The organism is Nonomuraea sp. NPDC050691, from assembly GCF_040654455.1.
Taxonomy (GTDB): Bacteria; Actinomycetota; Actinomycetes; order Streptosporangiales; family Streptosporangiaceae; genus Nonomuraea.
Window position 1 is genome coordinate 1 of sequence record NZ_JBFAIA010000038.1, and the last position, 52834, is coordinate 52834.

The following is a 52834-nucleotide window of genomic DNA, read 5'->3' on the forward strand; positions in this document are numbered from 1 at the left end:
GGGCTCGGGCCGCTGCTGCGAGAGGAGGGCCGCGTGCCCGGCCGCGACCTGCTCCTGGCGTCGTGCGTCGACAGCCAGGCGATGCAGCTCGCCGACCCGCCCATCACCGCCATCGACCTGCGGCCCCGCGAGGCCGGGGTGCGGTGCGCGGCGCTGCTGTTCGACCTGCTCGCCGGGCGCGCGCAGCCGGGCGCCGAGCGCGTCCACCCCATAGAGCTCCTCGTCCGCGACTCCACCCGCCGCGCCTGACCCCTCCCGGCACGCCTTCCCCGTTCGCAAACGCTTTCCCAGGTCCGCGCCCCACGTCCCGGCCGTGAACGCGCTCTCTCACGCCCTTCGATCGTTACCTCCCAGCAATTGACAGCTATGGGTGAGCTTGGCGACTCTTGCGAGAGAGCGCTCTCTCAGCCGGATCATTCCCCCCGCCACGACCCCGGAGGGTTCCCCATGCCTCCTCGCCTCCAGCGCCTGACCGTCCCCCTCCTCACCGCCTCTCTCCTGGCCCTGGCCACCGCCTGCGGCGGCGGAGGTGACACCGCCGGGACCGCCGCCGCCAAGCCGGGAGAGAAGATCAAGCTCACCGTCGGCCTGTTCGGCGACTTCGGCTTCAAACCGCTCTACGAGGAGTACAAGAAGACCCACCCGGACATCGAGATCACCGAGAACGTCACCCAGTTCAACGACCACCACAACAACCTGGTCAAGCGCCTGGCCACCAACGCCGGCGCGAACGACATCGAGGCCGTCGAGGTGGGCTACATCAGCACCTTCACCGCCCAGCCCGCCAAGTTCCACGACCTCAAGCAGTACGGCCTGGACAAACGGCAGGGCGAGTACCTCGACTGGAAGTGGCAGCAGGGCCTGAGCAAGCAGGGCGGCCAGCTCCTCGGCCTCGGCACCGACGTGGGCGGCCTGGCCATGTGCTACCGCAAGGACCTGTTCGCCAAGGCCGGCCTGCCCACCGACCGGGCCGAGGTCGCCGCGCTCTGGCCGACCTGGGAGCAGTACATCGAGACCGGCCGGAAGTTCGCGGCGGCCGGCGTGGCGGGCGCCAAGTTCGTCGACAGCCCCGGCGAGATCCTCCGCGCCATGGTCAACCAGGCCCCGACCGGCCTGTACGACGACCAGGACCAGATCATCGTGGGCTCCAACCCGGACGTGAAGAAGGCGTGGGACCTGTCCAACCAGCTCACGTCCGAGAAGCTGACCGCCAAGCTGGCCGCCTTCTCCCCGCCGTGGAACACCGGCTTCGCCAAGGGCTCGTTCGCCACGATCATCTGCCCGGCCTGGATGACCGGCTACATCCAGGAGCAGGCCAAGGACGCGAGCGGCAAGTGGGACATCGCGACCGTGCCCGGCGGCTCCGGCAACAGCGGCGGCTCCCACCTGCTGATCCCCAAGCAGAGCAAGCACCCCAAGGAGGCGGCCGAGCTGATCGACTTCCTCACCTCCAAGGAGAACCAGGCCAGGGTCTTCAAGGAGGAGGGCACGTTCCCGTCGATCCCGGCCCTGTACGACGACCCGTCGATCCAGAGCTTCACCAAGCCGTTCTTCGGCGACGCGCCCATCGGCAAGATCTACTCGGAGGCCGCCAAGGCGCTCAAGCCGCAGCACCTCGGGCCCAAGGAGGCCGAGGTCCGCGTCGTCATCGGCGACGGCCTGGGCCGGGTCGAGCAGGGCAAGCAGACCCCCGACCAGGCCTGGGCGCAGGTCCTCGAGGACGTCAAGAAGATCCGATGAGCTCCCTCCCCCTCGCCGTGGCCCGGCGGCACCGGCGGGGCGTGCGGCACACCCTCGACGTGAGGGTGTCGCCGTACGCCTACGTCGCGCCGTTCCTGCTGCTCTTCTGCGCCTTCGGGCTGTTCCCGCTGGCCTACACCGCCTGGGTGAGCCTGCACGACTGGACGCTGCTGTCGGACGAGCACGCGTACGTGGGCGCCGCCAACTACGCCACGCTGCTGGCCGACGGCTACTTCTGGAACGCCGTGGTCAACACGCTGTCCATCGGCGTCCTGTCCACCGCGCCGCAGCTCCTCCTCGCGATCTGGCTGGCTCACCTGCTCAACCGGCCGCTGCGGTTCCAGACGCTGTTCCGGGTGTCGCTGCTGCTGCCCAACGTCACCAGCGTGGTGGCCGTCGTCGTCATCTTCAGCCAGCTCTTCGGCCGTGACTTCGGGCTGATCAACTGGGTGCTGTCCTGGTTCGGCGCCGGCGCGGTGGACTGGGCGGCGGGCACGGCCACCTCCCACGTCGCCCTGTCCACGATGATCATGTGGCGCTGGACGGGGTACAACGCGCTGATCTTCCTGGCGGCCATGCAGGCCGTCCCGCGCGAGCTGTACGAGGCGGCCACCCTTGACGGCGCGAGCGGGTTCACCCAGCTCCGCAGGATCACGCTCCCGATGATCCGGCCGACGATCGTCTTCGTGGTCGTGGTCTCCACGATCGGCGCCATGCAGATCATCGCCGAGCCGCTGCTGTTCAGCGCGAGCAGCGGCGCCGGCGGCGTCGGCGCGAGCGGCGGGCCCGACCGGCAGTACCAGACGCTCGCGCTGTTCGTCTACGAGCAGGGCTTCACCAAGTTCGACTTCGGCTACGCCGCGGCGGCCTCCTGGCTGATGTTCGTCGCCGTGGTGCTGGTCGCGGGGGTCAACTACCTGCTCACCCGCCGGATGAGGGGCGGCCTGGCATGAGGCTGCGCCACCTCACCCTCGTCGCGGTGGTCTTCTTCTCCGCCTTCCCGCTCTACTACAGCGTGGTCGTGGCCTCCCGGCACAACTCGGCGCTGGCCCAGGTGCCGCCGCCGCTGCTGCCGGGCGGCAACCTCCTCGCCAACGTCACGCGCGTCTTCGACACCGTGCCGTTCGGCCTGGCGCTGCTCAACTCGGTGCTGGTCGCCGGCTCCATCGCGGTCGCGGTGATGTTCCTGTCCACGCTGGCCGGGTTCGCGTTCGCCAAGCTCCGCTTCCGGGGCCGCAACGCGCTGCTGCTGGTGACGGTCGCCACCATGACCGTGCCGGCGCAGCTCGGCATCATCCCGCTCTACCTGCTCATGGTGAAGCTGGAGTGGACCGGCACCATGTACGCGCTGGTCGTGCCCGCGCTGGTCAACGCCTTCGGGGTGTTCTTCATGACCCAGTTCCTCTCGCGCGCCCTGCCGGGCGAGCTGCTGGAGGCGGGCCGGGTGGACGGGTGCACGACGTGGGGGCTGTTCTGGCACGTCGTGCTGCCGGTCGCGCGGCCGGCGGCGGCGGTGCTCGGCATGCTGACCTTCATGTCGGCCTGGAACGACTACTTCTGGCCGCTGGTCGTCCTCACCCCGGACAACCCGACCGTGCAGGTGGCCCTGTCGACCCTGGCCAGCGGTTACGTCAACGATTACGTGCTGGGCCTGGCCGGCACGGCGGTCGGCACCCTCCCCCTCGTCCTCGTCTTCGCCCTGTTCGGCAGGCAGATCATCGGCGGAATCATGCAAGGAGCGGTCAAAGGATGATGTTTCCGGAAAGCTTCGTCTGGGGGGCCGCCACGGCCTCCTACCAGATCGAGGGGGCGGTCAAGGAGGACGGGCGCGGCCAGTCGATCTGGGACGTCTTCTCCCACACCCCCGGGAACGTCGCGGACGGCGACACCGGCGACGTCGCCTGCGACCACTACCACCGCCACACCGGCGACGTCGCGCTCATGCGGGAACTGGGACTGGCCGCCTACCGGTTCTCCGTGGCCTGGCCGCGCGTCCAGCCGGACGGCACGGGCCCCGCCAACCCCCGCGGCCTCGCCTTCTACGACCGGCTCGTGGACGAGCTGCTCGCCGCCGGCATCACCCCGTACGTCACGCTCTACCACTGGGACCTGCCCCAGGCGCTGGAGGATCGCGGCGGGTGGGCCGCCCGCGACACCGCCCACCGGCTGGCCGACTACGCCGAGGCCGTGCACGCCCGGCTGGGCGACCGGGTGCGCCACTGGACGACGCTGAACGAGCCGTGGGTCTCCGCGTACCTCGGCTACGGCAACGGCGTCCACGCGCCGGGCCGCCGCGACCCGGCGGCGGCCATGCGCGCCGCGCACCACCTGCTGCTCGGCCACGGCCTCGCGGCGGCCCGGCTGCGCGCGCTGGGCGCCGAGCAGCTCATGCTCGTCGTCAACTCGGCCCCCGTGCTCACCCCCGCCCAGGTCGGCGACCCGTCCGCGGTGCCGGGCGAGGCGGACGCCGCGGCCGTGGAGCGTGTGCACGCCCTGCTGACCCGGCAGTTCCTCGACCCGGTGGTCCACGGCCGCTACCCGGAGGCGGTGCTGGAGGCGGCGGGGCGCAACGGCGGCACCGGCCACATCCAGGACGGCGACCTGGAGCTGATCGCCGTGCCGATCGACCGGATCGGCGTGAACTACTACAACCCGTGCGTGGTCGAGGCGGGTCCCGGCGAACCGGCCGACGCCGCCTGGCCGGGCGCGGAGGACGTCGGCTTCCGCGGCGTCGACGTCCCGCCCACGGCCATGGGCTGGCCGATCGTGCCGGACGGGCTGTCGCGGCTGCTCCTCCGGCTGTCGCGCGACTACCCGGGCATCCCGCTCATGGTCACCGAGAACGGCGCGGCCTTCGAGGACGTGGTCGTGGACGGCCGGATCCACGACGCCGACCGGGTCTCCTACCTGGAGGGACACCTGCGCGAGGCGCACCGCGCCATCGAGGCGGGCGCCGACCTGCGCGGCTACCTCGTGTGGTCGCTGCTGGACAACTTCGAGTGGGCCGAAGGGTACCGGCGCCGGTTCGGCATCGTCCACGTCGACTACGCCACCCAGGCCCGTACACCTAAGGACAGCGCGCTGTGGTTCAGGGACGTGATCGGCAGGAACGGGCTGTAGATTCCTTGCGTGTTCTCCCTCTCCCTGGTGCTGACGTGAGGCGGCCGACCCTGGAGGCGGTCGCCGCCCGCGCCGGGGTCTCCCGCGCCACCGCCTCCCGGGTCGTCAACGGGCAGACGACCGTGGCGCCGCAGATCCGCGACGCCGTGCTGCGCGCCATCGACGAGCTGGGCTACGTGCCCAACCCGGCGGCGCGCAGCCTCGTCACGCAGCGCACCGACTCGGTCGCGCTCGTCGTGTCGGAGCCGCCGACCCGGGTGTTCTCCGAGGATCCCCTGTTCTCCACGGTGATCCGCTCGGCGAGCGTCGAGCTGGAGACCGTCAACAAGCAGGTGGTGCTCATGCTGGCCTCCTCGGCCAGCAGTCACGCGCGGGTGGAGCGCTACATCGCGGGCGGGCACGTCGACGGGGTCATGCTCATCTCCATGCACGGGGCCGACCCGCTCCCGGCCGCGCTGTCCCGGCTGCGCGTCCCGGTCGTCTCGTACGGCCGGCCCGCCGTCCCCGTCGACATCCCGTACGTCGACAACGACAACGTGGGCGGGGCCGAGCTGGCGGTGCGCCACCTGGTGGCCGCGGGACGGCGGCGGATCGCCACGATCGCCGGCCCGCAGGACATGATCGGCGGCCAGGACCGGCTGACCGGCTACCGCAACGTGCTGCGCGACTCCGACCGCCGCTCGATCGTCGCGGTCGGCGACTTCACGCGCGAGTCGGGCGCGGTGGCGATGCGCCAGCTTCTCGGCGACGACCCGGGCCTCGACGCGGTGTTCGTGGCCAACGACCTGATGGCGGTGGGCGCGCTCCAGTCGCTGCGGCAGGCGGGCCGCCGGGTGCCGGACGACGTGGCGGTGGTGGGGTTCGACGACATCGAGGCCGCCCGGTACACCGAGCCGCCACTGACGACGGTCCGCCATCCGGTGGTGGAGCAGGCGACGGCGATGGTGCGGCTGCTGCTCGGGCTGGCGGAGGGCGGCCCGGCCGATCCGGTGATCCTGCCGACGGAGCTGGTGGTGCGCGCGTCGGCCTGACGTCGTTCAGCCCGGCGGCTCCTGTGCCGGGGCGGGCCGCCGCTGCCACGGCAGCCGGCCCTCCAGCTCCACCTGGAGCGAGAAGCTGAGGAACGTGCGGACCGCCACGATCACGGCCAGCACGCCCACGCTCCCGAACGTGGGCGAGACGGCCACGGTCCTGATGATGTCGGCCGCCACCAGCAGCTCCAGGCCGAGCAGGATCGCCCGGCCCACCCCCTGCCGGAACGTCGCGTAGAGACCGGCCACCCGGCGCGTGCGGACGTACCTCAACCCGAAGGCCACGCTCGCGACCAGGATGCCGGCGGCGATGACGAGCACACCGGCGAAGTCCATGACCTCGCCGATGATCTCGATGACGTCCTTCACGCCGCTCCCCCCTCGGCGTCTACATGCCCATCCGGCTCCCCTCACGATCTCAATCCGCCTGTGATCAACGACTGGGATGCTGGAGCTCCAGTCGAACCGCGGTCGATGGGAGCGTCATGCCGGTGCTTACGTCCAGGGCTCGGATCCGCCTCGCCGCCTCGGCGGCGGCGCTGACGCTGGCGGGCTTCGCGCCGCTCGGGGCGTCGTCCGCGGCGCGGGCGAGCGTGGACGTGGTCGACTACACCTGCACCGGCGCCTCCGTGCCGGCCCAGACCGTGCGCATCCGGGTGACGCTGACGATGCCGACCTCGGCCGTCGTGGGAGAGCAGTTCTCCATCATGTGGAGCGGCACGTACGAGACGGGCTCGGAGCTGAAGGCGCCCTCGACCGGGCTGCCCGCGGGGTTGAACCTCTACCCGCACGCCGGGATCTCGGGGTTACCGCAGCTCACCTCCGCCACCGGGACGGGTTCCCTCGGCGCCCTCACCCCCGGGCAGGCCCTCACCCTGCCCACCAGCGTGGCGATGAAGGCCACCGCTCGCAGCGCGGGCACCGGCTCCGTCCGGCCCGGGGCGATCAACATCGGGACGGCCGAGAACACGCCCCTGATCGAGTGCACGCCGACCAGTACCGGACAGCTCTCCGCGTACACGCTGACGGTCGCCGCCGGGGGCACGGACCCCGACCCCGACTCCTCGCCGTCCGACGACACCTCGGAGGACGAGACGCCGTCCGCCGACAGCTCCGACACCTCTGATGCCTCGGAGGACGAGACGGAGAGCACCCGCGAGCGTTCGTCCGTCGTCCCCAAGGCGGGGGCGGAAACCGGTGGCGGCGGCGAGGCCGGCCCGGACGGGCGGGCCCTCCTGCTGGGCGGCTCGGCGCTGATCGTGGCGGCGGGGATCGGCGGCCTCCTGACCCGCCGTCCCCGTCGCGGCTAGAGCGACTCGTCTAGAGGTCGGAGCGGGTGGGGAGGCCCTGCCAGTCGCTGGCGCTGCTCACGGCCGCCGCGCACAGCACCGTGCCGCGGTGCAGCCGCTCCTGGGGCGTCAGCCCGTCCAGCGCCGCGCTGATGTACCCGGCCACGAACGCGTCACCCGAGCCGGCCGTGTCCACGATCGGCACCTGGAGCCCCGGCGCGTCGTAGCGCATCCGGTGGGCGCGCACGCTGGCGCCCTTCATGCCCCGGTGCACCACCACCTCCCGCTCCGGCGTGAGCGCGGGCTTGACGAGGTCCAGCTCGTCCTGGGCGAGGAACAGCAGGTGGGACTCGCAGGCCAGCTCGCTCAGCACCTCCTCCGCCTCGCGTACCGAGGGCCACAGCTCCGGGACGTAGTCGACGGCGAACGAGATGACCACCTCGGCGGTGCGGGCGGCGCTCACGGCGGCGCGGACCGCTTCGAGCGCGCCCCGGCCGAGCCCCGCCGTCAGGCCGGTGACGTGCAGCATCTTGGCGGCCGCGATGCGGTCGATCGGCACGTTGCCCGGCGAGAGGGCCGAGCCGGCCGACCCGGCGCGGTAGTGGGCCACCTGCGGTTCCCGCCCCACACGCGACTCCCTGAGGAGCATCCCGGTACGGGCGCCCTCGCTGACCCGTACGTCGCCGACGTCGACGCCCTCGCCCCTCAGCACCGTGAGGACTCTCGCCCCCAGCTCGTCACCCCCGACCTTGCCGAGGAAGCAGGCCCGGTGACCGAGCCGGGCCAGGGCGATGGCCAGCGTGAACTCGGGTCCGCAGACGTCGAGCCGGGCCTCGGACTCGTGGCGGACCCGGCCGCTGGAGACCACTCCCAGCGCCTCGCCAAGGGTGTAGACGTCCGTCATGGGCGAGACTGTAGCCGGTCTGTGTATCTCCACAGGATTTTCTGGCTGATTGCCCAGGTAGCGTGAGTGATCGAATTTTTGTCGTAACTTTGCACAACCTTTTCCCCATATGGTGGCTCTAAGTAGTAAAAGCGAGCCGGCTTCCCGGGCCGGCTCCAGCGATACGGGGAGAGGAATCAGCACCCTCATGAGAAAGATCGCTGTAGGTATCGTCTCCGCCCTCGTGGGCGCGGCCATGCTCGTGTCGGGTGGCGGCGCCGCCATGGCCAAGACCAAGGCGTCCACCGTCGACATCAGGGACATCTCGCCTAACCCGGTTGTCGTCAAGGGCGACAGCGAGACGGAGGCGTTCTTCAAGGTCGACGCCAGCAGCGACGTGGACAACGTCAAGCTGAGCGTCACCCCCCTGGGCGTGCGCACGCTGCGCGCTCAGGAGGCCAAGCAGGTCGAGTCCTGGCGCTTCAGCGTCCCGTTCAACTCCGACGACCCCGCGGGCAAGTGGCGCGCCACCGCCCAGGCGTTCAAGGACGGCAAGGTCGTCGCGACCGACGAGGCCGTCTTCAGCGTCGAGATCCAGCAGGACAAGGCCGAGACGCGGATCTCCCGCTTCAGCGCCGACCCCTACAAGGTCCGCAAGGGCAAGTCGGTCTGGTTCTCCGGCCGTCTCCAGGTGGATGACGAAGGCTGGGAGGGCGTCCGCGGCGAGAAGGTGAACGTCTACTACCGCGCCAACGGCTCCAGCGGCTGGAAGTGGGTCGCCTCCGCCACCACCAAGTGGGGCGGCAAGTTCACCACCAAGAGCCGCGCCTGGAAGAGCGGGACGTTCAAGGCCGTCTACGAGGGCAACGACGAGCTCCAGGGCTCCGAGAGCCGCACGGACTACGTCCGCGTGATCTCCTGGCGTCACTGAGCTCGACCGGTCGTCACGACCGGTGAGCGCGATCCGGTCGTCATGACCGGTGAGCACAACTGAGCACGACCCGGCCGTCATGACCGGGCAGCACGTCCGAGCGCGAGCCCGGTCCCCACGGGGGCCGGGCTCGCGTCGTTCACCGGGCTCCCGCCTTCGTCGGGCTCGCGGTGGGCGGCCGTGAGAGGCGGCGCCCTGGGGGTAGCGTCGAAATATGGCTGACGACCTGCTGAAAGAGTTCGATCCGTTCGACATCTTCGACGCCGAGGCGGCCAGACTCGACCGGTTCTTCTCCGGTCTCGACGACGAGGGCTGGGACCGGCCGTCGCGGTGCGAAGGCTGGTCGGTGCGTGACGTCCTCGCGCATCTGGCGGGCGAGGAGCTCTACAACCACGCCTGCCTCGACGGCAACGTCCAGGACCTGCTGGCCCGCCTCGCCCGCGAGGGGGTGAACGGGTTCCACGACTTCAACGAGTGGTCCGTACGGCAGCGCCGGCCCATGCCCGTGCGTGCCGTGCTCGAGGAGTGGCGCGAGCAGAACGGCGACACCCGCCGCCGCATGCGCGAGCTGGGCGCCGACCACCTGATCGACACCATGGCCGGGCCGTACCCGGTGGGGCTGCAGACGTTCCACTACGACTCGGAGTACGCGACGCACGCCGACGACGTCGGCGCCCCGGTCACCGACCAGGAGATCGAGGGACGGACGCTGTGGCGGGTCGAGGTGGGGCGGTTCGCCCTGGCCGAGCAGGGGGCCGACGTCCAGGTCGAGCAGACGGCGGATGCGATCTGGGTGTACGCCGGCGGGGTGAGCGCGACGCTGTCGTACCCGGAGTTCGCCGAGGCGACGGTGGGGCGGCTCCCGGCCGGCCACAGGGTCGACCCGCGGCTCGCCGAGAGGCTGCGCTGCCTGGCCTGACGACCGGGGACCGCCTCGCGGGCGAACCGCCTCGTATGAGGTGTGGCTCGTATGAGGTGTGGCTCGTATGGATGTGGGAGGAGACATGTGGCTGCGTGACCGCTCGGGGACCGAGCCGTCGTCCGCGCGCAGCCCGCTGCGCGCCCGGCGGGCACTGTCGACGGTGGCGCTGGTGGCGGGGGTGACGGCGGCCGTGTTCTTCGCGTTCAGCGCGATGAGCACGGGCGCCGAGGTGTGGGCCTGGGAGGCGGCGATCGGCGCCGTGGTGGCGATCATCGCGGCGATCGACCTCGCGGTGGTGCGGCGGCGCCGCGGCCGGTCGGGCCGCTGAGCCCCACGCCGCTCCGGCCCGGCATGAGGGGCTGCTGAGCCCGGCCGTCAGGCGACGAGGACGGCTGTCAGGCGACGAGCACCGCCAGCGTGAGGAGTGCCACCACCAGCAGCACCGAGAGCACGATCAACCACACGTGGCGTCTCACCCAGCCGCGCGCTCGTTCCCCGTATGGCCGCATGTAGCCTTCGCCGCCTGCTTCGATGCTGTTGATCGCCGCGACGCGCCTGGCCAGGTCCGGGTCTTCCAGGGCCAGGGCGTGCTCGATCTCCGCGAGGATGCGGCGTTCCTTTCCAGTGAGACCCATCGAGATCACCATGCTCCCACGCCGGTGAAGGCTTTGTACCCACAAGTAATGGGGGCATGCGACCGCTTATGTCCGAACTGGGTCGTAAGTTTGTTCGGTCAGTTCTTGCCGTACCGCTGCCTGAAACGCTCGACGCGTCCGGCGCTGTCCACGATCCGCCCGCGGCCGGTGTAGAAGGGATGGCTCGCGGAGGAGACGTCCACGTCCACGACGGGGTACGTGCGGCCGTCCTCCCACTCGACGGTCTTCGCGCTGGTCACGGTGGACCGGGTGAGGAAGGCGAACCCCGCGCTCGGGTCGCGGAAGACGACGGGGCGGTACGACGGGTGCAGGTTCTTCTTCATGTCCCGCTCAACCGGGTGGCAACGGTTTTCATTCCCGCGCTTCCGGGTCCAGTCCGAGCACCGACCGGCCGCCGTCCACGGGCATCGTCACGCCGCTCACGAACGCGGCGTCGTCCGACAGCAGGTATGCCACGGCGGCGGCGATCTCGGCGGGGGACGCCACCCTGCCGAGCGGGTGCAGCCGCGCCATCTCCGCCTCGATCCCGGCCGCCCCCTCCGGGCCCCAGCGCGGCCAGGAACTCCTCGTACCTCTCCGTCGCCACCGACCCCGGCGCGACGGCGTTGACCCGGATGCCGCGCTTGCCGTACTCGACCGCCAGCGCCCTGGTCAGGCCCTCGATGGCGGCCTTCGCGGTGGAGTACGGCAGGCTGCGGGTGTGGACGGAGGCGTCATGGAAGACGGCGGCGTTGTTGACCCAGCCCGCGAGCGTGCCCGAATCCTGGGCCAGGTCGGCCGCCCGCTCGACGACGGCCTCGTCGGAGGCGTCGCCGACGACCGGGACCACCCCGTCGCCCGTCCAGGAGAGAGCGGCGGCGTCGCGCTCCACGGCCACCACGCTCACCGTCTCGCCGCGTTCGCGCCTGGCGAGCAGCCGCTCCACGACGGCCCTGCCGATCCCGCGCCCTCCGCCGGTCACCACGTACGACAAGCTCATGATCCCCACGCTACGCGGCCGACTTGGGGGAACAATCCAGGCCGATGGCCCCACACCGGGCCAGGGCACGGGGATTTCGGCATCGCCTTCGGCGAATCCGTGCGGGCGATCATCCCCGATCACGTAAGGTAGCCGCATGGATACCCCCATCGAGGTCCTGCACCGGGTGTTCGGCTACGACTCGTTCCGCGAAGGCCAGCAGGACATCATCGAGCACGTCGTGCAGGGCGGCGACGCGCTGGTCCTCATGCCGACCGGTGGCGGCAAGTCGCTGTGCTACCAGATCCCGGCGCTCGTGCGGCCCGGCGTCGGCGTGGTGATCTCGCCGCTGATCGCGCTCATGCAGGACCAGGTCGACGCGCTGAGAGCGCTCGGCGTGCGCGCGGGGTTCCTCAACTCGACGCAGGGCTTCGACGAACGGCAGGCGGTCGAGGCCGCGTTCCTGGGCGGCGAGCTCGACCTGCTCTATCTCGCGCCCGAGCGGCTGCGGGTCGACTCCACCCTGCGCCTGCTCGCCAGGGGCGACATCTCGCTGTTCGCGATCGACGAGGCGCACTGCGTGTCGCAGTGGGGCCACGACTTCCGGCCCGACTACCTCGCGCTGTCCGGGCTGCACGAGCGCTGGCCGGAGGTGCCGCGCATCGCGCTGACCGCCACGGCCACCCCGGCCACGCACGCCGAGATCTCCTCCCGGCTGGGTCTCGACCAGGCCAGACACTTCGTGGCCGGGTTCGACCGGCCCAACATCCACTACCGCATCACGGCCAAGAGCGAGCCGAGACGGCAACTGCTGGAGTTCCTGCGCACCGAGCACCCCGGCGACGCGGGCATCGTCTACTGCCTGTCGCGGGCATCGGTGGAGAAGATCGCCGAGTTCCTGGCCGACAACGGCATCCCCGCCGTGCCCTACCACGCGGGTCTCGACGCCGCCACCCGGGCCGCCCACCAGGCCCGGTTCCTGCGCGAGGACGGGCTGATCGTCGTGGCGACGATCGCGTTCGGCATGGGCATCGACAAGCCTGACGTGCGCTTCGTCGCCCACCTCGACCTGCCCAAGTCGGTCGAGGGCTACTACCAGGAGACCGGCCGCGCCGGGCGCGACGGCCTGCCCGCCACCGCCTGGATGGCCTACGGCCTGCAGGACGTCGTGCAGCACCGGCGCATGGCGCTGGAGGGCGACGAGGCGCACCGGCGGCGCCAGGTCCTCCACCTCGACGCGATGCTCGCCCTGTGCGAGACCGCCGGCTGCCGCCGCGTCATGCTCCTCGACTACTTCGGCCAGGAGCTGGAGAAGCCCTGCGGCAACTGCGACACCTGCCAGGCGCCGCCCGAGTCGTGGGACGCCACGGTCCCGGCCCAGAAGGTGCTGTCCACGGTCTTCCGGCTCGACCGGGAGCGGCGGCAGAGATTCGGGGTGGGGCAGATCGTCGACATCCTGCTCGGCAAGAAGACGGCCAAGGTGCTGCAGCACGGGCATGACTCGCTCACCGTGTTCGGCGTGGGGGCCGACCTGGGCAACGCCGAGTGGCACGGGGTGGCGCGCCAGCTCCTGGCGCAGGGGCTGCTGGCGGTCGAGCCGGCCCACGGCACGCTCGTGCTCACCGACGCGAGCGCCGACGTGCTGCGCGGGCAGCGCGAGGTCCGCCTGCGCCGCGACACCCCGCGTCCCGCCCGCTCCCGGCCGTCGTCCGGCGGGGGCTCCTCCTCGCGGCAGGCGGTGGAGCTGCCGGCGGAGGCGGCGCCCGTCTTCGAGCGGCTGCGCGCCTGGCGCGCCGCCACGGCCAAGGAGCAGGGCGTCCCGGCCTACGTCATCTTCCACGACGCCACGCTGCGCGAGATCGCCACACTGGCGCCCTCGTCACTGGCGGAACTGGGCAAGGTGAACGGAGTCGGGGAGAACAAACTGGCCAAGTACGGCGAACAGGTCCTGGAAACCCTGGCCTCGTGACACGGGCTCGGCGGCCGACCACGTGACGCGGCCTCACCCGCTGGGCTCGTCCGTTCGCCTGACCGGAGCGGACGCTTACGGACACCGATGGGGGCGGCGCGAGGCGGTGGCGACGGCCCCACGAAGAACGGTCGTCGCCACCGCGCTGACCCCGAAACCGGACGGTCAGCTTCACCGCCACATTAGCCGGACAATCGGCGTGGCGCTCTCGGCATCCCTCCGACCCGATACGTACAGTGATCATGAACTGTCGCTTCGTGGTAACAGGGGGAACCATGAGAAGCCTCATCGCCGCCGGCAGCCCGCTACTCATCGCCGCCGCGCTGGTCGGGACGATGGCGGGCCCGGCCGCCGCGGCCGCGCATCGGGACGACGGCATCGGGAACGAGTGCAGCTCGTCCTCACGCACCTCGTCCACCTGGGTGTACGCGGTCGACGACGAGGTGGTGTCCGGGTCCTACACCTCCGAGGTGTGCAAGAACCCCGCGATCGGCTGGCGCCCGTACTGGTGGGAGAACATCGTCACCGAGACCGACGACCTGGAGTCGTACGAGCAGTGACTCGTGAGCGGTGAGCGTGCGCTCGGCGACGCGCATCCTCGCGGCCGCCCGGCCACATGCTCGTGACGCCGGTCCGAGTCGCCCCTCGGACCGGCCTGCCGTACACCCCGCAAGGCCGCTGCCCTCCGCGCTTTCCCGAAAGGCATTCGGCGCCCGGGCCCGGGAATTCCGGAACGGAAATCATCGGCCACGGCCGCGAATACTTGTGGCGTAGCCTCTTGCCATGGATCCGGACTCCGGCCGCCAGGAATGGGGCGACCGAGGAAGAAAGCGCACCGTGGTGGCCGGGTGCCTGGTCGTCGGGGTGACAGGGGCGATTATCTGGCTCATTGCCCTGGGCGTGATCCTCTATTTCCTTTTACGATCATAAATCGCGGTTGGAACCTCCTGCGGCGTGCCGGTGTACGGGACGTGAGAGAGCAAGGAGGCATCGTGAGATCGATCGTTGTGGTTGTGGTGCTCGTGCTGGCAGGATGCGCCGGAACACCGGGAACGGCAGTACCGGGGAAGGCGGGAACAGCGGCGCCCACGAGTGCCGGTTCGGCCGTGGCGGCGGGTTGCCATGGGCTGTCCGGGCTCAGCGCAGACGGCGGGTTGCCGGAGGTGCGCGGACAAGGGCGGGGCGCGGAGGTGTGGGGGCTGCTGTTCGCGCCCGCGCCGTTCGAGCGGGGACGCGAGGTGAAGATCGTGTGGCGCATGACCGGTGAGGGGCCGCTGACGGTCACGGCCACGTTGCCCGACGGCACGCGGGCCCGCCGGACGTTCGGGCCCGAGCAGCACGGCGGGTCCACGTGGAAGCGGCCGGGTGAGGAGTGGGGCACGGGGTTCGTGTTCCCGAAGCCGGGATGCTGGAGGTTCGACCTGACCAGGACACGCGGGACCGGCCGGGTGTGGCTACCGGTCCGCTGACCCCATAGATGGTCCGGCTCTGCCCCTGCGCCCTGGTGTGGAGGGGGCAGATCCGCTCGTCCCGCCCGGCACGGCAGCTTGGAGTGGCCGGCCCCGCTCGTCCCGTCCAGCACGGCGGCGTGGAGTGGGCGGACCTGCTCGCCCCGATCCGTACGGCGACGCGGATGGTCGGTTGGGTGGCGCCGGGCATGTCGCGATCTGATCAAGCGGTGCTCAGCGGGCTGGGCACCGCGATGCAATACGAGGATGAATCAACGGATCCGTGACTTCGTTCGCGAGTTCAGTGACACCTCCCTCTACAAGACCGGCGTATACGTCGGCATTGCCATCCGAACCTCCCGAGGGGACCGGCGGCTTCAGCCGTCGGGGGATCGGGAGCGGGAGGGCCGCCAAGGCCCGAGTGTGCCCTGACCTTCCGGGTCCGCGTCACGGGTGGCTTTCGGGTTTGCCGGCGTCGGGCGGGTACCGGCCGATATCGTGGTCGTCTCGTTACCGAGCGTGGGAGGTGGGCGCGCGCAGGTCGGTGAAGTTCCTGCTCCGTCCCACCGGCAAGCAGGCCGCCGCGCTCACGCAGTGCCTGGAAAACCACCGGCAGCTGTACAACGCCGCGTTGGAGCACCGCCGCACCGCCTACCGCAAGGCCGGCGTGACCGTCGGCTACGGCGAGCAGTCGGCGGAGCTGAAGGAGATCCGCAAAACGGATCCTGACGGGCAGGGCGGCTGGTCGGCGGGCTCCCAGCAGCAGACCCTGCGCCGGCTGGACAGGGCGTTCGCGGCGTTCTTGCGCAGGATCAAGTCCGGGCGGAAGGCCGGGTACCCGCGGTTCAAGGGCCGGGGCCGGTTCGACACCGTGCAGTGGCCCGCCGTCAAGAACGGCGCGAGCTGGGACTCCCAGCCGCATGATCCGGTGACGCGCGCCTACCTGCTCGGCATCGGACACGTGCGCGTCCACCGGCACCGCCGCGTGTCCGGCATCGTCAAGACGATCAGTGTGAAGCGGGAAGGCGCCCGCTGGTTCGTCGTGCTGTCGTGCGATGACGTGCCCGCCGAGCCGCTGCCCACCACGGGTGTTGCGGCCGGGATCGACCTGGGGGTCGTCTCGCTGGCGACCACCAGTGACGGCGAGCACCTCGACAACCGGCGGCACCTGGCCGCCTGCGCCGACCGGCTCCGGCGGCTCAACGCGATCTGGCCCGCAAACAGCGCGGGTCCGTGCGGCGTCGTAAGGCGGTGGCCCGGGTGGCCGGGCTGCACGCCAAGGTGCGGCGGCAACGCCTGGACGGCGCGCACAAGACGGCGCTGGAGCTGGTGCGCGCCTATGACCTGATCGTGCACGAGGACCTGCGGATCGCGAACATGACCCGCTCGGCGTCGGGCACGCTGGAAGCCCCCGGCCGCAACGTCGCGCAGAAGTCCGGGCTCAACCGTTCGATCTTGGACGCGGGTTGGGGGGGTGTTCCTGACGATTCTCGCGTACAAGGCTGAAAGCGCCGGTCTTGCGTACAAGGCTGAAAGCGCCGGTCGAGAGCTGATCGCAGTCGAGCCCCGCAACACCTCCCGCGCCTGCTCGCGATGCGGGCACTGCGCGAGGGAGAACCGCGTCACCCAAGCCGCGTTCCGATGCCGGGGGTGCGGGCATGCCGCGCACGCCGACGCGAACGCGGCGATCAACATCTTGAGGGCAGGGCTTGCCCTTCGCCAGGCGGCGGAAGCGGCTCAGCGAGAAGCCGCTTCCTTCAGGGAGCGGAGGAGTCACCAACCTGCTCGTTCCCTAGCGGGCGGGTCCAGCGTGAGGTGAACCTCGGGTTCCGGGACGGTCCCCGCACGTGGTGCCCCTGGGCATGTCTGTGCCCCCGACCGAGCGGCGGCGGTGGTGGGCGTGGTGGTGTCAGCCGGTGTGAGCGCGTCACCCCGCGAGGACGCGGTCGACGAACGTGGTCACGTCCGCCAGGACCTCCTCCCGGTTCGTCTCGTTGAAGACCTCGTGGCGGGCGCCCGGGTAGATCCGCTCCGTGAGGTCCGCTCCCCTGATCGCCTCGATCCCGGCGCGCGTGCCGGTGAGCGGCACCAGTGGGTCGTCCGCGCCGTGGACCCACAGCGTGGGCAGTGACCCAAGAGAGCCGGCCTTGGTGATCGTGGTCAGGGTCGTGGCGAACGCCTGCAGCGTGGGTCGCTTGAACGGGCCGTGCCAGACCAGGGGGTCTTCCGCGTACGCGGTCCCGACGGCGGGGTCGCGGCTGAGCGTCGAGGGGTCGATGGGCACGTCCGGCGGCTCCTCGTACGCGAGCAGCTCGGCGATCGGCCCCCACTCCCCCAGCACCGGCCCCGACAGCACCAGCGCCGTCAGGCCCTCGCCGTGCCGCTGGGCGTAGCGGGCGGCGATCATGCCGCCCATCGAGTGGCCGATCATCACGACCGGCACGCCCGGATGCTCTCGCACGGCGTGCTCCCGGAGGGTGTGGACGTCGGTCACCACGTCCTCGAAGTCGGCCACCAGCACCCGGTCGCCCTCCGACTTGCCGTGCCCGAGGTGGTCCACCCCGTGCACCGCCGCGCCGTCCCGGGCGAGCGTGGCGGCCACCCACTCGTAGCGGCCCAGGTGCTCGCCGTACCCGTGGACGAGGATCGCCAGGTAGCGGGGGCTCTCGTGCGGCCACTCGCGGGCCACGAGGGTGCCGTGGGTGCCGGTGAGGGTGTGTTCGCGTGACGTCGCCATGCCCTGGGATATGTCCGCGCGGACGATGATCTACGCACGCCGGGAGGTGTGTCCGTAATGTGGCGCGACATGATGATAAAAGATGAAAACTTCTGCCACTGGTGACAAGTAGGGCGAAAACTGTTTTAATCCGACGCTAGGTGGCCCCGGGGTGCCATAGCCCGGAGTGACCGTTTCCTCGAGTCACGGCTTCGTGGGAAAGGCAGGCCCGTGGGAGCTCCAAGTGGCGAAGTAGTCGTCACGGGCGGTCTCGGTTTCATCGGCTCACATCTGGTGGACGCCTACCTGGAGGCGGGCCACCACGTACGGATCATCGACTCCGACGCCGGCGCGGTCATCGACGGCGAGGACTACGACGCGAATCCCCGCTGCGCGGTCGTCCGGCAGCGCGTGGAGGACTACCTGGCCGGCGGCGGCGACTTCCGGGGCGTCGACCGCGTCATCCACGCCGCCTCCTACGTCGGCCCCGCCAGCATCCTGTCCAGGTCGGGCCGGCTCGGCCACGACATCATCGGCAGCACGGCCCCGGTCATCGAGGCGTGCGCGGGCGCGGGCGTGCCGCTGTGCGTGTTCAGCTCGGCCGAGGTGTACGGCCGCAGCGGCGTGCTCGACGAGAAGGACGACATCGTCGTCCCGACGCAGTACAACACCCGCATCGAGTACGCCATCGCCAAGACCCTGGCCGAGGCGATGGTGGCCAACAGCCGGCGGAACGGGCTGCGCGGCATCGTCATCAGGCCGTTCAACGTCGCCGGGGCGCGCCAGTCGCGGGCCGGCGGGTTCGTCATGCCGACGTTCGTCCAGCAGGCGCTGGCCGGGCGGCCGATCACCGTCTTCGCGGGCGGCGACCAGGTGCGCGCCTTCATCGCGGCCGACGACCTGACCCGGTTCCTGCTCGGCTACATGGACGCGGCGCTGGAGGGGGACGACGTCGTCATCAACGTCGGCAACCCGGCCAACGCCGTCACCGTCATGGAGCTGGCCGAGCGCGTCAAGGCGCTGCTGGACAGCCCGTCGCCGATCGTCCGGGTGGACGGGAGGAGCGTGCACGGCCCGCACTACGCGGAGGCGGAGTCGTTCCACAAGATCCCGGCGCTGCGGGCGGCCACCGGCCTCGGCTGGCGGCCCCGGGTGCCGCTCGACGAGCTGATCCTGAGCACCGCCGACTACTACCGCGCGCGAGAGGACCGGAGGGCAGTGAATGCACCGCTTTAGCCATCCACGCGGACGGCGGTGACCGGGGCGTGCGACGCTTCGACCGCGTGCTGGTGATCTCGCCGCACGCCGACGACGAGGTGCTGGGGTGCGGCGGGCTGATGGCCGCCCAGGCCGACGCCGGGGCCGAGGTGCACGTCCTGTTCCTCGCGGTGGACGGGATGCGGCACTACGGCCTCGACGGGGCCACCACGTACCGGCAGCGCCTGGACGAGATCGAGGACGTGCGGGCCACACTCGGCTTCAGCTACGAGATCGCCTACGGCGACCGGGACCTGACCGAGCGGCTCGACACGCTGCCCCGCAGGGAACTGGTCGACCTGTTCGAGCGGGCGTTGAACGAGCGGCGGCCGGACCTGCTGCTCCTGCCCAGCTTCGCCGACTACGACCAGGACCACCGCGCGGTGTTCGACGCCGGGTTCGCCGCGGCGCGGCCCATCGCGCAGCAGTTCGGCAAGTGGCTGGTGCCCAACGTCTTCCTGTACGAGATGTCGAAGATCCAGTGGGCGTCGGAGCCGATGCCCCGGTCCACCGCGTACTGCGACATCGGCGCGTACATGGACCGCAAGCTGGAGGCGTTGCGCGGTTACAAGAGCCAGCACCGGCCCTCGCCGCACATCAGGAGCGAGGAGTCGGTGACGGCGCTGGCCACGCTGCGCGGCGCGGAGATCGGCGTGGAGCGCGCGGAGGCGTTCGGCGTGCTGAGGACGGTCCTGTGACCACGAACACGCAGGTGGGTGAGGGAGGTCGTGTGAAGAGGTTCGCGTTCTGCACGGGGATGGAGTTCGCCGCTCCGGCCGTGGACGTGCTGGCGGCGCAGGGCACGGCCCCGGCGCTGCTCATCGGCTACCCGCCGAAGCTGAGCCACCGGTCCGGGTACGCGCCGCTGCGGGAGGCGGCGGAGAAGTACGGCATCCCGCTGCTGGAGACCGACGACATCAACGACGGCCGGGCCCACGAGCTTGTCAAGGAGCAGGACATCGACCTGTTCGTGGTCGCCGGGTGGTCGCAGCTCGTCCGCGATCCGCTGCTGTCGGCGTGCCCGCTGGGCGCGATCGGGCTGCACCCGACGCGGCTGCCGGAGGGCCGGGGACGGGCGCCGCTGCCGTGGACCATCATCAAGGGCCTGACGTCGAGCGCGGTCAGCCTGTTCTTCCTGAACGAGGGCGCGGACGAGGGCGACCTGATCGCCCAGCGCGACTTCGAGGTGAGCCGCCGCGACGACGTCACCGAGGTCTACCGCAAGGTCACCGAGATCAACATCGAGCTGCTCGCCACGTACGTGCCGCTGCTCCTCTCGGGGCAGGTCGTGGCCAGGCCGCAGCCGCCCGGCGGTTCGGTGTGGGAGCGGCGGCGGCCCGGCGACGGGGTGATCGACTGGGCGCAGCCCGCGGGTGACGTCTACGACTTCGTGCGGGCCCTGGCCGCGCCGTACCCGGGCGCGTTCACGTCCGTGAACGGGCGCACGCTGTACGTGCACAGCGCCGACCTGGTCGATTGGGGCGGGGCGGACGAGCCGCCGGGCACGGTGCTCGCGCCGGTCTGGTCGACCGGGACGGCGGGCGTGCTCGTGGCCTGCGGGTCGCGGCTGCTCGTGGTGCGCGAGGTGCAGTGGGAGGGTGGCGAGCGGCGGGACGCGCTGGCGCTGCTGGAGGCGGGCGAGCTGCCGGTCGGCACCCGCCTGGGCGCGTGACTGCCCCAGTGACTCCCCCGAAGGTGAGGGTGAGGCTGAGCGGGGCGGTGATGGCGCACCCGCGCCGCCGGGAGGCCGCCGAGAAGCTGGCCGGCGACCGGCTGGACGTGGTCACCGACCCGGACCCGGGCGGGCGGCCGTCGGCGTTCCGCACGTCGCTGCTCGCCTGGTCGAGCGTGCCGCGCGACTCGACCCACCATGTGGTGCTGCACGACGACATGGTCCTGTCGGGCACGTTCTTCGAGCGGGCCGAGCGCGCCGCCCGGGCCATGCCGGGCGCCGCGCTCGCGCTGTTCGCGTTCTGGAACTCGCGCAACGGCGCGGCGGTGCGGCTCGGCGCGCTGGCCGGCGCGCGCTGGGTGCCGGGGGCGGGCGAGTACACGCCGGTGGCGGCGCTGCTGCTGCCCCGGGAGGTGGCCGCCGGGTACGTGGAGTGGGCCCGCGGCCGGGGCGACACCTGGCCGGACGACGTGCTGATGGGCCGCTACCTGCGGCAGGCCGGGGTGCCGGTGTTCGTGGCGGTGCCGAGCCTGGCCGAGCACGAGGACCTGGCGAGCCTGGTCGACAACGACTTCCAGGGGTTGCGCCGCTCGCCGTGCTTCTTCGCCGACGACCCGCGCGCCGGGCGGGGCGAGGGCGGGCCGGTGCCGGCGCTGCCGGTGATCCCGTTCTTCAAGCGCGGCGTGGCGCAGTGCGCGGTACGGGTGCCGGGCACGGCCCGCTGGCGCGACATCCTGTGCGAGGACTACCTGCACGGCCGGGGCGTGGACGTGGGCGCGCTGCGCGTGCCGGAGGAGCACGGGCAGCTCTGGCTGGCGGCGTACACGATGGGCGTCGTCCATCACGGGCCGCGCGGCGACCCCGAGGTGCTGGACCGGGCGCTGGCCACGATGGGACCCGGAGGGCTCTGCCACGCGCTCGGCTCCCGCGAGCTGGGCCGCCTGTCGGACGAGCTGCGCGAGGTGGCGCGGGACGGCCTGGAGGCGGGGCTGACGGCGCGGCCGAGGCGGAGCGGGCGGCCGGCGGTGGCGGTGACGGGCTCGGCCACGTTCGTGCGCGACCAGGTGGCGCGGCTGCTCGCCGACCGGGGGTACCGGGTGTCCGGCTCCTCCTCGGCGGACGCGGTGGTGCACGTGTGCGCGCTCGGCTGGGATCCGGACGCCGACCCGGAGGAGGAGGTGCGGCTGGCCCGCGAGGCCCTCGCGGGCGCGCGGCACGGGGTGCTGCTCAGCTCGTGCGCGGTCTACCGGCGAAGCCCGGGCCGGGACGCGCCGGGATCGGCCGCGGGCGCGCCGGCGGACGAGGAGACCCCCGTGGACGAGGACGGCCCCGTCGAGCCGGGGTCGGCGATCCTCGCGGTGGAGGCCGCCGTGTCCGGGGCGACCGTGCTGCGCCTGGCGGAGCCGTACGGGCCGGGGATGCCACAGCGGGGCACCCTGCCCGAACTGGTGCTGCGCTCGTCGCTGAGCCGGCCGCTGCGCGTGGACGGCGGCACCGCGCAGCCCGTGCACGTGCGTGACGTCGCCGCGGCCGTGGAGGCGGCGCTGACGCGGCGGCCGGGGGCGCGGGTGTTCAACGTCGCGAACCCCGGGAGGTCGCGGCTGCGTGAGCTGGCCGAGGCGGTGACGGGCGCGGTGCGGCCGGTCCCGGTCGAGGAGACGCCCGGCGGGGAGCCGGCGCCGGTGATCGACGCCGGGCGCGCCGGGCGGGAACTCGGCTGGCGGCCGGTGGTGGACCTGGACTACGGGCTGCACAACCTCGCGCAGTGGCTGGCCTACGAGAGCGACCGCTAGGTCCCGCCGCCGGCGGCGGCGTCCACCACGAGCGTCTCCAGCTCGCGCAGGTAGCGCTCGATGCCGGCCGGGCCGAGCAGGGCCGTGTCGGCGTACAGCGACACCTCCATGCGTCCCGGCTCGCCGCCGAGGTGCAGGCGGAAGTCGCAGATGTTGCGGTCCATGGCGTCGGTCCAGGCGACCTCGGTCCGTTCCGCCGCCTCCCGCAGGGACCGCTCGTCCGGTGCCGCCGCCCCGGGCTCGTCGCGCTGGACGAGCCGCTGGTCGTTGAAGCAGCCGAACGACCGGATCCCGGGCCCGGCGGCCGAGACGGCCTCCTCCATGGCGTACGGGTCGAACCACGCCTGCCGGTAGGCCCTCATGGCGGCGGTCCAGCCCTGCCGGACGAGGTCGCCGAACGAGGGCACGTCGAGGTCGAGCAGCACGAGGCCCTCCTGGGAGATCGTGGACACCACGTCGCGCCGGTCGGCCGCGAAGCGGTTGTTGACGATGACCCGCATCCCGCAGTGCCGCTGCCCGGTCAGCCCGCCCGCGAGCCGCACGGCGGCGGCCAGCAGCACGGTCGACGAGCTGACCCGGTGACGCGCGGCCACGGCCTGGGCCGCGGCGGCGAGCGCGGTGGACGACATCGTCGCCTCCAGGAACCGCGGTGACCCCGGGACGAGCGCGGCTTCCGGCACCGGGTCCATCCGGGCGTACTCCTCCAGCCAGAAGGCGACGGCCCGTTCCGAGACGCGCGCCCCCTCCTCGGACCGCTGCCACTCCGCCAGTTCCCGGGGCGTGGCCGCGGTCACGGGCGGCAGGGCGTCGCGGATCAGCAGCAGCCGGAAGTCCCGTACGACGAGGTCGGCGGCGTGCCCGTCGGCGGCCAGGTGGCACAGCACGAGCACGACCTGCCTGACGTGCTCTCCGTCCACCACGAACGCCACCCGCAGCGGCCACTCGTCGGTGTAGCGGAACGGCTCGGCGGCCAGCCGGTCGCGCACCAGATCGGCCGGCTCGGAGGTGACCTCCACGTGGGGCCGCGCGGTGGGCCGGACGAGCCGGCGGGGCGCGTCACGCGGACCGGTGAGCCGGGTGCGGAGCGACTCGTGCCGGGCCACGAGCGCGTCGAGCGCCCGCATGGCCCGCTGCACGGTGACGGGCCGCCTGGGCCCGGGGAACACGCGGGCGATGTTGAGGTAGTGCTCCTGCGGCGCGGCGGCGACCACGGCCCGCCAGATGTCCTGCTGTCCCCAGGTCAGAGGTCCTTCCACGCCGCTCAGCCGGCCTCCCGGGCGCGCACGTTCCGGACCAGGTCGTCGAGGGTCTCGAACGCGTCCGGATCGACCTCCACCCCGAACGCGGTGTCCACGGCGTCGATCAGCCGCAGCAGGCCGAGCGAGGTCACGCCCAGGTCGGCCAGCCGGGCGGGACCGGCCAGCACCTCGGCCGCCTCCACCTCGCCGTCCGTCGCCTCGGCGACCAGGCCGGCAAGTCGCTCACGTAGTTCGCCGTCGGTCAGCACGTGGCTCGGACCTCCGTTTCCCCGGATTCGGGCCGAGTGTGCCATGGCGTAGATCGTCCGGGCAACCACCGGCGGGCGAGGGGTTGACGGTTGTGTGCATTTTTTCTACCGTCTGGCGGCAGCCCGAAAATATTTCTGGGGGTGGTCCCGTCGGCTGTTCCGGTCCCCTCACTGCTCGGCGCGAGAGCCGCCGCCGACCCCGGCCACGAGGCCCTGGCCGTCGCCGGGTCCGGCCGGTTGACGCTCCGGGACTGGGACGAGCGCTCGGACGCCGCCGCCCGCGGCCTGCTGGAACGCGGAGTGCGGCGCGGAGACCGGGTGGCGCTGGTCTTCGGGGCGCGCGACTGGATCGAGTACGCGGTCTGCTGGATGGCGGTGCTCAAGGCGGGGGCCGTGGCGGTGCCGTTGTCGGACCGGCTGGCGGCGCCCGAGCTGAAGTCCATGATCGAGCACTGCGGCGCCACCCTGACCGTCCACGGAGACGGGCCCGGGCCGCCGCCCGCGCCGGGCGCGTTACCTGCCGGTGAGCTGAAAGGGCCGGCCGAGCCGCCGCCGGTCGAGCTCGACCCCCTCGACCTGGCCCAGATCCTCTACACCTCCGGCACCACCGGCACCCCCAAGGGCGTCGCCGCCAGCCATGCGAACCTCACCTCGCCGCCCGTCCACCCGAGACGCCGCCCGTTCGCCCACTCGCGGCACCTCGTCCACGCCTTCCCCATCGGCACGAACGCCGGCCAGGTCATGCTGCTCCACGCGCTGACCGCCGCCCCCACCGTGGTCACGCTCCCCCTGTTCACCCCGGCCCGGTTCGCCGCGCTCATCGAGGAGCGCGCCGCCGGGACGGTGTTCGTGGTGCCGGCGATGGCCATCGAGCTGCTGAACGCCCGCGTGCACGAGCGGCGCGACCTGTCGAGCGTGCTGCTGCTGGGCTCGGCCGCCGCCGCGCTGCCGCCCCCGGTGGCGGCCCGGCTGGCCGAGGCGTTCCCGTCGGCGACGGTCGTCAACTACTACACCTCGACCGAGGCGGCGCCCGCCCAGACCATCATGGTTTTCGACCCCGACCGTCCGGGCGCGCTCGGCCGGGCCGCCGGGGGCAGCACACTCAAGATCGCGACCGTGGACGGCGAGCCGGTGGCGCCGGGCGAGACCGGCGAGGTGTGGATGCGGGCCGCGGCCCACCCCCGCGCCTACTACGGCGAGCGCGCGGACACCTTCCGCGACGGCTGGGTGCGCATGGGCGACCTCGGCCGCCTCGACGCCGACGGCTACCTGTACCTGGTGGACCGGGAGAGCGACGTCATCAAGTCGGGCGCGTTCAAGGTCTCGACGCTGCAGGTGGAGGCGGCGCTGCACGAGCACCCGTCGGTGGCGGAGGCGTCGGTGTTCGGGGTGCCGCACCCGGTCATGGGCATGGCGGTGGCGGCGGCGGTGGTGCCGCGCGAGCCGGTGACCCGGCCGGTGACGCTGCCGCAGGTGCGGGCCTTCCTCGGCGAACGGCTCGCCGCGCACGAGCTGCCGACGCGGCTGCTGTGCCTGGACACGCTGCCGAGGAACGCCTCGGGCAAGGTCGTCAAGCGCGAGCTGCGCCGCCTGGCCGAGGAGCGGCCACGCGAGTGAACGGGCGCAGGGGAGCACGCGAACACATCGGGCGGAACACGGAGAGACGGCATGGTCCTGGCGTCGCAGGCGCAGCACGGAATGTGGATCACCGAGAGGGTGCACGGCACAGGCACGGCGTACCACATGCCGTTCGCCCTGTGGCTCGACGGCCCGCTGGACCGGGAGGCCCTGCTGGCCGCGTGCGCGTCGGTCGTCGCGCGGCACCTGGTGCTGTCGTGCGTGTTCGAGGAGCGTGACGGCGAGCTGCACCTGGTGCCGGCGGCGGCCAAGCCGCCGGTCGAGTTCCTGCCGTCCGTGCCCGACCCGGAGGGGTTCGTCGAGCGGGAGATCGGACGGCCGTTCGACCTGGAGCGGGGGCCGCTGGCCCGCTTCACGCTGGCCGGGGTGTCGCCGGGGCGGCACGTGCTGCTGTTCGTCGGGCATCACCTGGTCTTCGATGGCATGTCCAAGGACGTCCTGGTGCGGGATCTGGCCGCCGCGTACACGGGCGGGCCGCTGCCGCCGCTGCCCCTTCCGTACGGCGGGACGGGCGGCGTGCCGGCCGAGGCCGCGGCGTACTGGCGGGAACGCTGGCGCGAGGTGCCGTCCGTGGTCGTCGGGGGCGTGCCGCGCACGCCGCGCGTGGCCGGGCACGGCGAGACGGTGCTGTTCGACCTGACGCGCGAGATGGCCGCCGCCGCGTTCGACGGAGTCTCCCGCTTCGAACTGTTCCTGGCCGCGGTCCACGCCCTGCTCTTCCGGTACGGCAACGCCGAGGTGTCCGTGGCCGTCGCCCTGTCGACGCGGACGCCCGAGACCCGCGACCACATCGGGCTGTTCGCCACCGAGCTGCCCGTGTTCTCCGCACCGGAGCCGGACCTCGCGTTCCGGGACCTCGCGCTGCGGCTGCGGGCCGAGATGCGGCTGCTGAACGCCTTCCGGGAGGTGCCGGTGGCGCGGGCCGTGGGCGGCATCCGGCCGAGGGTGGCGCTGGCCCCGGCCTCGATCAGCTTCCGGCGGCGCGCGGCCGACCAGGAGTTCCCCGGGCTGCGCGTGTCGGCGGAGTGGAAGATGTCCAACCACGTGGTGCGCAACGCCCTGCACTTCCAGGCCGTGGACGGCGACGACGGGCTCCAGGTGACGCTGCACCACAGCCCCGAGATCGTGTCCCGGGAGGAGGCCGAGGGGGTGGCCGCGCACCTGCGCGCGGTGCTGGAGGCGGTCGCCGCCGACCCCGGCGTCCGGCTCGCCGCCCTCCCCCTCCCGGAGACCGCCGTCGTCACCGCGCCGCCGCCTGCTCCCTCGGAGCAGTCCCTCGGCTCGTCGTCCGCCGGCGCCGCCGCGGACGACGAGCTGGTCGGCCAGGTGCGGGCGATCTGGATGGAGGTGCTCCGGCTGGACGACATCGCGCCCGACGAGGACCTGTACGACCTGGGCGGGCACTCGCTGACGATCACCCAGATCAGCGCCCGCATCCGGAAGCGGCTCGGCGTGGACGTGCCCTTCGACGTGTTCCTCGACGACCCCACCATCGCCGGGGTCGCGGCGGCGGTCGGCGAGCTGCGCGCATGATCTCCCTGGGCCAGGAGCGGCTGTGGTTCCTGCACCGGCTCGACCCCGCCGACCCCGCGTACCGGGTGGCGGTGGTGCGGCGGCTGCGCGGGCCGCTCGACGCGGACGCGCTGGAGGCGGCGTTCGCGGACGTCGTGGCGCGGCACGAGTCGCTGCGCACGCGCTTCCCCGACCACGACGGGCAGCCCGTGGCGGTGGTGGACCCGCCGGGGCCGGTGCCGGTCGAGCGGGTGGAGGTGTCCGGGCCGGAGGAGGCCGAGCGGCTGTTCGCCGCGCGCGCCGCCGCGCCGTTCGACCTGGCCGCCGCCCCGCCGCTGCGCGTGACGCTGGCGCGCCTGGCCGGCGGCGACCACGTGCTGGGCGTGGTGCTGCACCACGTGATCGCCGACGGCTGGTCGCTGAACGTGCTGATGGACGACCTCGCCGCCTGCTACCGGGCCCGCCGCGACGGCGTCCCGGCCACGCTGCCCGGGCTTCCCGTGCGGTACGCCGACCACGCCGCCGCCCAGCGCGCCGCCGGCACCCCGGCCGATCTGGAGCACTGGACCGCCCGGCTGGCCGGGGCGCCCGTGCTGGAGCTGCCCACGGACCGGCCGCGCCCGGCCCGGCGGAGCAGCGCCGGCCGCGAGACCCCGTTCGAGCTGCCGCCCGAGCTGGTCGGCGCGCTGTCGCGGCTGGCGCGGGCCGAGCGCTGCACGCTGTTCATGGTGCTGCTGGCCGCCTACCAGCTCCTGCTGTCGCGGCACACGGGGCAGGACGGCGTGGTGGTCGGCACGCCCACGGCCGGACGCGACCGCCCCGAGCTGGAGCCCATGGTCGGGCTGTTCGCCTCGACGATGGTGCTCCGGGGCGACCTGTCGGGCGATCCGTCGTTCGGTGAGCTGCTGCGCCGTACGCGCAAGATCGTGCTGGAGGCGATGGCGTACCGCGACGTGCCGATCGAGCGGGTGCTGTCCGCACTCGACATCGAGCGCGACCTGTCGCGCACGCCGCTGTTCCAGGCGATGCTGGCGCTGCACAACGCCGCCACCGGGTACGGCGAGGCCGGCACGTTCGCCGGGATGGAGAGCACGCCGTTCCCCCACGGCGACCCGCCGGCCATGGTGGACGTGCGGATGGAGCTGTGGCCTACGGGCGACGGGCGCGGCGGCGGGCTGCGCGGGGCCCTGCACTACAGCGCCGAGCTGTTCGAGCCGGACACCATGGAGCGGATGGCGGCCCGGTTCGTCACACTGCTGGCGTCGATCGCGGCCCGGCCGGACGCGCGGATCGGCGAGCTGGACCTGCTGCCGCCCGCAGAGCGCGAGCTGGTCACCGCGGACTGGAACCGCACCACCCTCGACGTGCCCGCGGGCACCGTCGCCGACCTGGTGCTGCGGCAGGCGGAGCTGCGGCCGGACGACGTCGCGGTCGAATGCGCGGGCGAGCGCGTCACCTACCGGGACCTCGCCGAGCGGGCCCGGCGGGTCGCCGGCGACCTGCGGGCGCGCGGCGCCGGGCCCGGCTCGGTGGTGGCGCTGCGGGTGCCGCGCTCCGCCGGCCTGCCGGGCGTGCTGCTCGGCGTGATGCTGTCGGGCGCCGCCTACCTGCCCATCGATCCGGGACTGCCGGGCGAGCGGGTCGCGTACATGCTGGAGGACTCGGGCGCGCGGCTGACGCTCGGGGACCTGCCGCCCGCCCCACGGCCCGCGACGCTCGACGGTGAGGCCGCGTACGTGCTCTACACCTCCGGCTCGACGGGCCGGCCCAAGGGCGTGGTGGTGCCGCACACCGCGCTGGTCAACCTGCTCGCCGGGATGGAGGCGCTGCTCGGCTCCTCCCCCTCGGACGTGTGGCTCGGCAGCACCTCGCTGTCGTTCGACATCGCGGGGCTGGAGCTGTACCTGCCGCTGGTCACCGGCGGGCGGCTGGTTCTGGCCGGGGACGAGGAGGCGCGCGACGGCGCGGCGCTGGCCCGGCTGATCGCCGGGTCGGGCGTCACCCACGTGCAGGCCACGCCGTCCGGCTGGAGCATGCTGCTGTCGGCCGGGATGGATCCGGCGGGCCTGGTGGCGCTGGCCGGCGGCGAGGCGCTGCCCCTCGCGCTGGCGCGGCGGCTGCGCGAGCGGGTCGCGCGGCTGCTCAACATGTACGGGCCCACGGAGACGACGATCTGGTCCACGGCCTGGGAGGTGCCGCCCGCGCCGGACCGGGTGAGCATCGGGCGGCCGATCGCCAACACCACGGTCCACGTCCTGGACGCCTCCGGCGGGCCCGCGCCCGTCGGCGTGCCGGGCGAGCTGGCCATCGGCGGCGCCGGCGTCGCGCTGGGCTACCTGGGCCGGCCCGAGCTGACCGCCGAGCGGTTCGCGGGCGGACGCTACCTGACCGGCGACCGGGCGCGGTGGCTGGGCGACGGCACGCTGGAGTTCCTCGGCCGCGCGGACGGCCAGGTCAAGCTGCGCGGGCACCGGATCGAGACCGGCGAGATCGAGGCGGCGCTGGAGTCGCACCCGGCGGTGGAGCGGGCGGCGGTGACCGTGCGGGGCGGTGACCTCGTCGCGTACGTCGCGGTCCGCGGCGTACGCGACGTTCCCGAACGGCCGGATGCGGGAGCCGGCGACGCCGGGCTCGTGGTTCCCGAGGGGCTGGCCGGGAATCTGGCGGCGTGGCTGCCCGCGTACATGGTGCCGAACGTCGTCGTCCCCCTCCCCGCGCTCCCCCTCACCCCGAACGGGAAGGTGGACCGGCTCGCCCTGCCCGAGCCCGGCGCCCCCGAGGCGGGGCGGGGCGGCGCGCCGCGCACCGGCCGCGAGCGGCAGGTGGCGAGGATCTTCGGCGCCGTGCTGGGGCTGCCCGACGTGGGCGTGGACGACGACTTCTTCGCCCTCGGCGGTCACTCGCTGCTCGCCACCCAGGTCGTCGCCCGGTTGGAGGCGTTTGGGACGCCCGTGCCGCTGCGTGAGCTGTTCGCGCACCCGACCGTGGCCGGCCTGGCCGCGCTGCTGGAGAACGTGCCGGAGGAGCATGCCCGCCCGCTGCTCCCCCGCCCGGCCGGCACGCTGCCGCCGCTCTCCCCCGCCCAGGAACGCCTGTGGTTCCTGCACCGGCTCGACCCGGACGACGCCTCGTACACCATGTTCGTCGTCCGCAGGCTGCGCGGCCCCCTCGACCGGGTGCGGCTGCGCGCGGCGCTGAGCGGGGTGACCGCCCGGCACGAGGCGCTGCGCACCCGCTTCCCCGAGGTGGACGGGCGGCCCGTGGCCGTCGTCGAGCGGCCCGCCCCCGTCGCCGTCGAGGAGCTGGACGCCCGCGACGAGACCGAGGCGCGCGCGCTGGTCGCCGCCCGCACCAACGCCCCGTTCGACCTGGGCGCGGCCCCGCCGCTGCGGGCCACGCTGATCCGCCTGGCGGACGACGACCACGTGCTGTGCGTGGTGATGCACCACATCGTCGCCGACGGCTGGTCGATCGGCGTGTTCCTCGACGACCTGGCCGCCCTCTACACCGGGACGGAGCCGGAGCCGCCGGCCGCGCAGCAGGGCGACGTCGCCCGGTGGCAGCGGGACCGGGACGGCGCCGCCGCGCTGGAGTACTGGCGCGAGCGGCTGGCCCAGCCCCCGGTGCTGGAGCTGCGCACCGACCGCCCGCACGCCGAAGGGCCCGCGCGGGGCGGCCACCACGTGCTGGAGCTGCCCGAGGAGCTGGCCGGGGCGCTGGAGTCGGCCGCCCGGCGGGAACGGGCGACGCTGTTCATGGTGCTGCTGGCCGCCTACCAGCTCATGCTGTCCCGGCACACGGGACAGGACGACGTGCTCGTCGGCACGCCCACGGCCGGGCGTGACCGGGTGGAGCTGGCGCGGGTCGTCGGCTACCTCAGCAACACGCTCGTCCTGCGCGGCGACCTGTCCGGCGACCCGACGCTCGCCGAGCTGCTGGACCGGACCCGGGACGTCGTGCTGGAGGCGATGGCCCACCAGGACGTGCCGTTCGAGCGGCTGCTGGCCGAGCTGGACGTCGAGCGGGACCTGACGCGCAAGCCGATCTTCCAGACGATGCTGGCGCTGAACCAGGGCGGCCGGGACGAGCGGGACCGGATCGGCGACCTGGAGATGTCGTACTTCGACGACGGCTACCGGCAGGCCAAGTTCGACCTGACGGTGGAGGCGTGGCGGTCGCCGGGGCTGCTGCGGGTGGCGTTCGGGTACGACGCGGGACTGTTCGACGCGGAGACGGTGCGGCGGCTGGCGGAGCGGTTCGCGGTGCTGCTGGAGGCGGTGGCGGACCCGGGGCTGCGGGACGTGCCGGTGTCGCGGCTGCCGCTGCTGACGGGAGAGGACGAGGCGCTGCTGGCGGCGAGCCTCGGGGATGGCCGGGGCGCCGCTCCCGGCGAGGAGCCGGGTGTCCTTGATGAGGAGCCGGGTGTCCGCGCTGAGGAGGGCGTGCCGGAGATGGTGGCGCGGGCCGTGTCCGCGTACCCGGACGTGGTGGCCGTGGTGTGCGGCGAGCAGAGCGTCACCTACGGCGAGCTGGAGCGGCGCGTGGCCGCGCTCGCGACCGATCTGGCCGGGCATGGTGTCACGGATCGGATCGTGGGGCTGCGGCTCGGGCGGTCCGTCGAGGCCGTGGTGGCGATGCTGGCCGCCTGGCGTGCCGGAGCCGCCTATCTGCCGCTGGACCCCGCCCATCCGCCCGCCCGGCTCGACCGCCTCGCCGCCGAGGCCGGCGTCCGGCTCACCGTCACGCGGTCTCTCGCGGTCCTGCCCGGCGCCCGTCCGCCCCGCGACGAGCCCGGGCTGGCTTACGTGCTGCACACCTCCGGCTCCACCGGCGTCCCCAAAGGCGTGGCCGTCGAGCACGCCGGGCTGGCCGCGCGGGTGCGGTGGATGCGCGAGGCGTACGAGCTGCGGCCCGGCGACCAGGTGGCGCATCTCGCCCCGCTCGGGTCCGACACGCACGCGGAGGAGCTCTACCCGGCGCTGGCCGCCGGGGCGACGGTCGTGGTGGTGCCCGGCGACGGCGGCACGCTGCCCGACCTGCTCGCCGAACGGCCCGGCGTCACCGTCCTCGACCTGCCCGCCGCGTACTTCTACCAGCTCGTGGACGTGATCGACGACGTGGCCTGGCCCGAGGCGCTGCGGCTGGTGATCCTCGGCGGCGAGCAGGTGCAGGGGTGGGCGGTCGCCCGGTGGCGGGAGCGGTTCGGCGAGCGGGTGCGGCTCGTCAACACGTACGGGCCGACCGAGACGACGATCATCGCCACGGCCGCCGACCTGATCGGCGGCTCGACCCGAGCGGTGACCGGGGATGCGGCCGGCGATGGAGCCCAGGCCGTGACCGACGGCGGCGAGCCGCGGCCGCCCATCGGCCGGCCCATCGCGGGCGTCACGGTGCGGGTCCTGGACCGCCACGGCCAGTCTGTGCCGCCGGGGGCTCCGGGTGAGCTGCACATCGGCGGCGCGGGGGTGGCGCGCGGCTACCTGGGCCGTCCCGACCTGACCGCCGAGCGCTTCGCGGACCTGGCGGGAACGCGGTGGTTCCGCACCGGGGACCTGGTGCGGCTGCGGCCCGACGGGCAGCTCGAGTTCCTGCGGCGGCTCGACGAGCAGGTGAAGATCAGAGGGTTCCGCGTCGAGCCGGGCGAGGTCGAGCACTGCCTGCTCGGCTGCCCCGGCGTGCGCCGCGCCGCCGTGGTCGCCCGGGACGGCGAGCTGGTCGCGTACGTCGTGGGAGAGGCGGCCGGGCTGGCCGGGCACGCCGCCCGGGCGCTTCCGCCGTACATGGTGCCCGCCCACTGGGTGGTGCTCGACGCGCTGCCGCTCACCCCGAACGGCAAGCTCGACCGGGCCGCGCTGCCGGCCCCGGGCCGTCCCGAAGGCACCGACCGGACGCCGCCGCGCTCCGACGCCGAGGAGCTGGTGGCCGACGTCTGGGCCGAGGTGCTGGACGCGGACAAGGTGGGGGCGTTCGACGACTTCTTCGCGTTGGGCGGGCACTCGCTGCTGGCCGTCAAGGTCGCCGCCCGGCTGCGCGCCCTCGCGGGGGTCGACCTGCCGATCCGCACGCTGTTCGCCCGCCGTACCGTCGCCGAGCTGGCGCTCGCCGTCGAGGAGGCGTTGATCGCGGAGGTGGCCGGGCTGTCCGACGAGCAGGCGCGCGCCCTGCTGGACGCGGAGGATCCCGCGTGAGCCGGATGACGGGACGGGACGCGGAGGACTTGTCATGACCGAGTTGACCGAACCGACCTCTCCGGCGTCGCGGACCTCGTCGGCCTCATCCGCCGAGCTGACCGACGCCCAGCGGGCCCTGCTCGCGCGGCGGCTGCGCCGGCGCCGCGCCGCGGCCGCACCTGCCATCCCGCCGCTGCCCGATGGCCAGGAGCCGCCGCTCTCGTACGCCCAGGAGCGGCTGTGGTTCATGGAGCAGTACGCGCCCGGCAACGTGGCCTACACGATCCCGTTCGTGCGGCGGCTGCGCGGCCCGCTGGACGCCGAGGCGCTGTCCGGAGCCCTCGACGAGGCCGCGGCGCGGCACCAGCCGCTGCGCGCCCGCTTCCCCGCGAGCGACGACGGCCGCCCGCTCGTCGTGATCGCGCCGGAGGCGTCCGTGCCGTTCACGACCACCGGGGCGGCCTCGGCCGAAGAGGCGCGGGTACTCGTGGACGCGTTCCTGGCCGAACCGTTCGACCTGGCGGCGGGTCCGCTGATCCGCGCCCTGCTCGTACGGCTGGCGGAGGGCGACCACGTGCTGGCCGTCGCCGTCCACCACATCGCGGCCGACGGCTGGTCCGCCGACGTGCTGCTGCGCGAGGTGCTGGGCCGCTGCGCGGGCAGGCCTGCGCCGGAGCTCCCGGTGACCTACGGCGACTTCGCCGCCTGGCAGCGGAGCCGCCCGGACGCCGAGGCCGACGTGGCGTACTGGCGGGAGCGGCTGGCCGGGCTGCAACCCCTCGAGCTGCCCACGGACCTGCCGCGCCCGCCCGAGCTCACCTACCGCGGTGCCGCCCACGCCTTCACCGTGGACCGGGAGCTGGCGGCGAGTCTCGCCCGGCTCGGCCACGACCACGGGTGCACGCCGTACATGGTGCTGCTGGCGGCGTTCGCGGCGCTGCTCGGCCGGTACGCCGGGCAGGAGGACGTCGTCCTCGGCTCCCCGGTGGCGGGCCGGTCGCTGCCCGAACTGGAGAACCTGGTCGGCTGCTTCGTCAACATGCTGCCCATGCGGGTGGACCTGTCCGGCGGGCCGTCGTTCACGGACCTGCTCGCGCGGGTGCGCGAGAGCGCGACCGACGCGTACGCGCACCAGGAGCTGCCGTTCGAGCGGCTGGTGGCGGAGCTGAACGTGCCGCGCGAGGTGTCGCGGTCACCGGTGTTCCAGGTGCTGTTCGCGATGCAGAACTACTCCGCCGGGCAGCCCGCGTCCGCGGACGGGCCGGTCGTGGAGGGCTTCGACCTGGGGGTGTGGGCGACCCGGTTCGACCTGGAGCTGTACACGTGGGGCGAGGGGTCGTTCCTGTTCGTCTACAACACCGCGCTGTTCGCGCCCGAGCGGGTCGAGCGGATGGCCGGGCACCTGACCACCCTCCTGGAGGGCGTGACGGCCGACCCGGCGGCGCCCGTCCACCGGGTGGAGCTGCTGACCGCCGCCGAACGGGCCGAGCGCGAGCGGTGGAACGACACGCTCACGCCGCTCGGCGAGCCGGACCTGCTGCACCGGCCGTTCGAGGAGCGGGCCTCCTCCCCCGACGTCGCGCTGGTCCACCCGGGCGGCAGCCTCACGTACGAGGAGCTGGACCGGCGCGCCACGGCGCTGGCGGGCGAGCTGGCCGCGGCCGGGGTACGGCGCGGCGAGCTGGTCGCCGTGGTCATGGAACGCGGCTGGGAGCAGGTGGTCGCGGTGCTGGCCATCGGCAAGGCAGGGGCGGCGTACCTGCCGGTGGACGCCGACCTTCCGGACCGGCGGCGCTTCGAACTGCTGGAACGCGGGGAGTGCGCGGTCGCGGTCACGCAGCCGCGGCTGGAGTCGTCGCTGGAGTGGCCATCCGGCCTGACCCGCCTGACCGTCCGCCCCGTCGCTCTGGACGCCGCTTCGCCGGAGTGCCCGGCCTCCTCGGAGTGCCCGGCTTCCTCAGAGCGTCCGGCTGCTCCGGACGACCTCGCGTACGTCATCTTCACCTCCGGCTCCACCGGCACGCCCAAGGGCGTGATGATCGAGCACCGCGCCGCGCTCAACACCGTCCGCGACATCAACCACCGCTTCCGCGTCGGCCAGTCCGACCGGATCATCGCCCTGTCGGCGCTCAGCTTCGACCTGTCCGTTTACGACGTCTACGGCGCGCTCGCCGCGGGGGCCACGCTCGTCATGGGCGACCCCTCCGGCGACAAGGACCCGGCCGCCTGGGCCCGCCTCGTCGAGGAGCACCGCGTCACCGTCTGGAACTCCGTGCCCGCCCTCATGGAGCTCCTCGTGGACCACGCCGAGCACGAGGGCTCGGACCTGTCCTCGCTGCGGCTGGTCATGATGTCGGGCGACTGGATCCCCACCACGCTCCCCGGCCGCATCCGCGCCCTGGCCCCCGACGCGAAGATCGTCAGCCTGGGCGGCGCCACCGAAGGCTCCATCTGGTCCATCGCGTACCCCATCGGCGAGGTGGACCCGTCCTGGACGTCCATCCCGTACGGCACGCCGCTGGCCAACCAGAGCTTCCACATCCTCGACCGCGGCCGGTGCGACGTGCCGGTCGGGGTGCCCGGCGAGCTGCACATCGGCGGCGTGGGCGTGGCGGCGGGCTACTGGCGCGACCCCGAGCGGACGGCCGCCTCCTTCGTCACCCACCCACGCACCGGCGAACGCCTCTACCGGACCGGTGACCTCGGCCGCTACCGCCCGGACGGGACGATCGAGTTCCTCGGGCGGGCGGACGCGCAGGTGAAGATCCGCGGGTACCGGATCGAGCTGGGCGAGATCGAGGCCCACCTGTCGCGCCACCCGGCCGTGGCGGAGTGCGTGGTGAGCACGCACGGGGCGGGGACGGGGGCGCAGCTCGTCGCGCACGTGGTGCCGCAAGCCTCGTCTGTGGACGCGGCGGATCTCCGTGCCCACCTCGCGGAATCCCTGCCCGCGTACATGATCCCCGCCCGTTTCATCCCCCTCCCCTCGCTCCCCCTGACCGCGAACGGCAAGGTGGACCGCGCCCGCCTCCCCGCCCCCTCCGCTTCCGCCTTGTCGCCGGAAACGCGGACCGCCCCCTCGACGGAGACGGAACGCCTGGTCGCGGCCGTATGGGCCGACGTACTGGAACTCGACGACTTCGGGATGGACGACGACTTCTTCGACGTGGGCGGTCATTCGCTGCTGGCCATCAAGGCGGTCGCCAGGCTGCGCAGGGAGCTGCCGGCCGGGGCGACGCCCATCGCCGTGGTGGACCTGTTCAAGCACCCGACGATCCGCGGGCTGGCCGCCCTGGTGGAGGGCACCGCCACGGCCTCGCGCGGGCTGCTGCACGAGCTGACGCCCCGCCGCACGTCTCCCCCGGTCCTCACGTACGTCTGCGTGCCGTACGGCGGGGGCGCGGCGGTCGTGTACCAGCCGCTCGCGGACGCGCTGCCCGAGGAGTACGCGCTGTGGTCGGTGGCCATCCCCGGCCACGACGTCGGCCTGGACGAGGAGCGGCTGCCGCTGGAGGAGGTGGCCGCCCGGTGCGTCACGGAGATCATGGAGAAGGTACGCGGCCCGGTCGCGCTGTACGGCCACTGCGGTGTGGGCTCGGCGCTGACCGTGGAGATCGCCCGGCGGCTGGAGGCGGAGGGACGCCCCCTCGAAGCCGTCTACATCGGGGCGATCTTCCCCTTCGCCCGGCCTTCCCGAGGACCGGCGGCGCTGCTGGCGAAGCTGGCCCGGCGCGAGTTCCTGCGCGGCGACCGCGGCTACGTCAACTGGCTCACCTCGATGGGCCTCGACATGAGCGACCTCGACCCGGCCCAGGCCCGGCACATCATCCGCAACATGCGCCGCGACAGCGAGGCGGCCGAGGAGTACTTCACCGGGTTGTTCGAGAGCGCGGTGACGCGGCTGCGGGCGCCGGTGATCAGCGTGGCCGGTGAGCACGACCCGGCGACGGAGTTCCACGAGGAGCGGTTCCGGGAGTGGCACTTCCTCAGCCCGGCGGCCGGGGTGGTGGAGCTGGACGAGGCGGGCCACTTCTTCCTGAAGTACCGGGCCGGGGAACTGGCCGCCATCGTGACCCGTACCCACCGGGCCCTGGCGGAGGGCGGGGAGGCGAGCGGCGAGACGTGGCGACTGGCCGCGACCTCGACAGACGACCCGACTTCGAGCGAGGGCGCCGCCCCTGCGGAAGCCGCCTCCGAAGAAGGCGCCCACGCACGCGGCGCGCCCCGTCCGGCGAAGCCCCGTACCCCCACCAAAGCTGCTCCCAGCATGGGGCGGTTCGCGGCCGTCGCGAGTGGCCAGCTCATCTCCATGCTCGGCGCCGCCCTGACCGAGTTCGCCATCCCCCTCTGGATCTACCTCACGACCGGCTCCCTCGCCCAGTTCGCGCTGCTGGCGGTCGTCGGCCTGGTACCCGGGATGCTGGTGGCCCCGCTCGCCGGCGCCGTCGTGGACCGGGGGAACCGCCGCACCGTCATGCTGTGCGGCGACGCGGCGGCCCTGGCCACGCAGCTCGCCCTGGGCCTGCTCCTGTGGACCGGAAACCTCCAAACGTGGCACATCTATCCACTCCTGGGCATCCTGTCGGTCGCCCTCACCTTCCAGCGGCTGGCGTACGGCTCGGCGGTGCCGCAGCTCGTCCCGAAGCGTTACCTCGGTCACGCCAACGGCATGGTGCAGATGGCCGGCGGCATGACGCAACTCCTGGTGCCGCTCGCGGCCACGGGCCTGATGGCGGTGATCGGGCTGGAGGGCATCCTGGTGCTGGACGTCGCCGGCTACGTGTTCGCGATCGGGGTGACGCTGCTGGTGCGGTTCCCGGCGGCGATGGCGTGGCGGCGCAAGGAACCGGTGCTGACGGAGATGGTCGCCGGGTTCCGGTACTCGTGGGGCGACCCGGGGTTCCGGCGCATGCTGCTGTTCTTCGCGGTGCTGAACGTGTTCCTGTCGCCGTTGTTCCTGCTCATCTCGCCGCTGGTGCTGTCGTTCGGGACGCTGGCGGACGTGGGACGCATCTCGTTCATGTCCGGCCTGGGGGTGTTCCTCGGCGGCCTGGCGATGACGGCGTGGGGCGGTCCGCGGCGGGGACGCATGCGGACGGTCCTGTGGTTCACGCTGGCCCTGGCGGCGTTCTGCCTGGTGACGGGGCTACGGGCGGACCTGGTGACGATCGGGGCGGGGGCGTTCGGCATGTCGCTGTGGCTGACGCTGCTGAACGGGGTGTACGCCACGATCGTGCAGGTGAAGGTGCCGCAGCGCTTCCACGGCCGGGTGTTCGCCCTGAACACACTGATCGCGTGGAGCACGCTGCCGCTGGGCTTCGGCCTGGTGGCGCCGTACGGTGCGGCCGTCTTCGACCCGCTGATGGCCCCGGACGGTCTGCTGGCCGGCACGGTGGGCGCGGTGATCGGGACGGGGGCCGGCCGGGGGGTGGGGTTGATGTACCTGCTGTTCGCGGTGGCGATGGCGGTGCTGGCGGCGGTGACGCTGCGGTCCCGGCTGCCGAGACTCGTGGACGAGACCCCGGACGCGCTACCGGACGACCTCGTCGGACTTGAGGCCCTCGGCCGCCGGTAGATCGGCACGCAGGAACAGGTCGATTTCCTACCCGCTCCTGCTCCCTCGAGGGCCAAGCAGACGGAGGAAGCACTCAGGTCCCAGACAACGACATTTGAGAATGTGGATTCCGGTCCGGACGTTGTTGGTAGTTGGGCGAGAGACACGGCACCCATGCCGTAGCCCCTACCTGGCCCCAACAGGGCCGCGAATCTCTGCAAGAATTAGTCGTGAATCGGCGGGGGCCACGGGTCAAGCCCTGGGTCAGAGAACAGACATACAAGTGGGCGATGCGCCCTGACGGCCAGCTCCAAACCGGTTTCGAAGGTGCCACCCAGCTCCCAGATCCACCCCAGCCCAGAAGCTACCATCCTACCGCCCGATTCGAGAAATACACTGGAACAACTAAGCCACTCTCCAATAGGGAAATAGTGGCCACCGAGAATCCTCTCTATCTCTTCAGCAACTTCCCGTTGACCCGAGCCCGCCGATAGCGGATCGAACACGAACGGTTCGTCATTGCTGAAGTTGGGACCATCTATATTTATTTGCTCGATCGTCAAGCCACCGAAAGAGGAGAGCACCTCCTCGACAAGAGCAGTGGCCCTATACCCCTCTCTCGCCAATGGAGCAAGCCATGGAGCGGCGTCCACCTTTCGCCCGCAGTCCCATCCAGAGGCACCAAGCGCCGCCAGAACATCACGATGCATCAGATCGAATCGAATTCGAGAGCTCAGGCCGGCCACTCCAGCCCCGAAACCGGACCATCCGCGGCCACGGGCCGCCTCCCTCTCCAAAACCTTGTGGAGGCAAGTGGCTGCCGTACTGCCACAACCCCAACCCCACGTTCCCGAGACAGGCACATCGACGATCGTGTCATGTTGGCCGGCATCCTCTATCTGATGGCCGGCGATAGGCCTTGGCATGAGGTTCCCACCTCTGTCATCGGATGCTCCTGGGCCACTTGCCGACAATGTGTCCTTGCCTGGACCGACGCTGGCGATCCGCGGCCGCCGACGAATAGCCGTCCGACACACGACGACGCTAGCCTCCTCCCCTTGTTCCACTGCTTGTGCCCTGAATACCGCGGAGGGTGATCGCCGGTTCGGCATGGCTGAGGCGGGGCCGTGCCGGCGCGGACGGTTCGGCGGGGTGGTGCGCGACCGCAGAAGTGCGGTAAGGGTAACTGTGCACGAGAACGGGCAGCGCATCGGCGAGATGCTGGCAGAGGCCCTCCAGGAGCTCGCGCGGACGGCGAAGCCGCGGACGGACGCCGCCCTCCGCGGCGACGGGGAAGCGGCGCACGGGCAGGTGAGGGCCGTGGCCGGGGAAGACGGGCGGTTACGCGAGCTCCACCTCAACCCTCGAGTCATGCGGATGGCGTCGGAGGACCTCGCACGGGAAATCCTGGTGGCGGTCAACGCCGCGCTGGACGACCTGCGTGCAGGCATGCCAGGGCTGGAGGCGGCCAAGTCGACTGATCCGCAGGCGCTCGCCGAGACGCTGGGCGGCGCGCACGCCGACGTGATACGGCGGCTGGACGAGTTCGCCGACGGCGTCGAGCTGGTGGTGCGGCGGCTGGAGGAGCGGTGAGCGGGTGCTTCGGCCAGGGGATGGATGTCTCTCTCACCGACCTGCACGGCACCGGCGCGGGGTTGGACGAGACCGGCACGACCTGGCTGGAGGCGGTGGGGGCGTTACGCGCCCATCTGGAGGGAGACGGCGACCCCTGGGGCGAGGAGGCCGGGAGCATGGTCAAGGCCGCCTACCTTGCCGTCACCCGGAGGGCGCTGGAGGTGTACGAGGCGCTGGGAGAGCAGCAGGTGACCTCGGGACACGACATGCACGTCATGGCCATGAACTACCGGGCCGCGGATCAGCGCAGCGAGGAAGAGGCCGAACGGATCGGCCGGGCCGTCAAGCGGCTGTGACGGCCGGGCGGCGGAACCTGCCAGGAGCCGGCCGGTCCGCACCGACGTGCGGGTCAGGGGCGAAGCTCCTCGGGGGAGAGGAGCACGCCCACCGGCCCTTCGGGGTTGACGGCGACGCCGACGTCCGGCGGCAGGAGCGCGACCAGGTCGCGGCCGCCCAGGCGCTGCCAGCCCGTGGCGCCGTCCGGCAGGGTGTCCGGCAGGCGGGCCTGGGCCGTGTAGGCGAACGCCGCTCGGCCCTCGCCCGTGTCGAACACCGGCACTCCGCCGCCCGGGCCGGCGGCTACGATCACTTCCGCCTCAAGCAGCAGCGGGACGAGGTCGCCGCCGGTGGCGTAGCCGGTCGAGGCGAGCTGCACGGCACGGTCGAGCGGGTCGGTGGGCTCGGGGTGGCCCAGCGCCACCGGCGAGGGCCGGTAGCCGGGGTTATGGCGAAACTCGCCGGTGATCTCCCCGCGTTCGTCGACCTGCCAGGCGCCGACGATGCCGTACGGAGGAACCTTCCCGCCGGGGTCGAAGAACGGGTCGACCGCGTACATCCAGGAGCCCGGGCGCAGCCGCGCCTGCCGCCGCAGCTCGTCGGTGACCGGGGGCGGCGGGGTGTCGTTCACGGCGATCCTCCTGACGGCACTCCCGGATGGCCGGGATAGGGGTCGTAGTGCGGGTTGGGGATGAAGTTCTCCGGCGTCCTGGGCGCGCCCCGCGGCCAGGCGCCGGAGATGTATCTTCGGTGCACGCCGCCGGGGAAGGCGATCTCGCGCTCGTGGGATAAATGGGTGGCGGCCCGTACGGTCTCCTGGACGTCGATGCCGCCGGGGGCGTCCACCTCGTAGACGTGGCCGCGCGGGAACACGTCGTCGATGTCCATGCGCGTGCTGGTCCCGACGAAGGCGGACGGCCTGCCCTTGAGCACGTAGTCGGACAGGTTGGTCATCGACGGGTCCAGCGGATGGAGGCCCTGCTCGAAGACCACGTCCGGGGACCTGTCCGACGCGCGGTAGACCGGCTCACGATCGCGGCGCCAGATGGGATACGGCGTGATCGCCTTGACGTCGACGCTCTTGTCGGCTGCCGCCTCGAGGTAGTTGTCGGGGCTGCGCACGGGGGTCGGCGGTCGCTTGCCGGGCGGGATCGCCCCGGCCCCCCACCCGGGCGGGCGGCTTGTGCAGCAGCGCCGAGGCGCGTTTGAACAGACGCAGTGCGCTGCGTTCCAGCAAGTCGACCATCTTGCGGACGATCTCCCGCGCGGCCGTCCTGGCGCCGTCCACGACGGTGGGAACGACCGTCAGCGAGGCGCCGGCCGTGGGCCCCGAGGCCGTGGCCAGCCGCAACAGGTTCATGGCGAGCCGGAGGAGCACGACGATCAGCGCCCCTTCATGGCGAGCACGATCATGGCCGCGAGCTGCAGCGCACCGCCGATGACCAGCGCGGCGGTGACCGCGTCGCCGGAGCGGGCCGAGCTGTCGCTCCAGTCGCCGCCGAACGCCCGAACCCCTTCGCCATCGTTGCGCTGGGTGGTCCGGGCGGCGTGCGTGGCAGCGGTCGTGGAGATGCGCACCGCCGTCGCCGCGAAGGAGATCCACCGCGTCCCGGCCTCGTGCAGCACGACCTCGTCGATCAGCGGCCACGAGACAACGAGGTTGAGCAGCGTGGCGAGCTCTGGCGGAGGTTGCAGCGCCATGGTGCTCCTCCTCGCCGCGGGTCGCTCCATTGATCACACATCCAGGGCGTCACTGTACTGGGATGCGAGCCCGGATGGGGGCGAGCACGAGGCAGGCCACCCCACGCGCATCGAAGCCTGGACGCCGTCGGTAGCCTGACCCTGATGATCAGCGTAAGGAGCATCGGGGTCTTCGCCATCTGCGTCGGACTCCTGCTACCCGTTGCCAGTTGCGTGGCGACCGGTGGCACGTATCTGCCGTATCAGGACCCGACGCCGGAGATGTTGAGGGCGCATGCCGAGGCCGTCGCCCGCGCGGACCTGATGAATCTTCGTGCGATGGCGGCCGGCGCCCTGCTGACTCTGACCGGCGCCGGTCTTCTCGCCTGCAGGGCAGTACAGCGACGTCGGATTCACCGACGGGCAACACGGGGCGAGATCGGCCAAGTCTGATCGGCGCCGGTGGTGGTCGACCGGTAAGCGGCCTGTTCGGACGCGTAGGCCGGTGCAGGGCGCCTCGATCATGCGGTCTGAGCATCGGAGGATGGCCTCGAACCGGCTACGGATCTGAAGGTGCCTGGTCGGTGGTCGGTCTGTCGACTCCAGATCTGCGTGCATCGCGGGAGGTCTTGGATGCCGCCACCTTCGGGGATCATGCCCCAGAGGAAGGGGATCAGGTACTGAGGCGGTTCGCCCAAAATGCGGCCAGTTCGTCCTCGTTGATGGTGAGGGTGAAGGCCGGTCGGGGCGTGGGGTTGATGTATCTGCTGTTCGCGGTGGCGATGGCGGTGCTGGCGGCGGTGACACTGCGGTCCCGGCTGCCGAGACTCGTGGACGAGACCCCGGACGCGCTGCCGGACGACCTGGTCGGTCCGGAGGCCCTGGGCCGCCGATGATCGCAGCACGGCTGAGCGTGTGCTACATTGGATCCAGTTGCAGTTGTGGTACCCATGAGAACTTGTGTGCACCTGACGGTATGTAGCCTCAGGTGCATTTTTGTTTGCCGGTCTTCTCCGGGTGTGGGCCTATCGCGGCGACGCGAAATCCGTCCGATGCGGATTTCGGCTTTGCACCTATCAAAGGAGATCAACATGGCTTCTGGCACCGTGAAGTGGTTCAACGCGGAAAAGGGCTTCGGCTTCATCGAGCAGGACGGCGGCGGCGCCGACGTCTTCGCGCACTACTCCAACATCGTCGCCAACGGCGGCTACCGCGAGCTGCGCGAGGGCCAGAAGGTGGCCTTCGACATCACCCAGGGCCAGAAGGGCCCTCAGGCCGAGAACATCGTTCCCGCCTGACACTGACGCACCACGCAGCTGGGGCCCGCGCCGGAGGGTGCGGGCCCCAGCGCGTTGCTCCTGTGGCACCCCATGTGCCGTGACGGCCTCATGAACCGTGAAGGACGGCATGTCTGTTCTTCCGCCGCACACCACATGGACCACTGACAACTCCGGCTCGGGCATGAATCCGCCCCAGCCCTCCGACCGGCATCGCAGCCGCTGTTCTTCTCGGCGAATGCCGACCATTTCGACGTCCGAGGCCAGGCTGTTTCTCCGCCGGCCCGGCTCGTCTTTCTTCGGCTCGTTCTTGCCATTCTTGTGCCGCTCATCGCGCCGGGAATCACTTGACACGTGCCGCATCGAGGAAGGTTCTGCATGAACCACGCAACTCGCAAGCACGACCGCTACTCCCCCACCCGCATGGGCGGCTCTGCCAACCCTGGCAGGGGCGAGCGATCCGGCTCGTCGGCCCGGGGCCGTTCCGGCGCACCCAGCCGTTCCGGTGGTCACGGGCGGCGTCCCGGCGCGCTTCAGGGCGAATTCGCACTGCCGGTCACCGTCACCCCGGCCCTGCCCGCAGCCGCGACATTCGCCGAACTGAACATGTCGCCCGCGGTGATGAAGGTGCTCACCAGACTGGGGATGAATGAACCGTTCCCGATCCAGGCGGCCACGCTGCCGAACTCCCTGGCCGGCCGGGATGTCCTCGGGCGGGGGCGCACCGGGTCGGGCAAGACGCTCGCTTTCGGCCTGGCCCTGCTCGTCCGCACCTCCGGACAGCGTGCCCAGCCGCGGCAGCCGCTGGCCCTGATCCTCGTTCCCACGCGGGAGCTGGCCCAACAGGTCACCGACGCGCTCACCCCGTACGCCCAGTCACTGAAGCTGCGACTGGCCACCGTCGTCGGCGGTATGTCGATCGGCCGGCAAGCCAATGCGCTGCGTGGTGGTGCCGAGGTCGTCGTTGCGACCCCGGGACGGCTCCGGGATCTGATCGAGCGCGGCGACTGCCGCCTGGATCAGGTCGCCATCACCGTGCTGGACGAGGCCGACCAGATGGCCGACATGGGCTTCATGCCGCAGATCACCTACCTGCTCGACCGGGTGCGCCCCGGGGGCCAGCGGATGCTGTTCTCCGCCACTCTGGACCGCAATGTCGACCTGCTGGTCCGCCGCTACCTGACCGACCCGGTGGTCCATTCGGTTGACCCCTCGGCGGGCGCGGTCACCACGATGGAGCACCACGTGCTGCACATCCAAGGCGCCGACAAGCAGGCCACCACTCTGGAGATCGCTGCTCGCGACGGCCGGGTGATCATGTTCTTGGACACCAAGCACGCCGTGGATCAGCTCACCGAAAGCCTCCTGAACAGCGGCGTACGAGCCGCCGCGCTCCACGGGGGCAAGTCACAGCCTCAGCGCACCCGCACCCTCGCCCAGTTCAAGACCGGCCACGTCACGGTGCTGGTGGCGACCAACGTCGCGGCTCGCGGCATTCACGTCGACAACCTCGACCTCGTCGTCAACGTCGACCCGCCGAGCGACCACAAGGACTATCTGCACCGCGGCGGCCGCACCGCCCGCGCCGGCGAGTCCGGCAGCGTCGTCACCCTCGTCCTGCCCCACCAGCGCCGTGGCATGACCCGCCTGATGGCCGACGCCGGTATCGCCCCGCAGACCAGCCAGGTCCGCTCGGGCGAGGCCGAACTACGACGTATCACGGGCGCTCAGGCCCCCTCAGGGATTCCCGTGACCATCACCACGCCGGTTGGCAATCGTCGGGCGCGCGGGAACGGCCGACGATTCGGGCAGCAGTAGGTGACCGACCGGCGGAACAGGACTTCGGGGACTCCAGGATCTCCTTCAAAGCCTGGAGGAAGAGGACCACGTCGCGGCCGTTGTTGAGGCGGTGGTCGTAGGCGAGGCCGAGCGGTGCGGATGACCGGACGCCCTGCCGGACGACCTGATCGGCCTGGAGGCCCTGCGCCGCCGATGACCTTGATGCGTCGGCGGCCGCCCGCGGGGAGTGTTCATTCCGGCGTCTGTTCCAGCAGGCATTCGGCCAGGTGCCGGACGGCAGTGCGCAGTTCCCGCGGCGACAAGATCGTGAACCGGAAGCCGAGCCCGGCGAGCATGGCGGCCATGCCGTCCAGGGACTCCGCACGCATCCGCAGGAGGACTCCGTCCGTGGTCTCGGTGAGTGTGGCCACCGACGGCGGGATGCGGCGGGACGCCTCGGCGAGGGGAACGTGCAGGACGACCTCCACCATGTGCGCGTACGGCACCTGGGCCAGCGACGCGGTGACCTGCCGCACCGGGTCGGACTCCTCGGGGATGTCATAGGAGGCCGTCCCTGGGACGACGGAGGAGATCCGGTCGACGCGGAAGGTGCGGGTCTCGCCGGACCGGTGGTCGTGGCCGGTCACGTACCAGCGGCCGGAGTGGAAGACCAGGCCGTGGCCGTCCAGTTCGCGTTCGGTCTGGGCGCCTTTCCAGGAGCGGTAGCGCAGTGTGACCCGGCGGCGGTCGCGGATCGCGGCGGCCAGCGTCAGCGTGGCCCGGCTCGCGGGCGTCGGCGCGGCACGTTCGGCGAGGGTGAAGTCCAGGGTCTCCTCCAGTGCGCCGACCTGTTCTCGCAGCGTGGCCGGCAGCACCCGCCGGATCTTGGCCAGGGCGGCTTCGGTGGCCTCGGCGGCAAGGCCCAGGCGGCGTCCGGCGAGCAAACCGAGGACCACGGCGGTGGCCTCGTCGTCGGTGAGCATCAGCGGTGGCAGCTTGTAGCCGGGCATCAGCCGGTAGCCGCCGTAGCGGCCGCGCTCGGCGGCGACCGGGATGCCCAGCTCGGCGAGTCGGGCGGCGTAGCGCCGGACGGTCCGCTCGTCCACGCCCAGCCGCTGCGCCAGGTCGCGGCCGCTCAGCCCGTGATGCGCCTGGAGCAGTTCGAGCATCGTCAGCATCCGGGTCGCTGGATATGACACAGGTCACCACTTAATCCGGGCGAATTCTGTCCGCTATTGGCCTTAGCGTAGCGACATCGGCTCACTGGAAGGACGATGAGATGGCGAACTACGTACTGGTCCCCGGCTTCTGGCTCGGCGCCTGGGCTTGGGACGAGGTGGCGCAGGAGCTGCGCGCCGCCGGGCACCAGGTGCGGGCGGTCACCCTGACGGGGCTGGCGGAGAGGGCTGGGGAGCTGTCGCCGGAGGTCGGCGTGGAGACCCATGTCGCCGACATCCTCGCCGCGATGGACGGGTTGGAGGAGGTCGTCCTGGTCGGGCACAGCGGGGCGAGCGTCCCGGTGACCGCGGTCGCCGACCGGCATCCCGAGCGGCTCAGCCGGGTCGTCTACGTCGACACCGCGCCGCTGCCGTCGGGTGTGGCGGTGATCGACTTCAACGACGAGGACACCCAGAAGGCCTGGCGCGCTCAGGTCGGTGATGGTTACGCACTCGACGTGCCCCCCTTCGAGCAGGGGGAGGAGATGTTCGCGGGACTGACCGAGGAGCACTTCGCGCGGATCCGCGCGAAGGCGACGCCGCAGCCGTGGGGCGCGGTCACCCAGTCGGTTCAGCGGCCGCAGCAGATCCCGGCGACGCCGAAGACCATGATCGCCTCGACGATGCCGGTGGCGATGATCCGCGAGCTGATCGCTTCGGGCAACCCGGCGTTCGCCCCGCTCGGCACACCCGAATGGACCTTTGTCGAGCTGCCGACCGGCCACTGGCCGATGTTCTCGCGCCCGGCGGATCTCGCCGCGCTGCTCTGACGACCTCCAAGCTCTGACGAAGCGCTGACGGCCTCGGACGGCTATCCGGCAGGGGCGGTGGGTGTCGTCATCGGCACGGGGCCAGTCAGGGGGCAGGGGTGACGTACCTGCTGCGGTGGCCATGGCGGTGCTGGCGGCGGTGACACTACGGTCCCGGTTGCCGGGGCTCGTGGACGAGACCTCGGACGCGCTACCGGACGACCTGGTCGGCTCGGAGGCCCTGGGCCGCCGTTGACAGCGCGCCTCTACTGTTCTGGATCCGCGATCGCGATCACGTGAAGCGGCTCGTCAAGCGCGGCTGACGGCTCCGCCCAGACGTCGGGCTCCAGCGTGAGAATGGGACAGGTCGCCAGGTCGGCAAGCGCCGCGACATGCGCGTTCCACGGGTCCAGCCCCGTTCTGGCGATCATCTGCGCGAGCAATGCCGCCTGCTCGACCCCGTCGACAGCCGCCACCTGGGCGTGCTCGAACGCTCCTAAACCGGCCAGCAACGCACTTGCCTCGGAGCCCTCGGCGTCGAGCAGCGCCCCGGCGGCGGCGAGCGCGGAGATGACAAGGGGCTGACCGGTACGGTCGTAGTCCTGCATGAGCCCGATGAGCTCAATGTCGCCTCGCGCGATGTCGGTCAGAACTCCGACGTCGAGGATGAACGGCGTGGGAACATGGTCACTCACCGGTGCTCACCTGGAAGCCCTGCGCGCGAGCCTGAGCGTCGATGTGCTTCCTCAACCGGGCGACTCGATGGGGATCAGCCTGCGCCGCACGTTCCCGCAGGAGTGCCAGCGCGTGCTGCTCGCGGCGACGCTTGGCCGCCATGGCGTCGTTGAAGGCGGCCGAGACGGACTCGGCCTTGCCGGCGTCGACGAGTTGTTCGGCGTAGGCGGCAAGGTGGGGATCCACGGTGATGGTGATCCGCTTCTTGTTGTCGCTCATACTCAAGGATCATACTCTCGCCGGGGTCGCCTCGCCTGGGATCTCCGCGATGGATGGACGCCTATCCACTTCCCTGTGACACACCAATTCAGTTCCGCCTGCTCCATCGAGAGTTGAGCAGAGCCTGGCCATCGCCTTCGCGCCGCCGCCTCGACGGGGCTCACGTTTCTCTTGTCAGTCCTTGGCCCACTGGGCGGCTTGCGTGGTTGGGAAGGCGTCCGAGCGGAGCGAGGCCCTCCAGGGGTCGGGCCTGTGGCCCGACTGGAAGCAACGCCTGAGCCCACCGGCGCGAAGCGCCCCAAGGGCGAAGCCCTTTGTGCGAAGCACCCCAAAGCGAAGCGCCCCAAAGGGAAGCGCCTCGCCTCAGGGGGCTGGTCAGGCGGAGGGGACCGTTACCGGGGTGGGGGCCTTCGCGGGCTGGGTGACGGCCAGCTTGCGGGCCAGGCGGAGCCGGTACGCGTCCAGCACCACAGCCACCAGGATCACCAGTCCGGTGATGATCTGCCGTTCGAAGTCGGAGACGCCCATGAGCAGCAATCCGTTGGTGAGGACGCCGAGCAGGCATGCCCCGAGAAACGTGCCCGCCATCGAGCCGCGTCCGCCCATCAGGCTGGCTCCGCCGATGACCACGGCGGCGATCGCGTTGAGCTCGTAGCCCTGGCCCAGGATCGGGCTGGCGATGTTGAGCCTGGCCATGTACAGGATGGCCGCGATGCCCACGGTCAGGCCGGCGATCATGAAGGCGGCGATCTTGATGCGGGAGGTCTTGTGGCCAGACAGGCGGACGGCTTCCTCGTTGTTGCCGGTGGCGTAGATCAGCCGTCCGAAGACCGTGCGCGACAGCACGAACCAGCCGATCCCGGCCAGCAGCAGCGCGACCCAGAACACCGCGGGGACGCCCAGCAGCGTGATGGTGCCGAAGTCGTTGAGCGCGGCGGGCAGGTTGTAGATGGTGGCGGCGTCGGTGTACCGCTCGGCGGCGCCGCGGGCGATGTTGAGCATGGCCAGCGTGACGATGAACGACGGCACCCGCCATTGTTCTGACACGAACCCGTTGATCCAGCCGACCACGCCGCCGACGAGCACGCTCACCAGGATCGCGCCGAGCAGCGTCACGGCGGAGCCGGATCCGGCCATCATGGTGCCCGACACGACCGCGCACAGCGCCATCGCCGAGCCGACCGACAGGTCGATGCCGCCGACCAGGATCACGAACGTCATGCCCACGGCGAGCACGGTGTTCAGGGTGATCTGGGTCATGATGTTGCGCAGGTTCTGCTCGGTCGCGAAGTTCGGTGCCGCGATGACGAAGAAGCCCGCGAGCAGCACCAGGGCGACACCGATGCCGGCCTCGCCGAGCACGAGCCTTTTGATCATTGTGTTTCACCGTTCTTGAGGTAGCCCGAGTAGGCGAGCGTGAGGATGTGCTCGGCGTCGAAGTCCGCCCTGGCGACCTCCCCGGCGATCTTGCCGCGGGAGAAGACCAGGATGCGGTCGCAGATGCCCATCAGCTCCGGCAGGTCCGAGGAGACGACGAGCAGGGCCTTGCCTTCGGCGGCCAGGCCGAGCAGCAGCTCGTGGATCTCGTACTTGGCGCCGACGTCGATGCCGCGGGTGGGCTCGTCCACGATCAGGATGTCGGACCCGGCGTTGAGCCACTTGGCCAGGACGACCTTCTGCTGGTTGCCGCCGGACAGGGTGCGCACGTGCTGGCCGACGCCCGCGGAGCGCAGGTGCAGGCGCTGCCCGAGGTCCTCGGAGAGGGAGCGTTCCTGGCCGAAGCGCAGCAGGAATCCGCGCAGCTTGGCGAGCGTGACGTTGGCGCTGATCGGCAGGTCGAGGACGAGGCCCTGCGACTTGCGGTCCTCGGTGAGCAGGCTGATGCCGTGCCGCACCGCGTCCTTGGGGTGCCGAATGTGCACCTTCTCGCCGTAAAGCTCGATATTTCCGGATGAGGCGGGGTCTGCGCCGAAGATTCCGCGCATCGCCTCCGTACGACCGGATCCGACCAGCCCGGCCAGCCCCACGACCTCGCCGCGCCGTACCGAGAAGGAGAGCGGCCCCTCGAAGCCCGCGACCTTGAGGTCGCGCACCTTCAGCGCCACCTCCCCCAGCGCGGTCGGCGGCTTGACCGGGTACTCCTGGGCCAGGTCACGCCCCACCATCAGCCTGACCAGGTCGGGCGCGGTCACGCCGGCCATCTCGCGGGTGTCGATGCTGCGCCCGTTGCGCAGCACGGTGACCCGGTCGGCCAGCTCCAGCACCTCCTGCAGGTGGTGGGAGATGTACACGATGGCGACGCCGCGCTCGCGCAGCGCGCGCAGGATGCCGAACAGGCGTCCGGCCTCGCGCGAGGTGAGCGTGGCGGTCGGCTCGTCCATGATGAGCAGCTTGCAGTCGGTGGAGATCGCCTTGGCTATCTCCACCAGCTGCATCTGCGCGATGCCGAGCCGTTCGACCAGCGTGTCGGGCGCGACGTCCAGGCCGACCTCGGCCAGCAGCCGCGCGGCGTCCGCGCGTAGCCGCTTCCTGTCGACGACGCCCGCCGTGCGCGGCAGCCCGCGCAGGAACAGGTTCTCCGCGACGGTGAGGTACGGCAGCAGCGCCAGCTCCTGGTGGACCACCGAGATCCCGGCGGCCAGCCCGTCGGCCGCGCCGGCCGGCGTGTACGGCGCGCCGTCGAAGGTCATCGTGCCGCTGTCCGGCGCGTGGATCCCGGCCAGGGCCTTGACCAGCGTGGACTTGCCCGCGCCGTTCTCCCCCACGAGGGCGTGGATCTCGCCCGCGCGGATGTCGAGGTCGACCCCGTCGAGCGCCACCACACCGGGGAAGCGCTTGACGAGGCCGGTAACCGTCATCATCCGACGTTGTCCTTGGTGATGAGCTTGATCTCGGTCTTCTGCCAGCCGCTGAAGTTCTCGCCGGCGATCATCTTCATGGCGTAGTCGATGCCGTTGGAGGCCTGCTGGGCGCCGTACTGGTCGAGGGTCGCCACGACGGAGCCGTCCTTGACGTACTGCGCGATGGCCGGGATGTTGTCGAACGAGGCGACCTTGATCTGGCCCTTCTTGCCCTGCTCCTCGATCGCCTTCAGCGCGCCGAGCGCCATGTTGTCGTTTCCGGCCAGCACGCCCTTGATGTTCGGGTGCGCGCTGAGCATGTTGCCGAAGACGGTGTGCGCCTCGTCGGTCTCCCAGTGCGCGGTCTTGGAGTCGACGAGCTTGAGGCCGCCCTCCTTGATCGCGTCCTCGAAGCCGGCCTTGCGCTGGGCGGCGTTGGCCGCGCCGGGGTTGCCTTCCAGGATGACGACCTCGGCGTCCTTGCCGATGGCCTTGGCCAGCTCCATGCCCGACTGCTTGGCGCCATCCCGGTTGTCGGGGCCGACGAAGGGCACCTTGTCGCCGATGCCGGCGGCCTTCATCGCGCCCTCGTCGAGCTGGACGTCGATGTTGACGACCTTCACACCCGCGTCGACGGCGCGCTTGATCGGCGCGATCAGCGCACGGGAGTCGGCGGGGGCGATCACGACCGCCTTGGCCTGCTGGGTGACGCACTTCTCGACGGCGGCGACCTGGTTGTCGATGTCGGTCTCGTTCTGGATGCCGACGACGCTGAGCGTGAGGTCGCCGCGCTTGGCGGCGTGCTCCTCGGCGCCCTTCTGCATCTGCTGGAAGAACTCGTTGGCCAGCGACTTCATCACCAGGCAGACGCCCGGCTTCTCGCCGGGCTTGGGGGCGGCGGCGGGCTCGGCGGTGGTGCCGCCCTCCTTGCCGCAGGCGGTCAGCGCGAGGGCCAGACCGGCCACGGCGATGATCTTCTTGTTCATGTGGTGTCTCCTTCAGAAGGGAACGCCCGCTCGGAGGACGACGTTCGAGTACGGCGTCGCCTCACCGGTCCGCACGACGGCGCGGGCCCGACCGGTGAGCTCCTTGAGGCGGGTGTGGGGAATGCGTTCGGTTGTCAGCAGGTCGTCGAGGAAGCCGCGCGGCGACTCCTCGGCGACGTAGGCGGTCTCGACGACGAGCTCGCCGAGCACCGCTTCCAGTACGGGCAGGAAGGCGGGTTCGCCCCTGCGCCAGACGAGGTCCACCGTCTCGACGCCGGGTGGGACGGGCAGGCCGGGGTCGGCCACCACGATGAGGTCGGTGTGTCCCGCCGCGGCCAGGATCTGCAGCAGGCGGGGATGCCAGAGGCCGTCATGAAGCATGGGTGAGCAGCCTTTCCACCTGGCCGGCGGTGGGCATGGCGGTCTGGGCGCCGTGGGCGGTGGTGGCCAGGGCGCCGGCCGCGCAGGCCCGCCGTACCGCCTGGGCGAGGGGCAGGCCGGCCGCGTGGCCGAGCGCGAGCTGCGCGCAGAACGTGTCGCCCGCGCCGACCGCGTCGACCACGGACACCTGGAAGGACGGCACCTCGAAGGCGCCGAGCTGGCCCAAGGGGTGCTGAGCGCGGGACACGTCTTCTTCGTGCTGACCCCCTATCTGGTGTTCGTGGCGGCGGGACT

52 protein-coding genes and 1 pseudogene are annotated in these 52834 nt (G+C 72.0%); 32 read left to right on the forward strand and 21 right to left on the reverse strand.

What is annotated here, in order from left to right:
• The 6 genes from AB0H81_RS16945 to AB0H81_RS16970 form a co-directional block, all read left to right on the forward strand.
• Positions 1-249 (forward strand): substrate-binding domain-containing protein (locus AB0H81_RS16945; protein ID WP_358375241.1); only part of this gene is annotated, 249 nt, incomplete at its 5' end.
• Positions 250-447: 198 nt separating this feature from the next.
• Complete coding sequence (locus tag AB0H81_RS16950; RefSeq protein ID WP_358375244.1) at positions 448-1740, forward strand: extracellular solute-binding protein; 1293 nt, start codon at positions 448-450, stop codon at positions 1738-1740.
• Positions 1737-2693: a sugar ABC transporter permease gene (locus AB0H81_RS16955; RefSeq protein WP_358375247.1), complete on the forward strand. Its 957-nt coding sequence runs from the start codon at positions 1737-1739 to the stop codon at positions 2691-2693. Before AB0H81_RS16950 ends, AB0H81_RS16955 begins: the two co-directional genes overlap by 4 nt.
• On the forward strand, positions 2690-3493 hold the full coding sequence (locus tag AB0H81_RS16960) for a carbohydrate ABC transporter permease (RefSeq protein ID WP_358375250.1): 804 nt from the start codon (positions 2690-2692) through the stop codon (positions 3491-3493). The genes AB0H81_RS16955 and AB0H81_RS16960 overlap by 4 nt, the downstream gene beginning before the upstream one ends.
• Entirely contained in the window at positions 3490-4860 is a 1371-nt protein-coding gene (locus AB0H81_RS16965) for a GH1 family beta-glucosidase (protein ID WP_358375253.1), read from the forward strand. Before AB0H81_RS16960 ends, AB0H81_RS16965 begins: the two co-directional genes overlap by 4 nt.
• Positions 4861-4895: 35 nt before the next feature.
• Positions 4896-5891 (forward strand): LacI family DNA-binding transcriptional regulator, encoded by a 996-nt coding sequence (locus AB0H81_RS16970; RefSeq protein ID WP_358375256.1) that lies wholly within the window; start codon positions 4896-4898, stop codon positions 5889-5891.
• A 6-nt stretch (positions 5892-5897) separates the two neighbouring features.
• Here the strand turns inward: AB0H81_RS16970 and AB0H81_RS16975 are convergent, their stop codons facing one another.
• Positions 5898-6260 (reverse strand): DUF1622 domain-containing protein, encoded by a 363-nt coding sequence (locus tag AB0H81_RS16975; RefSeq protein WP_358375258.1) that lies wholly within the window; start codon positions 6258-6260, stop codon positions 5898-5900.
• A gap of 116 nt (positions 6261-6376) precedes the next feature.
• Here AB0H81_RS16975 and AB0H81_RS16980 point away from each other — a divergent pair, with 116 nt between their 5' ends.
• Positions 6377-7201 (forward strand): hypothetical protein, encoded by an 825-nt coding sequence (locus AB0H81_RS16980; RefSeq protein WP_358375261.1) that lies wholly within the window; start codon positions 6377-6379, stop codon positions 7199-7201.
• A 10-nt stretch (positions 7202-7211) separates the two neighbouring features.
• Here the strand turns inward: AB0H81_RS16980 and AB0H81_RS16985 are convergent, their stop codons facing one another.
• Positions 7212-8084 carry a sugar kinase gene (locus tag AB0H81_RS16985; RefSeq protein ID WP_358375264.1) on the reverse strand — a complete coding sequence of 291 codons (873 nt, stop codon included), beginning with the start codon at positions 8082-8084 and terminating at the stop codon, positions 7212-7214.
• A 187-nt stretch (positions 8085-8271) separates the two neighbouring features.
• Here AB0H81_RS16985 and AB0H81_RS16990 point away from each other — a divergent pair, with 187 nt between their 5' ends.
• From AB0H81_RS16990 to AB0H81_RS17000, 3 genes are all read left to right on the forward strand, one after another.
• Positions 8272-8994 (forward strand): hypothetical protein, encoded by a 723-nt coding sequence (locus tag AB0H81_RS16990; RefSeq protein ID WP_358375267.1) that lies wholly within the window; start codon positions 8272-8274, stop codon positions 8992-8994.
• Between the two features lie 214 nt (positions 8995-9208).
• Complete coding sequence (locus AB0H81_RS16995) at positions 9209-9913, forward strand: maleylpyruvate isomerase family mycothiol-dependent enzyme (protein WP_358375270.1); 705 nt, start codon at positions 9209-9211, stop codon at positions 9911-9913.
• A gap of 67 nt (positions 9914-9980) precedes the next feature.
• Positions 9981-10244: a DUF6343 family protein gene (locus AB0H81_RS17000; protein WP_358375273.1), complete on the forward strand. Its 264-nt coding sequence runs from the start codon at positions 9981-9983 to the stop codon at positions 10242-10244.
• Positions 10245-10311: 67 nt separating this feature from the next.
• Here AB0H81_RS17000 and AB0H81_RS17005 read toward each other — a convergent pair whose 3' ends face one another.
• From AB0H81_RS17005 to AB0H81_RS17020, 4 genes and pseudogenes are all read right to left on the reverse strand, one after another.
• Positions 10312-10551, reverse strand: coding sequence for a DUF3040 domain-containing protein (locus AB0H81_RS17005; protein ID WP_358375275.1), 240 nt, complete (start codon positions 10549-10551; stop codon positions 10312-10314).
• Between the two features lie 98 nt (positions 10552-10649).
• On the reverse strand, positions 10650-10895 hold the full coding sequence (locus AB0H81_RS17010; RefSeq protein WP_358375278.1) for a type B 50S ribosomal protein L31: 246 nt from the start codon (positions 10893-10895) through the stop codon (positions 10650-10652).
• A 28-nt stretch (positions 10896-10923) separates the two neighbouring features.
• Positions 10924-11085 (reverse strand): SDR family oxidoreductase, encoded by a 162-nt coding sequence (locus AB0H81_RS17015; RefSeq protein ID WP_358375280.1) that lies wholly within the window; start codon positions 11083-11085, stop codon positions 10924-10926.
• Positions 11086-11197: 112 nt separating this feature from the next.
• Positions 11198-11701, reverse strand: a pseudogene (locus AB0H81_RS17020) (SDR family NAD(P)-dependent oxidoreductase); the annotation flags it as partial.
• On the opposite strand from AB0H81_RS17020, the gene recQ reads away from it, so the two are divergent.
• The 7 genes from recQ to AB0H81_RS17055 all read left to right on the forward strand — a co-directional run bounded on the left by recQ (position 11688) and on the right by AB0H81_RS17055 (position 16766).
• A complete protein-coding gene (recQ, locus tag AB0H81_RS17025; RefSeq protein WP_358375283.1) occupies positions 11688-13499 on the forward strand; it encodes a DNA helicase RecQ in 1812 nt (603 codons plus the stop codon). The pseudogene AB0H81_RS17020 and the gene recQ sit on opposite strands and share 14 nt — an antisense overlap.
• A gap of 275 nt (positions 13500-13774) precedes the next feature.
• The gene (locus AB0H81_RS17030; protein WP_358375285.1) at positions 13775-14059 is read left to right on the forward strand and encodes a hypothetical protein; all 285 of its coding nucleotides are present in this window, start codon (positions 13775-13777) and stop codon (positions 14057-14059) included.
• Positions 14060-14282: 223 nt separating this feature from the next.
• Positions 14283-14429 (forward strand): hypothetical protein, encoded by a 147-nt coding sequence (locus AB0H81_RS17035; RefSeq protein ID WP_358375288.1) that lies wholly within the window; start codon positions 14283-14285, stop codon positions 14427-14429.
• A gap of 62 nt (positions 14430-14491) precedes the next feature.
• Positions 14492-14968: a hypothetical protein gene (locus AB0H81_RS17040; RefSeq protein ID WP_358375290.1), complete on the forward strand. Its 477-nt coding sequence runs from the start codon at positions 14492-14494 to the stop codon at positions 14966-14968.
• Positions 14969-15473: 505 nt separating this feature from the next.
• Positions 15474-16295 (forward strand): transposase, encoded by an 822-nt coding sequence (locus AB0H81_RS17045; protein ID WP_358375293.1) that lies wholly within the window; start codon positions 15474-15476, stop codon positions 16293-16295.
• Positions 16199-16453 (forward strand): hypothetical protein, encoded by a 255-nt coding sequence (locus AB0H81_RS17050; protein ID WP_358375296.1) that lies wholly within the window; start codon positions 16199-16201, stop codon positions 16451-16453. Before AB0H81_RS17045 ends, AB0H81_RS17050 begins: the two co-directional genes overlap by 97 nt.
• Entirely contained in the window at positions 16422-16766 is a 345-nt protein-coding gene (locus AB0H81_RS17055; RefSeq protein WP_358375299.1) for a zinc ribbon domain-containing protein, read from the forward strand. The genes AB0H81_RS17050 and AB0H81_RS17055 overlap by 32 nt, the downstream gene beginning before the upstream one ends.
• Positions 16767-16874: 108 nt before the next feature.
• Here AB0H81_RS17055 and AB0H81_RS17060 read toward each other — a convergent pair whose 3' ends face one another.
• Complete coding sequence (locus AB0H81_RS17060) at positions 16875-17684, reverse strand: lysophospholipase (protein ID WP_358375302.1); 810 nt, start codon at positions 17682-17684, stop codon at positions 16875-16877.
• A 210-nt stretch (positions 17685-17894) separates the two neighbouring features.
• On the opposite strand from AB0H81_RS17060, the gene AB0H81_RS17065 reads away from it, so the two are divergent.
• Genes AB0H81_RS17065 through AB0H81_RS17080 form a run of 4 tightly spaced genes read left to right on the forward strand, consistent with a single transcriptional unit; the run spans position 17895 to position 22385 of the window.
• Positions 17895-18899, forward strand: a complete 1005-nt coding sequence (locus tag AB0H81_RS17065) for an NAD(P)-dependent oxidoreductase (protein WP_358375303.1) — start codon at positions 17895-17897, stop codon at positions 18897-18899.
• Between the two features lie 29 nt (positions 18900-18928).
• On the forward strand, positions 18929-19618 hold the full coding sequence (locus AB0H81_RS17070) for a PIG-L deacetylase family protein (RefSeq protein ID WP_358375306.1): 690 nt from the start codon (positions 18929-18931) through the stop codon (positions 19616-19618).
• Between the two features lie 32 nt (positions 19619-19650).
• A complete protein-coding gene (locus AB0H81_RS17075; protein ID WP_358375308.1) occupies positions 19651-20592 on the forward strand; it encodes a methionyl-tRNA formyltransferase in 942 nt (313 codons plus the stop codon).
• A gap of 29 nt (positions 20593-20621) precedes the next feature.
• On the forward strand, positions 20622-22385 hold the full coding sequence (locus AB0H81_RS17080) for a hypothetical protein (protein ID WP_358375311.1): 1764 nt from the start codon (positions 20622-20624) through the stop codon (positions 22383-22385).
• Here the strand turns inward: AB0H81_RS17080 and AB0H81_RS17085 are convergent.
• Entirely contained in the window at positions 22382-23641 is a 1260-nt protein-coding gene (locus tag AB0H81_RS17085) for a condensation domain-containing protein (protein WP_358375314.1), read from the reverse strand. The two genes, AB0H81_RS17080 and AB0H81_RS17085, sit on opposite strands and share 4 nt — an antisense overlap.
• A 5-nt stretch (positions 23642-23646) precedes the next feature.
• Complete coding sequence (locus tag AB0H81_RS17090) at positions 23647-23892, reverse strand: acyl carrier protein (RefSeq protein ID WP_358375317.1); 246 nt, start codon at positions 23890-23892, stop codon at positions 23647-23649.
• A gap of 141 nt (positions 23893-24033) precedes the next feature.
• Between AB0H81_RS17090 and AB0H81_RS17095 the strand changes: the two genes are divergently transcribed.
• Genes AB0H81_RS17095 through AB0H81_RS17110 form a run of 4 tightly spaced genes read left to right on the forward strand, consistent with a single transcriptional unit; the run spans position 24034 to position 38787 of the window.
• Entirely contained in the window at positions 24034-25509 is a 1476-nt protein-coding gene (locus tag AB0H81_RS17095; RefSeq protein WP_358375320.1) for an AMP-binding protein, read from the forward strand.
• A gap of 51 nt (positions 25510-25560) precedes the next feature.
• Positions 25561-27063 carry a condensation domain-containing protein gene (locus AB0H81_RS17100; RefSeq protein ID WP_358375322.1) on the forward strand — a complete coding sequence of 501 codons (1503 nt, stop codon included), beginning with the start codon at positions 25561-25563 and terminating at the stop codon, positions 27061-27063.
• On the forward strand, positions 27060-33230 hold the full coding sequence (locus AB0H81_RS17105; RefSeq protein ID WP_358375325.1) for a condensation domain-containing protein: 6171 nt from the start codon (positions 27060-27062) through the stop codon (positions 33228-33230). The genes AB0H81_RS17100 and AB0H81_RS17105 overlap by 4 nt, the downstream gene beginning before the upstream one ends.
• Before the next feature lie 34 nt (positions 33231-33264).
• Complete coding sequence (locus AB0H81_RS17110) at positions 33265-38787, forward strand: amino acid adenylation domain-containing protein (RefSeq protein ID WP_358375327.1); 5523 nt, start codon at positions 33265-33267, stop codon at positions 38785-38787.
• Positions 38788-38990: 203 nt separating this feature from the next.
• On the opposite strand, the gene AB0H81_RS17115 is transcribed toward AB0H81_RS17110, so the two are convergent.
• The gene (locus tag AB0H81_RS17115) at positions 38991-39977 is read right to left on the reverse strand and encodes an SUKH-3 domain-containing protein (protein ID WP_358375330.1); all 987 of its coding nucleotides are present in this window, start codon (positions 39975-39977) and stop codon (positions 38991-38993) included.
• Between AB0H81_RS17115 and AB0H81_RS17120 the strand changes: the two genes are divergently transcribed.
• Both AB0H81_RS17120 and AB0H81_RS17125 read left to right on the forward strand, forming a co-directional pair.
• Positions 39955-40359 (forward strand): YbaB/EbfC family nucleoid-associated protein, encoded by a 405-nt coding sequence (locus AB0H81_RS17120; RefSeq protein ID WP_358375333.1) that lies wholly within the window; start codon positions 39955-39957, stop codon positions 40357-40359. The genes AB0H81_RS17115 and AB0H81_RS17120 overlap by 23 nt on opposite strands.
• Positions 40360-40379: 20 nt before the next feature.
• A complete protein-coding gene (locus AB0H81_RS17125; protein ID WP_358375335.1) occupies positions 40380-40697 on the forward strand; it encodes a hypothetical protein in 318 nt (105 codons plus the stop codon).
• Between the two features lie 53 nt (positions 40698-40750).
• On the opposite strand, the gene AB0H81_RS17130 is transcribed toward AB0H81_RS17125, so the two are convergent.
• The 3 genes from AB0H81_RS17130 to AB0H81_RS17140 form a co-directional block, all read right to left on the reverse strand.
• Positions 40751-41308 carry a type VII secretion system-associated protein gene (locus tag AB0H81_RS17130; protein ID WP_358375338.1) on the reverse strand — a complete coding sequence of 186 codons (558 nt, stop codon included), beginning with the start codon at positions 41306-41308 and terminating at the stop codon, positions 40751-40753.
• A complete protein-coding gene (locus AB0H81_RS17135) occupies positions 41305-41799 on the reverse strand; it encodes a hypothetical protein (protein ID WP_358375340.1) in 495 nt (164 codons plus the stop codon). The genes AB0H81_RS17130 and AB0H81_RS17135 overlap by 4 nt, the downstream gene beginning before the upstream one ends.
• 261 nt (positions 41800-42060) lie before the next feature.
• Positions 42061-42378: a hypothetical protein gene (locus AB0H81_RS17140; protein ID WP_358375342.1), complete on the reverse strand. Its 318-nt coding sequence runs from the start codon at positions 42376-42378 to the stop codon at positions 42061-42063.
• A 144-nt stretch (positions 42379-42522) separates the two neighbouring features.
• Here AB0H81_RS17140 and AB0H81_RS17145 point away from each other — a divergent pair, with 144 nt between their 5' ends.
• The 4 genes from AB0H81_RS17145 to AB0H81_RS17160 all read left to right on the forward strand — a co-directional run bounded on the left by AB0H81_RS17145 (position 42523) and on the right by AB0H81_RS17160 (position 45452).
• Positions 42523-42810 carry a hypothetical protein gene (locus tag AB0H81_RS17145; protein ID WP_358375343.1) on the forward strand — a complete coding sequence of 96 codons (288 nt, stop codon included), beginning with the start codon at positions 42523-42525 and terminating at the stop codon, positions 42808-42810.
• A gap of 296 nt (positions 42811-43106) precedes the next feature.
• The gene (locus AB0H81_RS17150) at positions 43107-43253 is read left to right on the forward strand and encodes a hypothetical protein (RefSeq protein ID WP_358375345.1); all 147 of its coding nucleotides are present in this window, start codon (positions 43107-43109) and stop codon (positions 43251-43253) included.
• A 195-nt stretch (positions 43254-43448) separates the two neighbouring features.
• On the forward strand, positions 43449-43655 hold the full coding sequence (locus tag AB0H81_RS17155) for a cold-shock protein (protein ID WP_106241661.1): 207 nt from the start codon (positions 43449-43451) through the stop codon (positions 43653-43655).
• A 357-nt stretch (positions 43656-44012) separates the two neighbouring features.
• Positions 44013-45452, forward strand: a complete 1440-nt coding sequence (locus tag AB0H81_RS17160; protein WP_358375347.1) for a DEAD/DEAH box helicase — start codon at positions 44013-44015, stop codon at positions 45450-45452.
• Positions 45453-45664: 212 nt separating this feature from the next.
• On the opposite strand, the gene AB0H81_RS17165 is transcribed toward AB0H81_RS17160, so the two are convergent.
• Positions 45665-46591 carry a YafY family protein gene (locus tag AB0H81_RS17165; RefSeq protein ID WP_358375349.1) on the reverse strand — a complete coding sequence of 309 codons (927 nt, stop codon included), beginning with the start codon at positions 46589-46591 and terminating at the stop codon, positions 45665-45667.
• 101 nt (positions 46592-46692) lie between these two features.
• Between AB0H81_RS17165 and AB0H81_RS17170 the strand changes: the two genes are divergently transcribed.
• Positions 46693-47400, forward strand: a complete 708-nt coding sequence (locus AB0H81_RS17170) for an alpha/beta fold hydrolase (RefSeq protein WP_358375351.1) — start codon at positions 46693-46695, stop codon at positions 47398-47400.
• Between the two features lie 245 nt (positions 47401-47645).
• Here AB0H81_RS17170 and AB0H81_RS17175 read toward each other — a convergent pair whose 3' ends face one another.
• The 7 genes from AB0H81_RS17175 to AB0H81_RS17205 all read right to left on the reverse strand — a co-directional run bounded on the left by AB0H81_RS17175 (position 47646) and on the right by AB0H81_RS17205 (position 52787).
• Positions 47646-48074, reverse strand: a complete 429-nt coding sequence (locus AB0H81_RS17175; protein ID WP_358375353.1) for a hypothetical protein — start codon at positions 48072-48074, stop codon at positions 47646-47648.
• Positions 48067-48333 carry a hypothetical protein gene (locus AB0H81_RS17180; protein ID WP_358375355.1) on the reverse strand — a complete coding sequence of 89 codons (267 nt, stop codon included), beginning with the start codon at positions 48331-48333 and terminating at the stop codon, positions 48067-48069. The genes AB0H81_RS17175 and AB0H81_RS17180 overlap by 8 nt, the downstream gene beginning before the upstream one ends.
• A gap of 375 nt (positions 48334-48708) precedes the next feature.
• A complete protein-coding gene (locus tag AB0H81_RS17185) occupies positions 48709-49710 on the reverse strand; it encodes an ABC transporter permease (RefSeq protein ID WP_358375357.1) in 1002 nt (333 codons plus the stop codon).
• Entirely contained in the window at positions 49707-51194 is a 1488-nt protein-coding gene (locus tag AB0H81_RS17190) for a sugar ABC transporter ATP-binding protein (protein WP_358375358.1), read from the reverse strand. The genes AB0H81_RS17185 and AB0H81_RS17190 overlap by 4 nt, the downstream gene beginning before the upstream one ends.
• The gene (locus tag AB0H81_RS17195; protein ID WP_358375360.1) at positions 51191-52159 is read right to left on the reverse strand and encodes a sugar ABC transporter substrate-binding protein; all 969 of its coding nucleotides are present in this window, start codon (positions 52157-52159) and stop codon (positions 51191-51193) included. The genes AB0H81_RS17190 and AB0H81_RS17195 overlap by 4 nt, the downstream gene beginning before the upstream one ends.
• Positions 52160-52171: 12 nt before the next feature.
• The gene (gene rbsD, locus AB0H81_RS17200) at positions 52172-52540 is read right to left on the reverse strand and encodes a D-ribose pyranase (protein WP_358375362.1); all 369 of its coding nucleotides are present in this window, start codon (positions 52538-52540) and stop codon (positions 52172-52174) included.
• Complete coding sequence (locus AB0H81_RS17205) at positions 52530-52787, reverse strand: PfkB family carbohydrate kinase (protein ID WP_358375364.1); 258 nt, start codon at positions 52785-52787, stop codon at positions 52530-52532. Before AB0H81_RS17205 ends, rbsD begins: the two co-directional genes overlap by 11 nt.
• Positions 52788-52834: the final 47 nt, after the last annotated feature.

Bases quoted from the DNA above. Each gene is read 5' to 3' on its own strand.
- AB0H81_RS16995 (WP_358375270.1), top strand. From the start codon at position 9,209: ATGGCTGACGACCTGCTGAAAGAGTTCGATCCGTTCGACATCTTCGAC.
- recQ (WP_358375283.1), top strand. From the start codon at position 11,688: ATGGATACCCCCATCGAGGTCCTGCACCGGGTGTTCGGCTACGACTCG.
- AB0H81_RS17105 (WP_358375325.1), top strand. From the start codon at position 27,060: ATGATCTCCCTGGGCCAGGAGCGGCTGTGGTTCCTGCACCGGCTCGAC.
- AB0H81_RS16990 (WP_358375267.1), top strand. From the start codon at position 8,272: ATGAGAAAGATCGCTGTAGGTATCGTCTCCGCCCTCGTGGGCGCGGCC.
- AB0H81_RS17125 (WP_358375335.1), top strand. From the start codon at position 40,380: ATGGATGTCTCTCTCACCGACCTGCACGGCACCGGCGCGGGGTTGGAC.
- AB0H81_RS17010 (WP_358375278.1), bottom strand. From the start codon at position 10,895: ATGAAGAAGAACCTGCACCCGTCGTACCGCCCCGTCGTCTTCCGCGAC.
- AB0H81_RS17110 (WP_358375327.1), top strand. From the start codon at position 33,265: ATGACCGAGTTGACCGAACCGACCTCTCCGGCGTCGCGGACCTCGTCG.
- AB0H81_RS16950 (WP_358375244.1), top strand. From the start codon at position 448: ATGCCTCCTCGCCTCCAGCGCCTGACCGTCCCCCTCCTCACCGCCTCT.
- AB0H81_RS17160 (WP_358375347.1), top strand. From the start codon at position 44,013: ATGAACCACGCAACTCGCAAGCACGACCGCTACTCCCCCACCCGCATG.
- AB0H81_RS17100 (WP_358375322.1), top strand. From the start codon at position 25,561: ATGGTCCTGGCGTCGCAGGCGCAGCACGGAATGTGGATCACCGAGAGG.
- AB0H81_RS17035 (WP_358375288.1), top strand. From the start codon at position 14,283: ATGGATCCGGACTCCGGCCGCCAGGAATGGGGCGACCGAGGAAGAAAG.
- AB0H81_RS16985 (WP_358375264.1), bottom strand. From the start codon at position 8,084: ATGACGGACGTCTACACCCTTGGCGAGGCGCTGGGAGTGGTCTCCAGC.
- AB0H81_RS17190 (WP_358375358.1), bottom strand. From the start codon at position 51,194: ATGATGACGGTTACCGGCCTCGTCAAGCGCTTCCCCGGTGTGGTGGCG.
- AB0H81_RS16960 (WP_358375250.1), top strand. From the start codon at position 2,690: ATGAGGCTGCGCCACCTCACCCTCGTCGCGGTGGTCTTCTTCTCCGCC.
- AB0H81_RS17155 (WP_106241661.1), top strand. From the start codon at position 43,449: ATGGCTTCTGGCACCGTGAAGTGGTTCAACGCGGAAAAGGGCTTCGGC.
- AB0H81_RS17060 (WP_358375302.1), bottom strand. From the start codon at position 17,684: ATGGCGACGTCACGCGAACACACCCTCACCGGCACCCACGGCACCCTC.
- AB0H81_RS17030 (WP_358375285.1), top strand. From the start codon at position 13,775: ATGAGAAGCCTCATCGCCGCCGGCAGCCCGCTACTCATCGCCGCCGCG.
- AB0H81_RS16965 (WP_358375253.1), top strand. From the start codon at position 3,490: ATGATGTTTCCGGAAAGCTTCGTCTGGGGGGCCGCCACGGCCTCCTAC.
- AB0H81_RS17140 (WP_358375342.1), bottom strand. From the start codon at position 42,378: ATGGCGCTGCAACCTCCGCCAGAGCTCGCCACGCTGCTCAACCTCGTT.
- AB0H81_RS16955 (WP_358375247.1), top strand. From the start codon at position 1,737: ATGAGCTCCCTCCCCCTCGCCGTGGCCCGGCGGCACCGGCGGGGCGTG.
- AB0H81_RS17115 (WP_358375330.1), bottom strand. From the start codon at position 39,977: ATGCGCTGCCCGTTCTCGTGCACAGTTACCCTTACCGCACTTCTGCGG.
- AB0H81_RS17165 (WP_358375349.1), bottom strand. From the start codon at position 46,591: ATGCTGACGATGCTCGAACTGCTCCAGGCGCATCACGGGCTGAGCGGC.
- AB0H81_RS17000 (WP_358375273.1), top strand. From the start codon at position 9,981: ATGGATGTGGGAGGAGACATGTGGCTGCGTGACCGCTCGGGGACCGAG.
- AB0H81_RS17180 (WP_358375355.1), bottom strand. From the start codon at position 48,333: ATGAGCGACAACAAGAAGCGGATCACCATCACCGTGGATCCCCACCTT.
- AB0H81_RS17195 (WP_358375360.1), bottom strand. From the start codon at position 52,159: ATGAACAAGAAGATCATCGCCGTGGCCGGTCTGGCCCTCGCGCTGACC.
- AB0H81_RS17170 (WP_358375351.1), top strand. From the start codon at position 46,693: ATGGCGAACTACGTACTGGTCCCCGGCTTCTGGCTCGGCGCCTGGGCT.
- AB0H81_RS16980 (WP_358375261.1), top strand. From the start codon at position 6,377: ATGCCGGTGCTTACGTCCAGGGCTCGGATCCGCCTCGCCGCCTCGGCG.
- AB0H81_RS17005 (WP_358375275.1), bottom strand. From the start codon at position 10,551: ATGGGTCTCACTGGAAAGGAACGCCGCATCCTCGCGGAGATCGAGCAC.
- rbsD (WP_358375362.1), bottom strand. From the start codon at position 52,540: ATGCTTCATGACGGCCTCTGGCATCCCCGCCTGCTGCAGATCCTGGCC.
- AB0H81_RS17015 (WP_358375280.1), bottom strand. From the start codon at position 11,085: ATGGCGCGGCTGCACCCGCTCGGCAGGGTGGCGTCCCCCGCCGAGATC.
- AB0H81_RS17185 (WP_358375357.1), bottom strand. From the start codon at position 49,710: ATGATCAAAAGGCTCGTGCTCGGCGAGGCCGGCATCGGTGTCGCCCTG.
- AB0H81_RS17145 (WP_358375343.1), top strand. From the start codon at position 42,523: ATGATCAGCGTAAGGAGCATCGGGGTCTTCGCCATCTGCGTCGGACTC.